Source organism: Paraburkholderia solisilvae, from assembly GCF_902859875.1.
In the GTDB taxonomy this organism is placed as follows: Bacteria; Pseudomonadota; Gammaproteobacteria; order Burkholderiales; family Burkholderiaceae; genus Paraburkholderia; species Paraburkholderia solisilvae.
On the sequence record NZ_CADIKF010000032.1, the window covers coordinates 1 to 56,795 of the forward strand.

Sequence of the window (56,795 nt, forward strand, 5' to 3'; positions counted from 1 at the left end):
ACTGCCCAACCACCACCGCCTTTCCGTGTCTGCCGCGCGTCGCAGCAGAGAAGCGAGATTATGCAGACTCGCACTCACATCGTCAACAGGTTTTTTACTTCCACCAACCTGTCGCACATCGTGCAAAGCCCCGCCATTGCTGGCGCTCCCGCCTTCCGCACTCCGTTCAACCCAGCCTCACATGAAGGCTCACCGAAGCGCGAAAGACGGCGATTCTAGCGACTCGACTCCACCCGTGCAAGCGGTATTTGAAAACGCTGTTATCGATGCTTGAACACCGGTTTGCGTTTCTCGAGGAACGCAGCCATTCCTTCTTTCTGATCCTCGGTCGAGAACAGCGAGTGAAACAGGCGACGCTCGAAACGCACGCCTTCGGCCAAGGTCGTTTCATAAGCGGCGTTAACCGATTCCTTCACCATCATCACCACTTGCAGAGGAAACTCCGCAATCGTCGCGGCCGCTGCGAGTGCCTCGTCGAGCAGCGCCGCCGCCGGGACGACGCGCGACACCAGTCCCGCGCGCTCGGCTTCATTCGCATCCATGAAACGGGCCGTCAGGCACATGTCCATCGCTTTCGCCTTCGAAACAGCACGCGGCAATCGCTGCGTTCCGCCGGCGCCCGGCATGATGCCTAGCTTGATCTCCGGTTGACCGAACTTCGCGGTGTCGGCCGCGATGATGATGTCGCACAACATCGCCAGTTCACACCCGCCACCCAACGCAAATCCTGCTACCGCGGCAATGACCGGTTTGCGGATTTGCCGCACCGCCTCCCAATTTCGCGTGATGTAGTCGCTCTTGTACGCATCCATATAAGAGTAATTCGACATCAACGAGATATCGGCCCCTGCAGCAAACGCCTTTTCGCTGCCGGTGACGACCATTGCTCCAACGTTGTCGTCGGAGTCAAACACGCGAAGTGCTTCACCCAGTTCGTCGATCAACGCGTCGTTTAGCGCATTAAGCGCCTTCGGTCGATTCAGCGTGATGAGACCGACCCGGCCCCTGGTCTCGACCAGAATGTTTTCGTACGTCATGAATCCTCCATGGTTTACCGGGCGCACGCGAAATCCTTTCGCGTACCGCACCAACAATGCTACCATTCACCGACCAGCCGGTCGGTGAATTATTCAGCGGGATCTTTCTAACCTGTTCAGCATCCCTTCTGCCATGAACCATCCGCTATTCAGCAAACACGAAGACACCCTGCATAAGGCGCTAGACGCGATCGAAACGCGCGGCTTCTGGAGCCCGTTCGCCGAAATGCCTAGTCCCAAAGTGTACGGGGAATCGGCCAACGCCGAAGGTGAAGCGGCCTTTCGCGCCCACCTGAACCGAACCTTCGAAATTGACCAGCCGGCCAACGGCAACACCGTCGGCTCCGAGGCGTCGCCGTTCGGCCTTCCACTCGGCATCCGATACCCGCAGGCCAACCCGGCTGCACTGATCGACGCCGCAGCGATCGCACAGCGCGCGTGGCGCGACGCGGGCCCAACCGCGTGGATCGGCGTGAGCCTGGAAATTCTCGCGCGCCTCAATCGCGCGAGCTTCGAGATCGGCTACGCGGTCATGCACACCACCGGTCAGGCATTCATGATGGCCTTTCAGGCAGGCGGCCCACATGCGCAGGATCGCGCGCTCGAAGCCGTCGCATACGCATGGGACCAACTCCGTCGCATTCCGGCAAACGCCCATTGGGAAAAGCCGCAAGGCAAAAACCCTCCGCTCGCGATGCGCAAGCACTTCACGGTCGTGCCGCGCGGCACCGGTCTCGTGCTCGGCTGCTGCACGTTTCCGACATGGAACGGCTACCCGGGCCTGTTCGCCGATCTCGCGACCGGCAATACGGTCATCGTCAAGCCGCATCCGGGCGCGATCCTGCCGCTCGCCATTACGGTTCGTATCGCCCGTGAGGTGCTGCGCGAGGCAGGCTTCGATCCGAACGTCGTCACGCTGCTTGCGACCGGGCCGAACGACGGCGAACAGGTTCAGCAACTTGCATTGCGCCCGGAGATCAAGCTGATCGACTTCACCGGCAGCACGCAGAACGGCACCTGGCTCGAACGCCATGCTCATCAGGCGCATGTGTTCACCGAGAAGGCCGGTGTCAACCAGATCGTGATCGATTCAGTCGACGACATCCAGGCGGCCGCACGCAACATCGCGTTCTCGCTCGCGTTGTACTCAGGCCAGATGTGCACCGCTCCGCAAAATATCTACGTACCGCGGAGCGGCATCCAGACCGCGCAAGGCGCCATGCCCTTCGACGCCGTCGCGCAAGCGTTGGCCACCGCCGTCGAAAAAATGCTGGCCGACCCGGCAAAAGCGGTCGAATTGCTGGGCGCCATTCAGAACGATGGTGTCATGCAACGCATCGACGCGGCGCGCAAGCTCGGCCGCATTCTGGTGGATAGCCGTGCGATCGCGCACCCCGCATTCGCCAATGCGCGTGTGCGCACGCCACTCGTTCTACAACTCGACGCCGCTACCGATACAGCCCAATTCACGCAGGAGTGGTTTGGACCCGTCTCATTCGTCATCGCAACCGACTCCACTGGTCAGTCGCTCGATCTCGCCGCGCGCACTGCGGCCGAACATGGCGCATTGACGCTCTCCGTCTACAGCACGGACGATTCGGTAATCGAAGCCGCGCACGAAGCATCGCTGCGCGGTGGCGTCGCGCTATCGATCAATCTGACGGGCAGCGTGTTCGTCAATCAGTCGGCTGCGTTCTCCGACTTCCACGGTACCGGGGCAAACCCCGCGGCCAATGCGGCGCTGACCGATGCGGCGTTTGTTGCGAATCGATTCCGTATCGTTCAAAGCCGTATGCATGTTGAACCCAAAACGGTCGCTGCGTAAGTCGGCCGAAAGGCATATGTCCGTCTGGCCGACTGTCGCCGAACGGCGCGGCGCTCTAACATGCATCAAAGTGAGTTCGCGACCGAACGCCTGCAGGATCTGACCGCAGCTCGCTCAGCGCGCGGACCGGCAGCGATGTCGTTCCATAGCACTCAGTATCCGCAGCAGCACAAGGGCAAGCACAAGGAGCCGACCGATGGCAAACGAAGCGATCCGCGTGGTCACCGATTCAACGAGCCGCGTCGTGACGATCACATTGAACCGTCCCGACAAGCTCAACAGCTTCACCCGCGCGATGCACGAAGAACTCGCGGCCGCGCTCGACGAAGTCGAAGCCGCCGGCGCCCGCGCGCTTGTCATCACCGGCGCCGGCCGCGGCTTTTGCGCGGGTCAGGATCTCGCGGACCTCGACTTCACGCCCGGCGCAATGACCGATCCCGGCGACGTGATCGACCGGCAATTCAACCCGCTGATTCGCCGCATCCAGTCGTTGCCGCTGCCGGTCATTGCGGCTGTCAACGGCACTGCCGCGGGCGCCGGCGCGAATCTCGCGTTGGCGTGCGACATCGTGCTGGCCTCGCGCTCGGCAAGCTTCATTCAGGCGTTCGTGAAAATCGGCCTCGTGCCGGATTCCGGCGGCACGTGGTTTCTGCCGCGACGCGTCGGCATGGCGCGTGCGCTCGGCCTTGCGCTCACCGGCGACAAGTTGAGCGCGGAAAAAGCGGAAAGCTGGGGACTCGTCTGGCAGGTCGTCGACGATGAAGCCTTGCCGGCCACAGCATCGAAACTGGCCATGCAACTGGCCCAACAGCCGACGCAAGCGATCGCGGCCATCAAACTGGCCATGCGAACGAGCATGACGCAAACGCTCGACGAGCAGCTCGATCTCGAGCGCGACTTGCAACGCAAGCTGGGCGCGTCGCACGACTACGCGGAAGGAGTGCGCGCATTTGTTGAAAAACGCACCCCGCACTTTGAGGGCCGCTGACATGTCGACACAACCGGAACACAGCGCGTCGATGGCCGCCGATGAACTCGCGCGCGCGACAGCCGCTTCAATGCTCGAAGCCGACGCATGCAGTCGCGCACTCGGCCTCGAGTTGCTGGAAGTCCGCGCGGGCTACGCTCGCATGCAAATGCAGGTGCGTGCGGATTTCCTGAACGGTCACCACATCTGCCACGGCGGACTCATCTTCACGCTCGCCGATTCCACTTTCGCGTTCGCGTGCAACTCACGCAACATCAACACCGTCGCGTCCGGCTGCTCGATCGAATTTCTACGCGCGGTGCACGGCGGAGAAACGTTGACCGCGGAAGCCGTCGAACAATCGCTAACGGGCCGCACCGGGATCTACGACATTCGCGTCACCAATCGCGCGAACGAGACCGTCGCCATGTTTCGCGGCAAATCCGCGCAAATCAAGGGCGCTGTAATTCCGTCGTACGGGTGACGGCGAACCTGCTCATTGCCCCGCTCGTTTCAGGCGGCTGGCCGAACCGCGTGCGCACCGCACCGCATCCTGTTCAAATAAACCCGGAGGAGAAATACGATGCCTGCCTCGCTCCTGCTCGAGCCGATCGAAACGGCGAGCCGCGACGAGCTTGCCGCGCTGCAGCTCGATCGGCTGCGATGGTCGCTCTCGCATGCGTACGACAACTCGCCGGTATATCGACGCAAGTTCGACGAGACCGGCGTCCATCCGGCCGAGCTGAAGACACTCGCGGATCTATCGCGCTTTCCGTTCACGACAAAGCAGGACCTGCGGGATAACTATCCGTTCGGTCTCTTTGCTGTGCCTCACGAACGCATCGCACGAATTCACGCGTCATCGGGCACGACCGGCAAGCCGACCGTCGTCGGCTACACCGCGCGCGACATCGATACATGGGCGTCACTCGTCGCACGCTCGATTCGCGCCGCGGGCGCGCGGCCCGGCGACAAGGTTCACGTCAGCTACGGGTATGGTCTCTTCACCGGCGGGCTTGGCGCGCATTACGGCGCCGAACGCGCGGGCCTGACGGTGATCCCCTTCGGCGGCGGCCAGACGGAAAAGCAGGCGCAACTAATCCAGGACTTTTGTCCCGACATCATCATGGTGACGCCCAGCTACATGCTGGCAATCGCCGACGAACTCGAGCGGCAAGGTGTGAATCCCGCGCGTTGCTCGCTGCGCGTCGGCATTTTCGGCGCCGAGCCGTGGACCAACGATATGCGCCGCGCTATCGAGGCGCGAATGGGCATCGATGCCGTGGACATTTACGGCCTCTCCGAAGTGATGGGACCGGGCGTCGCGTCGGAATGCGTCGAAACCAAGGACGGGCCGACGATCTGGGAAGATCATTTCTACCCCGAGATCGTCGACCCGGACACCGGCGAAGTGCTGCCCGACGGTGAACCGGGCGAACTCGTGCTCACGTCCTTGACAAAGGAAGCGCTGCCCATCATCCGTTATCGAACCCGCGACCTGACGCGCCTCTTGCCCGGCAGCGCACGCACCATGCGCCGAATGGAGAAAATCACGGGCCGCTGCGACGACATGATGATCGTGCGCGGCGTCAATGTGTTCCCGACGCAGATCGAGGCGTTGCTGCTCGGGCAGCACGCACTCGCGCCGCACTATCAGATTGTGCTGACGAAGGAAGGACCGCTCGACGTGATGACGGTCCACGTCGAACCCCGCGTCGAGACCGCGTGTGACATAGCGGCGCTGACCACCGCAAGAGAGGCGCTCGCTTACGACATCAAGGCGCTGATCGGCGTGACGGCCGTCGTCAGCGTGCTGCCGGTCAATGGTATCGAACGCTCGGTGGGCAAGGCGAGACGCGTGATCGACAAACGCAGGAGCGGCGGCTGAAACGGCGATTATGTTCACGTTCACGGCCGCACACAAACACACATAATCCGCCCCCGCAAACCTCACGAATTCGGCAACAACACCCACATCCGCCCGGTCTGCTTCATCTTGCCGGCCAGATCGCCGGCGTCGTCGCCGAGTCCCCAGAAGTAGTCGGCTCGCACCCCACCTTTGATCGCCGTTCCCGTGTCCTGTGCAAATACGAGGCGATTCATCGGCGCATTGGTCATCGGCCGGGTGGTCTGCAGGAACACCGGCGTGCCGAGCGGAATCGACGATGGATCCACCGCAATCGAGCGCTCCGGCGTGAGCGGCACGCCAAGCGCGCCGATCGGACCGTCCGCGCCGCCGCCCGGCGCCGGCTCGGTTGAGGCCATCTCGCGGAAAAACACAAACCGCGGGTTCGTATCGAGCAACGCGTCAACGCGCGTCGGATTCGCGCGCGCCCACGCCTTGATGCCCTGCATCGTCGCCTGAGCGGGCGTGACCTCGCCATGGTCCAGCAACCAGCGGCCAATCGACCGGTAGGGCTGATTGTTCGTGCCGCCGAAACCGACGCGCATCACGCTGCCATCTTCCATCGTGATGCGCCCCGACCCCTGCACCTGCAGGAAGAAAGCTTCGATCGGATCGTCGACCCACACGAGTTCGTCGCCGTCCAGCACGCCGGAGCGCTCGAGCTGCGCGCGCGCCGGCAACGCCGCACCCGCGCGATATCCCGACGGCCAGCGATACAGCGCTGTCTGATAGACGCCATGACGCGTGCGCGAACCACGCAGCAACGGCTCGTAGTAGCCGGTCACGAGTCCGTCGAGCGTGCCGTCGCTGTTCGCGAGCTGGAAAGGGGTGAAGTAGGTTTCAAAGAAGGTTCGCGCGCCGGCCACGTCGAGATCGTCGATCTGCTCGGCCGCTACGCATACTCGCTGCCAGTTCGGCTGACGCGCGAGCCTCACGCAGTTTTGCCGCAACGCGGCCGTCGCGCCGATCAGCGAATCGTCGTTCCAGCCCGGCAGCTGCTGCCACGCGACCGCCGTCAGCCGCGCGGCCGCAATCTGCCCCGGAATGATCGCCGCACCGCTCGGCGGATTGGCGGACGGACGCACTGTCCCGCGTCCGCCGCACGCGGCAAGGATCGCCGCCATCGAAACTGTCGCCGCCCACAGCGCGGCGCGCCGGACAAACCGCATACAATGTTCGTTCTTGATGGAAACCGCCATGTCTGATCTGCTCGACGAATATCCGATGCTCATCTTTGCGCTGGAGTCATTTCTGGCGCTGTTCCTGCTCGTCTTCATCGTGGTGTGGACCGCGTCCGGCAAAAAGAAAACAGCAAAGGAACAATTGCTGAAACAACAGGCGCAACAGGCGCAGCAGAACGCCCAGCAAACGCAAGCGCCCGCGCAGCAGCCGCCGCGCCGCGGATAGCCGGCGAGGCCCGCCGCAAGAATTTCAGGGGAATTGCGCGCCGCTTCAATGCAGCGTGCGCGGCATGCGCAATACGAATTCGGGCACCGGCGCTTCGAACCGCTCGCCGTCTTCCGCCACGCAGAAATACTCGCCCCGCATCGTACCGACAGGGGTCGCAATCACCGCCCAGCTCGTGTATTCGAATTGCTCGCCCGGCTTGAGAAGCGGCTGATGCCCAACCACGCCCAACCCTTTCACTTCCTGAACGTGGTTTTCACTATCTGTAATCACCCAGTGGCGGGCAATCAGTTGTGCGGGCGCCTGACCGGTATTGCGGATTGTCAGCGTGTAAGCGAACGCATATTGCCGGCGTTCCGGATCCGACTCTTCGGTCAGGTAACGCACCTGCGAAGACACGCTGAATTGATACTGGCTCATCCTGATTTGCCTGATTCCAAAGTGGTGCGGCCCGCGCCGAGCCTCGCCTGTCGCGCCTCACACGAGATCGTGCGAGCGCCGATGCAAAACCCGTATCAAACCGTCCGCCAGCGACCGCGACAGCACGGGACGCATTGATGAGGGGCTGTGCATGATGACTTGGCATTCTGCTTGATGAAACGCACGCCCGCAACCGCGCTGGCCATCCGGACAAGGTTTCCAACGGATGTGACGTTAAAATAACGCTTCTCGCGCAACCGTCCGGCCTCCGTCATGACGAAATTCCATATCGCCCCCAGCATCCTGTCCGCCGATTTCTCGCGGCTCGGTGAAGAAGTCCGTAACGTGGTCGCAGCCGGCGCCGACTGGATCCACTTCGACGTGATGGACAACCATTACGTGCCCAACCTGACCATCGGCCCGCTCGTCTGCGAAGCGATCCGCCCGCACACGCAGGTGCCGATCGACGTGCATCTGATGGTGAAGCCGGTCGACCGCATCGTGCCGGACTTCGCGAAAGCCGGCGCGAATGTGATCAGCTTCCACCCGGAAGCGTCCGATCATATCGACCGCACGCTCACGCTGATTCGCGATCACGGCTGCAAGGCCGGCCTCGTGTTCAACCCGGCCACCTCGCTCAATTACCTCGACCATGTGATGGACCGCGTCGATCTCGTGCTGATCATGTCGGTCAATCCGGGCTTCGGCGGGCAGTCGTTCATCCCTGAAGCGCTCAACAAACTGCGCGAAGCGCGCACGCGCATCAACGCGTACCGCGAGAAAACCGGCCGCGAGATTCATCTGGAAGTGGACGGCGGCGTGAAAATCGACAATATCGCGGAAATCGCGGCCGCCGGTGCGGACTCGTTCGTCGCCGGGTCGGCGATTTTCGGCCATCCCGATTACAAGACCATCATCGGCCAGATGCGCAACGCCCTCGCGAACATCGAGCACTGAACATGACGACGACGCCTCCTCGCTACGCCGCCCCGGTTCTGTCGGCGCCGCGCATTGCCGCGGCGATCATCGACCTCGACGGCACGATGGTCGATACCGCCGACGATTTCACCGCGGGCCTGAACGGCATGCTCGCGCAACTCGACGCGGAAGAAACCTCGCGCGAGGAAGTGATCGACTATGTCGGCAAGGGCTCGGAGCATCTGATTCGCAGTGTGCTCGCGCCGCGCTTTGCGGCCGACCACGCGCAGGAGCGTTTCGACGAGGCTCTCGCAATCTACCAGGCGGAGTACGCGAAGATCAACGGGTCGCACACGCGGCTTTACCCGGACGTCGAAGCGGGCCTCGCGGCGCTGCGCGATGCGGGGCTCAAGCTCGCCTGCGTCACCAACAAGCCGCACCGCTTCGCGGTCGAACTGCTCAAGCAATACAAGCTCTTCCCGCTCTTTAGCGTCGTGATCGGCGGTGACAGCGTTGGGAAGAAGAAGCCCGATCCGCTGCCGATGCTCGCCGCGTGCGACGCGATGCAGGTGTCGCCGCAGGCCGCCATCGCGATCGGCGATTCGGAGAACGACGCGCTCGCGGGCCGCGCGGCCGGCATGGCGACGCTCACGCTGCCGTACGGCTACAACCATGACCAGGCTGTACAAACAATCAGATCGGATGGTATAGTTTCCACGCTGCTGGAGGCCGCCAAGGTCATCGCAGCACATAATCAGGCGAAACCCGAGGCGAAACCCGAGGCGAAACTCGACGCGAAGTCTGCGGTATCGCGGTCAGCCTGAACCCTCACCGACCCAACAGTCCATCTTCATGTTTCTGAACAAAAAACGGAGTCTGAGCAGCATCGACCGGGGAGCATGGCCCTGGCGTCGCTGGTCGCGCTAACCTCTCACTGAGGTTCGCTGGAGCTTGCCTTCAGCATCGTTTTTTAGTTCGCTGCGCATCGTGCGCTTTCCGGTTCCTAGGTTGCCGCCGAGTTTGTTGTTTATCTCCGGCTGGCTCCCCAGTTGCGTTGCTTCACGTGGGCTGTCGTGTACGTGGTGTACATTCGCGGTCCATGCTGAACGCAGATACGCATTGCCGGGAAAGCGCGCGTCGGTCGCATTCAACGCTTCGCACATCGAGCCCGACCGGCTGCGCAACGCCCCGCTTTGTCCGACGGCCGTCCGGGCCGCACGCATGAACAGGATCGGAACATGACCGAACTCGAATTCCAGTCTCTCGCGAACGAGGGCTACAACCGCATTCCGCTGATCGCCGAAGCACTCGCGGATCTCGAAACGCCGCTGTCGCTGTACCTGAAGCTCGCGCAAGCCGAGCGCAACGGCGCCAACTCATTCCTGCTCGAATCGGTGGTGGGCGGCGAGCGCTTCGGGCGCTACTCGTTTATCGGCCTGCCGGCACGCACGCTGGTGCGCACGCGCAGCGGCGTGTCGGAAGTCGTGAAGGACGGCAAGGTCGTCGAAACGCACGAAGGCGATCCGCTCGATTTCATCCAGCAGTTCCAGAAGCGCTTCAAGGTTGCGCAGCGCCCGGGGCTGCCGCGCTTCGCGGGCGGTCTGGCCGGTTATTTCGGCTACGACGCGGTGCGCTATATGGAAAAGAAGCTCGCGCACTCCGCGCCGCCGGACGATCTGAACCTGCCGGACATCCAGTTGCTGCTGACCGAGGAAGTCGCGGTAATCGACAACCTCGCCGGCAAGCTATACCTCGTCGTCTACGTCGATCCGGCCGCGCCTGAAGCGTACACGCGCGGCAAACAGCGGCTGCGCGAACTGCGCCAGCGGCTGCGCGTGTCGGTGCAGCCGCCGGTTACGTCGGCGAGCGTGCGTACCGATATCTATCGCGAGTTCAAGAAGGACGACTATCTCGCCGCCGTGCGCAAAGCGAAGGAATACATCGCCGCCGGCGAGTTGATGCAGGTGCAGGTCGGCCAGCGTCTGATCAAACCCTATCGCGACAATCCGCTTTCGCTTTACCGCGCGCTGCGTTCGCTGAACCCGTCGCCGTATATGTACTTCTATAACTTCGGCGACTTCCACGTGGTCGGCTCGTCGCCGGAAATTCTGGTGCGTCAGGAAAAGCGCGGCGAAGACCGGATGGTCACCATTCGCCCGCTCGCCGGCACGCGCCCGCGCGGCAACACGCCCGAGCGCGACGCCGAACTCGCGACCGAACTGCTGAACGACCCGAAGGAAATCGCCGAGCATGTGATGCTGATCGACCTCGCGCGCAACGACGTCGGCCGCATCGCGCAAATCGGCTCGGTGGTGGTCACCGACAAGATGGCGATCGAGAAGTACTCGCACGTGCAGCACATCGTGAGCTCGGTCGAAGGCAAGCTGAAGCCGGGCATCACGAACTTCGACGTGCTGCGCGCGACGTTCCCCGCCGGCACGCTGTCCGGCGCGCCGAAGGTGCGCGCGCTGGAGCTGATCGACGAACTGGAGCCGGTCAAGCGCGGGCTGTATGGCGGCGCGGTCGGCTACCTGTCCTTCACCGGCGACATGGATCTCGCCATCGCGATCCGCACCGGCGTGATCAGCAACGGCAATCTGTATGTGCAGGCCGCAGCGGGTGTCGTCGCCGACTCGGTGCCCGAATCCGAATGGCAGGAGACCGAGAACAAGGCGCGTGCAGTGCTGCGCGCCGCCGAGCAGGTGCAAGACGGCCTCGATAGCGACTTCTGACCGGAGAAAGACCATGCTGCTGATGATCGACAACTACGACTCGTTCACCTATAACCTGGTCCAGTACTTCGGCGAACTCGGCGAAGACGTGCGGACCTATCGCAACGACGAAATCACACTCGACGAAATCACCAAACTGAGCCCGGAGCGCATTTGCCTGTCGCCGGGCCCGAGCAACCCGCAGAACGCGGGCATCACGCTCGACGTGCTGCGCGAATTCTCCGGCAAGATTCCGATTTTCGGCGTGTGCCTCGGCCATCAGGCAATCGGCGAGGCGTTCGGCGGCCGCGTCGTGCGCGCGCAGAGCATCATGCACGGCAAGGTGAGCCAGATCGAAACCGACTGCAAAGGCGTATTCGCCGACCTGCCGAAGCACTTCACGGTTACGCGCTACCACTCGCTTGCGATCGAGCGCGAATCGCTGCCGGATTGTCTCGAGGTGTCGGCGTGGACGCCCGATGGCGAAATCATGGGCGTGCGCCACAAGACACTCGCGGTGGAAGGCGTGCAGTTCCATCCGGAATCGATCCTGTCGGAACAGGGTCATGCGCTGCTCGAAAACTTCATCAAACAATCGAAACACGCCGGCGCGCCGCGCGATGCCTAAAACAACAACATCAGTGGAGGCGACATGATCACGCCGCAAGAAGCGCTACAGCGCACGATCGAGCATCGCGAGATCTTTCACGATGAAATGCTGCATCTGATGCGGCTCATCATGCGCGGCGAGTTGTCGCCGGCGGAGACGGCGGCGATCCTCACCGGCTTGCGCGTGAAGAAGGAAACGATCGGTGAAATTGCCGCGGCCGCGACCGTGATGCGCGAGTTCGCGCGCCACGTCGAGGTGCCGGACAGCTCGAATTTCGTCGATATCGTCGGCACCGGCGGCGACGGCGCGCATACGTTCAATATCTCGACCGCGACGATGTTCGTCGCCGCGGGCGCCGGCGCGAAAGTCGCGAAGCACGGCAATCGCGGTGTATCGAGCAAGTCAGGCAGCGCGGACGTGCTCGAGGCGCTCGGCGTCAATATCGACTTGCAGCCGGAGCAGGTCGCCACATCCATCGCCGAAACCGGCATGGGCTTCATGTTCGCGCCGAACCACCATCCGGCGATGAAGAACGTGCAGGCGGTGCGCCGCGAGCTGGGCGTGCGCACGATTTTCAACATCCTCGGCCCGCTGACCAATCCGGCGGGCGCGCCGAACCAGTTGCAAGGCGTGTTTCATCCGGACCTCGTCGGCATTCAGGTACGCGTGATGCAACGGCTCGGGGCGAAGCACGTGCTCGTCGTGTATGGCAAGGACGGTATGGACGAGGTGTCGCTCGGCGCGGCGACGCTCGTCGGCGAGCTGCGCGACGGCGAAGTGTACGAGTACGAGATTCATCCGGAGGACTTCGGCATGCAGATGGTGTCGAACCGCACGCTGAAAGTGGCCGATGCGGCGGCTTCCAAAGTGATGCTGCTCGAAGCGCTCGACAACAAGCCGGGCGTCGCGCGCGAGATCGTCGTGCTCAATGCGGGCACCGCGCTGTATGCGGCAAACGTGGTGGCGTCGATCGCAAGCGGCATCGAGCTTGCGCGCGAAACCATCGCGAGCGGCCGCGCGCGCGCAAAAGTCGACCAGCTGGTGCGTTTCACGCAGCAATTCAAGTCATGATTTTCGTATCGGAACGGCTATGAGCGATATTCTCGAACGCATCATCGACGTCAAGCGCGCGGAAGTGCGCGCCGCCGAGCAGAGCGTGCCGCTCGAGGCACTGCGCCTCGAAGCGTCGGCGCGCGATCACCGCGATTTCGTCGGCGCGTTGCGCGCGAAGCATGCGGCAGGCAAACCGGCGGTGATCGCCGAAGTGAAGAAAGCGAGCCCGTCGAAAGGCGTGATTCGCGAGCATTTCGTGCCGGCCGAGATCGCGCATTCGTATGCACAGCACGGTGCGGCGTGTTTGTCGGTGCTCACCGACGTGCAGTTCTTCAAGGGCAGTGTCGCGTATCTGGAAGAGGCGCGCGCTGCCTGTGACTTGCCGGTGCTGCGCAAGGATTTCATCATCGACCCGTATCAGATCGTCGAAGCGCGCGCGATGGGCGCCGACGCGATCCTGCTGATCGCCGCCGCGCTCGACACGTCGCAGATGCAGGAGCTCGAGGCGTTCGCGCATTCGCTCGGGCTCGCGGTGCTCGTCGAAGTGCACGACAAGAACGAACTCGTCGAAGCGCTCACGTTGAAGACGCCGCTGATCGGCATCAACAATCGCAATCTGCGCACGTTCGAGACGTCGCTCGAGACGACGATCGGCATGCTCGAGATGATTCCGGACGAGCGGATCGTCGTCACTGAATCGGGCATTCTGTCGCGCGTCGACGTCGAACGGCTGCGTGCGCTGGAGGTCAATACGTTTCTGGTCGGCGAGGCGTTCATGCGGGCGGAAGAGCCGGGCGTCGAACTCGCGAAGATGTTCTTCTGACGCGTTGGCGCGTGCCGGTTGTGCCGGTTGTGCCGGTTGTGCCGGTTGTGCGGTTGTGCCGGTGGTTGGCCGGTGGTTGGCCGCTGGTTGGCCGCCGGCCTTGCCGCTAATCTTGCCGCTGGTTCGCCCCCGCTTTCCCCCGGCTTCGCAAACCAACGTAACGACCGTCGCTGCAACCGAAACACGGAGTCAAGATGGGTATCGAACGCGAAATCAAGCTCGCGCTGCCAGCCGACCAGGTCGACGCGGCCACGCAATGGTTCACCACTCGCACCGGTCATCCCGGCAAGCCGATCGCGCTCGACAATCTGTATTTCGACACGCCGGCGTTGACCCTCGCCCGCTCGAAGAGCGCACTGCGGCTGCGCCGCACTCCGGACGGCTGGCTGCAAACGTTCAAGACCATCGGCCACGCACAATCCGGCATGCATAGCCGGCACGAATGGGAGATTCCGGTCGCGGGCCCGGCGCTCGAAATCGACGCGCTGCTGGCCGTCTGCGACGACGCGCAAGCCGCGACGGCACTGCGCGACGCCGCGCCAAAACTGATCGAACTGTTCCGCACGAATTTCACGCGCACGCTGTGGCCGGTTACGCGAGACGGCGCCGAAATCGAAGCTGCGGTGGACCGCGGCGAGATCGTCGCAGAGGTGGACGGTATAACGCGCCGCGCGCCGATCTGCGAAGTCGAACTGGAGTTGAAACACGGCGACGAGGCCGCGTTGCACGCATTGACGTCCGAGTTGACGTCGAGCGTACGCGGCCTCGCGCCGGACGATATCAGTAAAGCGGAGCGCGGGTATCGGCTGCGCGAGCGCGATGCGGGACAAGCGTAGCGCTTGAGGCTTGAGCCGTACCGCATTAGCTGCGACACTCTTCGGCCATGACCTCCGCTACCCGCTCCCGCTCCGCTTCGTCGACGCAAGGCCAAGGCTCGCTATTCGGCGAAGACGCACTAGCGTCGACACAAGCCTCGACCGCCGGCACATCGGCTCCCGATGCAACGGCGTCCAACAACGCCGCTGCCCCGCCCTCACTCGAATCCCAGTTCGACGCACTGCCGCCCGCATGGCGCGCGCATCTGCGGCCGTTCATCGAGAGCGACGCTTACGCGTCGCTATGCCGTTTCGTCGATGGCGAACGGGCGGCCGGCAAGACCGTCTACCCGGCCGACGTATTCCGTGCGTTGCGCCTGACGAGTCCCGCGGACGTAAAAGTCGTGATCCTCGGCCAGGATCCATACCACGGCGAAGACCGCGGCACGCCGCAGGCACACGGCCTCGCGTTCTCGGTGCCGCCGGCAGTGCGGCCGCCGCCGTCGCTGCGCAATATCTTCAAGGAAATCGCCGCGAGTCTCGGCTATGCGTCCCCGGCGCATGGGTGTCTCGATGCGTGGGCCAAACAGGGCGTGCTGCTGCTGAACACGGTGCTGACCGTCGAGCGCAATCAGGCGGCGAGTCACGCGAAGCGCGGCTGGGAGAAATGCACGGACACGCTGATTCACGAACTTGCCGTGCGCCATGAAGGGCTCGTGTTCATGCTGTGGGGATCGCATGCGCAGGCCAAGCGTGCGCTGCTTGGCGGCAAACAGCATTGCGTGCTGGAGGCTCCGCATCCGTCGCCGCTTTCGGCGCATCGCGGATTTCTCGGCTGCCGGCACTTCGCGCTAGCGAACGAATATCTCGAAGCGCACAGCCGCGCGCCAATCGACTGGCGGCTGCCGGATGAAGCGCAGGTGCTCGCCTGACATGCACGCCTGTTGAACCGGCGAGCGGGCGAGCGGGCGAGCGGGCGAGCGGGCGAGCGGGCGAGCGGGCGAGCGGGCAAATGATCAAACAATGGCCCGCGGCGCTCCGCTCACAAACACAAAAAAGCGCCGCGGAATCGTGTTCCGCGGCGCTTGCGTCCGGAGGCGAGACAAAGGGTGTCGCCTCACTTCCTGAACATCGTGTGAAAGCTCACTGGCTTACGTGCAGTCAGGCGTTTCACGCATCCGTTCGTTTGTCGTTACCTTTCCTGCGTTGTCGGCAGACACCGCTTACGCAGCAGCGGAAGCCGTGCTCGCCGCAGCCGCCGCGATCGCGTCACGCGCGCCGGCCAGCGCCGCTGCTGCCGCGTCGGCGCCCATATTCAGGCCTTCCGCATAGATGAACGTGACGTCGGTCATGCCGAGGAAGCTGAGGAACGTCGTCAGATAAGGCGTCTGCGAGTCGCCCGGCGTGCCCGCATACTTGCCGCCGCGGGCCGACACGACATACACCTTCTTCCCCGTCACGAGGCCTTGCGGGCCGGTCGGGCCGTACTTGAACGTGACGCCGGCGCGCGCGATGAAGTCGAAATACGTCTTCAGTTGCGACGAGATGCCGAAGTTGTACAGCGGCGCGCCGAGCACGACGATATCGGCGGCCTGCAGTTCGGCGACCAGCGCGTCGCTGCGCGCGGCGATTGCCTGCTGCTCCGGCGTGCGCTGATCGGCCGGGGTGAAGAATGCGCCGAGCACGCTGTCGTCGAGGTGCGGCAGAGCATCGCTATACAGATCGCGGACGACGACACGCGCGCCCGGATTCGACTGTTGCAGCTTTTCGGTCAGTTCGTTGGACAACAGCGTCGATTGAGCGCCTTGCGAGCGGGCTGCGGAATTAATCTGAAGGATCGTGGTCATTGTGTGGCTCCAGTTGGGGCGCGCAGCGTTGCGCGAGTGGGAGCCATTCTGAATTCTCATCGACCGATGAAAAAGTAGTGCCGCGGCGACGGATTGTTGCAGCAGTGGAACAATGGCCTTGATAGCCCGGACGCGTGGACGCGGCGACGCCGGGGCGCGGAAACGGGATTGTGCCGGCGCACCCAGACGCCCCTGCAAGCGATGTCGCCGCCATACGGCTCGGCTTGACGTTGTGGCAACGGCCCGGCGGCTGATTGCGTAGAGTCCAATGCGACGACGCAAGCAACTGCCGCGCACAACGACTGCGCGCTTACAGCTTGTGCAGCCACGACTACAAGGCAAAGCAGCAGCCGGGCGCCGCCCTCAGTTCCCGAGCCAGCGCGCGCGCCAACCGCGCGAAGCGGCGGAACCGCTACCGCCCTTATCCGCTTTCGCCGCTTTCGCCGGTTTACCCAATCCAGCCGGTTTGCCCGCTTTCCCGACCTTCCCGGACTGACCACCCGAAGCCGTCTTCACGCTCAGCGTGTAGCGCAACACCTCCGGCTCATCCAGCTTCAATTGCACGACGCGCAGTTCATCGCGCCGGAACGCATGCGCTTCGACCTTCGCGCCCGGCACATAACGCCCAAGTAGCGCATCCAGATTCGTTCCGGTCACGCGCAGGCCGTCGAGCGCAATAAGCACATCACCAGCGGACAACCCCGCCTTCTGCGCAGCGCCGCCCTCATAGACCACGGCCAGCGCGCAGTCCGCGCCGCCGCGCACGCGCGCGCCGATCGACGGCTTGCCGTTCTTCCCCGCATCCGGCACGAGCTCGATGCCGGCAGGCGCGAGCAGCGCCGCGAGCGGCAGATCGCGCGTGCCGTGCACGCCGTTCGCGAAGAGCTCCGCCAGATCGGCGCCCGTCGCTTCGGCAAACAGCGCCTCGACATCACGCTCTTCGACGCCCACCGGCTTGCCCCGGTAAAAATCACGTCCGTAGCGCTGCCACAGCAGACGCATCACGTCGTCGAGCGAGCGGCGATGCCCGGTCTGCGCACGAATCGTCAGATCGAATGCGAGCGCGACCAGCGAGCCCTTCGTGTAATAGCTGACGATCGCATTCGTCGCGTTCTCGTCCTGCCGGTAATACTTCACCCACGCATCGAACGAGCTTTCGGCGACGCTCTGCTTCAGGCGCCCGCTGCCGCGCAGCACGCTGCCGACTGTCTTGCCGACCATCGTCAGATAATCGTCTTCGCTGATCACGCCGGCGCGCACGAGGATCAGGTCGTCGTAATACGACGTGAAGCCCTCGAACAGCCACAGCAGCGACGTATAGTTCTCGCGCGTCAGGTCATACGGAGCGAACGCGGCCGGCTTGATGCGCTTCACGTTCCACGTATGGAAGTATTCGTGGCTGCACAAGCCGAGATACGTGCGGTAACCGTCGGTCGTCTCCGCACGGCCGGCCACCGGCAGATCGGTGCGATTGCAGATCAGCGCGGTCGACGCGCGATGCTCGAGACCGCCGTAGCCGTCGCTGACCGCTTGCGTCATAAACACGTAGCGCTCGACCGGCGCCTTCTTCGACTTCGGCTCGAACAGCGCAATCTGCGCTTCGCAGATCCGTTTCAGATCGGCCGCGAGGCGCGGCATGTCGAGCCCGACCACGCGCCCCGCAATCACGATGTCGTGCGGCACGCCGTGCGCCTTGAAGGTCGCGAGCTCGAATTCGCCGAGCGTGACCGGGTGGTCGATCAGCTCATCGTAGTTGCGCGCCGCGTACTCGCCGAAGCCGTAGCGCTTCGTGCCGCGCGCCTCCGGCAGCGCGGTCGCGACGCGCCACGCGCGGTACGCGGCGCCATCGGGCTTGCGGATATCGACCACGCATTGCGCGTCCTCATGGCCCAATACCGCGAGAAACATGCTCGCACCGTTGAAGAAGCCAACCGTGTCATCCAGATGCGCGGCCCGCACCGACATATCCCATGCGTACACTTCGTAGCGCAAGGTCAGCGCACCCTTCACCGGCGCGGCGAGCCACGTGTGCTTGTCGGTCTTCTCGATGCGCACCTTGCGGCCCGTATCGTTGAACGCGCGCAGCGTGACGATATTGCGCTCGAATTCGCGCACCATGTAGCTGCCCGGAATCCACACCGGCAGCATGAAGCGCTGGCCGTCGGGATCAGGCTGCGCCACCGTGACGGCGACTTCGAAAAGATGCGCGGCGGCATGCTTCGGGACAATGGTGTAGCGGATCGGCTTCATCGGCGGGACGGTCGGGCAATGGTGCGGATGTTATTGGAATCTTCGGAGCGGCTTGAGTGGCTTTAGTGAATCGAGCGGCCTGATCGCTAACGTCGCGGAGCAACGTCACAAGCGCCATTGCGGGCAACCTCGCGGTAACCAGCAAAACGGCCGACAGGCAAAAGTAACCGCGCGCAACCGCGCGCCCATCGGCCGCCTGCGCAACGCGCTCAGTGAACGGCTGCCAGTTCCTTGTCGAGCTGATCGGCAGGCACCGCTCCGGGCAAACGCCGGCCGTCCGCGAGGAACACTGTCGGCGTGCCGCTGACGTTCATGGCCTGGCCCAGCGCCAGATTCTTGTCGATCGCGGCGGTATCGCACGTGCCGGCCGCGGTCGGCACATGGCGATCCTGCATCCATGCTTCCCATGCCTTCGCGCGATCGGCCGAACACCAGATCGACTTCGACTTCACCGCCGAATCCGGCGACAGCACCGGATACAGGAACGTGTACACCGTGATGTTGTCGACCGACTTCAGCGTGTTCTCGAGCTGCTTGCAATACGGACAGTTCGGGTCGGAGAACACCGCGATCTTGCGGCTGCCGTCGCCTTTCACCACTTTCACCGCATTCGCGAACGGCAGGCTCGAGAAGTCGATCCGGTTCAGATCGGCCAGACGCGCCTCGGTGACGTTCTTGCGCGTCTTCGCATCGACAATGTCGCCGAGCACCAGATAGTCGCCGTTCGCGTCGGAATAGAGAATCTGCGTGCCGAGATTCACCTCGTAGAGCCCGGCGATCGGCGACTTCGACACGCCCTTGATCGCGACATCGGCGCCAAGGCGCGACTGCAGCGTGGACTTCAGCTTGTCGGTGGTCTGGTCGGCCTGCGCCGAGCAACCGAGTGTGACCGCCGCGGCCGTCAGCGCGAGCGCGGCTATGCGAATACGTTTCTTCATCACTGAACTCCCTGGTTCGATGCCGTCATTGCACCCGAGGCGAACGACGGTCGCGTGCGCGGTGGCACACGCTATTCGTGCTGTCGAGACCGGCGCCTGCACGCACATACCGGAACATACAGGCGCCTTTCATCGTCGATGTTGATGCAGTTTGCCACGCTGCCGGGCCGCGCGCCCGCTTGCCCGGCGTCCGCCCGTCCAGCCGCCGGCCGGCGGGGCAACGTGCGCGCCGCGTCAGCCGAGCGCGGCCGACACCAGCCAGCGCTTGATCAACGGCTGCGCGCCGACCAGCGCCATCCCCGCATTGCGCATCGCGCGCGCGACGAACCCCGGCACCGCGAAAAGCCGTTGCAGTCCGTCGGTAGCGATCATCAGCGCGCGGATATCCTCGCTGCGCGAACGCTCGTAGCGGCGCAGCAGCACCATGTCGCCGAGATCGCGGAATGCCTCTTTCGTCGCGATCACATCGGCCAGCGACGCGACGTCGCGCAGCCCCAGATTCATGCCCTGCCCGGCCAGCGGGTGGATCAGATGCGCGGCATCGCCGACCAGCACGACACGCGGCGCGGCGAGCCGATCGACGGTCTGCAGCGCGAGCGGAAAACCCTTGGCCGGCGTCACGCATTCGAGCGCGCCGAGCGCGCCCATCGTCACGCGCTCGACTTCCGCGGCAAGACGCGCGGGCGCAAGCGCCATCAATTCTTCAGCGTGATCGGTTTGCGCGGACCAAACGAGCGACACATGGCCGTCGGGCAGCGGCAGCAACGCAATAATCTCGCCGTCGCGAAACCACTGGTACGCGGTCTCGCCATGCGGGCGCTCCGCCTTGAAGTTCGCGACTACGCCGGTTTGCCGGTAATCGCGCCGCTCGGCCTTCGAGCCGATCTGCGCGCGGACCCACGAATGCGCGCCGTCCGCGCCGACCACGAGATCCGCTTCGAGCACGTTGCCGTCCGCGAGACCGATCGTCGCGCCGCGCGGCGCTACGTCAAGGCCTTGCGCACGCGTGTCGAGCCAGGTGAGGTTCGGCTGGAAGCGCAGCGCGGCATCGAGCGCCTGTTCGATCAACGACGATTCCGCAATCCACGCGAGTTGCGGCACGGACGCCTGGAACGCCGAGAAGTGCAGTTCCGCATGCGCGTCGCCGTAGACACGCATGTCGTAGACCGGCGACAGCCGCGATGTATCGAGCGCCTGCCAGACGCGCAGGCGTTCGAGCAGCGCCTGCGAACTCGAGGACAGCGCATAGACGCGTGAGTCGAATACCGCATCCGGCGCAAGCGGCGCGCAGTGCTGGGCGAGCAGCGCGACGCGCAGGCCGGTCTGCGTCAGCGCGAGCGCAGCCGTCTTGCCGACGAGGCCGCCGCCGATCACGACGGCGTCGAAGGTCTGGTGGTGTGCGTTCATGCGGGCATTATAGCCGCGCGGGGTAGCCGCACAGGCGCGCCGGGCGCGGCACAAACGCCCATGCGGCTGTGCGCGATGCCGGAGCCGGCCGTCATGCCGCAAGCCGGGAACGCGCGCCCCGACAGGGTTACAATTGCGGTTTTCCGTGCCCGCCTCTGTCCGCCGGACGGCGTCCCGTTCGAAGCGGTGCGGTCCGGCGTCGGCGCGCCGCGCCGATCCGCGCGGGTCGTCCGTGTGCATCTGCATCCATGCAGACGCGTAGTGCACGCCGCGCAAACGGCCGGTCCGCGCTGTCCGGCATAAGCACGTCATAATCTGTTTTTTAGAGAACCTCCATGAGCCTCAAATGCGGCATCGTCGGCTTGCCTAACGTCGGCAAGTCCACCCTGTTCAACGCGCTGACCAAGGCAGGCATCGCCGCCGAAAACTACCCGTTCTGCACGATCGAGCCGAACGTCGGCATCGTCGAAGTGCCGGACAAGCGGCTGCAGGCACTCGCCGGCATCGTGAAGCCGGAGCGCATCGTGCCGGCGGTGGTCGAATTCGTCGACATCGCGGGCCTCGTGGCGGGCGCGAGCAAGGGTGAGGGTCTCGGCAACCAGTTCCTCGCGAACATCCGCGAAACCGATGCGATCACGCACGTGGTGCGCTGCTTCGAAGACGAGAACGTCATTCACGTCGCGGGCAAGGTCGATCCGCTGTCCGACATCGAGGTGATCAACACCGAACTCGCGCTCGCCGACCTTGCGACCGTCGAAAAGGCGCTCACGCGCTACGCGAAGGCCGCAAAGTCAGGTAACGACAAGGAAGCGGTCAAGCTCGCCGCGGTGCTGGAAAAGGTGCGCGCGCAACTGGATCAGGCGAAAGCGGTGCGCGGGCTCGACCTGAACGAAGAAGAACAGGCGCTGATCAAGCCGTTCTGCCTGATCACCGCCAAGCCGACGATGTACGTCGCGAACGTGAAGGAAGACGGCTTCGAGAACAACCCGCATCTGGATGCGGTGCGCCAGTACGCGGAAAGCGAAAAAGCGCCGGTCGTCGCGGTATGCGCGGCCATCGAAGCGGAGATCGCCGACCTCGCGGACGAAGACAAGGAAGTGTTCCTCGCCGACATGGGCATGGACGAACCGGGCCTGAACCGCGTGATCCGCGCGGGCTTCAAGCTGCTCGGTTTGCAGACCTATTTCACCGCGGGCGTGAAGGAAGTGCGCGCGTGGACAATCCACATCGGCGACACGGCGCCGCAGGCGGCCGGCGCGATCCACACCGATTTCGAGCGCGGCTTTATCCGCGCGCAGACCATCGGTTTCGACGATTACATCGCGTACAAGGGCGAACAGGGCGCGAAGGAAGCCGGCAAGATGCGCGCTGAAGGCAAGGAGTATGTGGTGCACGACGGGGACGTGATGAACTTTTTGTTCAACGTTTGAAAATGCTTCCGGCCCGACCTGATCCAGGTCCGGTCACGACACCTTGCAAAGCCCGCTCAAACCAGCGGGCTTTGTCACCTGATCAGGCCATTCACACCGATATCCTGGTCGCCATCCGTTAGATCACCCTGCTATGGCAACGCCATCGACGCGATCATCGTTGTCTATTCTGAGCAATGATTGGATTTCTATTTTAAATCAGCGGAGCGCAACGCCATCCCGGCGACATAAGCGACGAATTATTCAAAGCCGACTAAAATCATTTTACAATCGCCCATATTAAATAACCTTGTTATATGCTTTCACGCAAAATAATATAAACAAAAATATTCTGGATAATCGCTCCACCCTCTTGTGTATTGAGCAGAATGGGATCGACCAAGCTACTGGGCGAACGTTTGCACAACGTTTATAGCCACTTCAGCCTGAGATCCATAGCCGGAGAGTATTCGCGTGCAAGTGACAGTCAGCACGCGGGCCACGATGCCACTCCGCACGCACTTCAAATCCGCTTTCAGGTGGATGCGCGAGGACTCAAATGTCCTCTGCCAATACTGCGCGCAAAAAAGGCGCTTGCGATGATGCAAAGCGGTGAGTGTCTGCTGGTTTTTGCCACGGATCCCGTTTGCCGATCTGAATTCACCGCCTATGCGAAGTGCAGTGGCAATACGATCGTGCAAAGGAAGGTGAAATCCGGCGAGGGGCTCGTTTTTCTTATACGTCGGAAATAAGCCCCTCGCACCCGCTTCGTTTCTAGCGACGATGAACCAGGTAGCACCCGGCCCAAAAAGTTACGCTCAGCCGGCCCGTCATCGACGATTGACCCGCTACTCAATAACCAACGCCGGATCGATATGAACCGCCTTCGCGATATTGTGGAAATTAGGCGAGCTCGCCATCACCATTGCGTGGATCTGCCGCAACTGCTCCTGCGCGGCATCGGCCTTTATCGTTACGCGGGTTTTAAGTGACTCATAGCCTGGCGTGACAGCTTTGTCGATTCCGAGGAAACCGCGAAGGTCGATCTCGCCTTCGGTCACGATCTCGAGCTTGCGGATATTGATTCCATGAAGTGCACAAAGGGCCGCATATCCGACAGTCATGCAGGCGTTAAGCGCGGCAAGCAGATACTCTTGCGGGTTCGCATACATGTTGGTGCCGCCAAGCTCGACAGGTTCATCGACATCGAGCGTGAAACTGCGCTTGACCGTTGTTCCGCCGAGTTCAAACGAATCGACCTGGGCCCGGCTTCTCGTCCCGCCCTGCCAACTGCTGCTCACGCGCCAGCGTGTCATGCCTGTCGCAGGATCGGCCTTTACGCCGTCAATGAGCCCTCGAACGTCGTCGGCATTGATGCCGTTCACGACATCTGCCTGCCTCACATTGCTTGCAACGGTCATGATCAAACCCTCCTGTGTCAGTCAGGACGACGTGGCAACCATGAACATGAGTCGATTGCCATTCGCTACCCGAGATTCTCGACTGCGTCGAAAAAGCGTTTGCTTTGCTCGCGCGTCGCGAGGCGATTCAGCAGAGCGACAAACCCTGCATGGCGCGCGCCTGAAAAAATATATTGGGACCGGTATGCGTCCAGCAGAAGCGCGCGTAGCTTTTCTTCCTCTGCCGCGCCTCGCGGGCTGGCGCAGTTCATTCTGAAGTACCGGTAATCCGCGGCCGCCTGGCCCTGCACGATTCCATCGACCGCCATAACCAGTTCGATGAGTTCATCAACCGCGCTTTCGCGCGCCGCGGCGGTCATGTCCGCGTCGATACGGATCCATTCAAGCTCATCGAGAATTGCGTGCTGGCTTTCCTCTTTCCAGTGAAAAAGAAAGACATCCTTGAAAAGCGGAGACAGGTCGACATCAGGATCGATACTCTCGCGGTAATGAGCCTGGGTAAACAATTCGATTAGCAGAGTCAGCCCGAGCACGGCCCATGTGCTTTTGCCTAGAACGGCCGCACCTGTCGCGTCGGCATCGGCCGCGAACGAATACCCCGGTGGCATACCTTCAGCAATAAGCACTTCAATTCGACGAAACAGCTCCTGGTGCTTGAGTTCCTCGTCGCTGAAGCGAACCAGCGCCTCGAGTGCGGTCTGATTACCCAGCCAATGATCGCGGGTAATTTCAAGTATTTTCGCATCGATGAATCGTTCAACGAGACCAAACATATTTGCATAGGTTCGGCCTTGAATCTGGCTCAAATACCGCTTTTCGTCAGCCGATAGCCAATGCGCGTTGCCGACGAGCGTCAATCCATCGGGCAGAAACTTGTGCGCGACATCGAATGAGCGGCCGCGGACCACATCCGCATCGATATCCCATCGCACGCGCTTCGAAGCCGCGATACAGCGGGCATATCGATTCATATCGACGTTGTAAGTGGACGCCATTTTCTTCCGGCTGCCGTCAGGTAAGAGAATCGCGAGGACGGAATATGAAACCGCTCATTCCAGTACCAGGCAACAAAAAAAATAGAACACCTGAATCCGGAGAACAAGGTTTGTGAATATGCAATGAGTCTTTTGCCTTCACCGGATATAACGCATCACAATCCGTACGATAATCCGCTAAACCGTGAAGTCGTTAAGCCAGAACACGCTATCGCACGATGGTAAAGCGAGGTACGATCGCTCGCTAACGTCCGGTGTTTTTCACCGGCCATCCGGTGCGGACATCAGAACGCTGAAACGAGCCCCGATTCAATTGAGCATGGACACTTGAATGAACGCGCATTTATCAATCGACGAACTCCTCAAGCAACTGCTCGCGTTTCGCGACGCGCGCGACTGGCGGCAATTCCACACGCTGCGCAATCTGATCGTCTCGGCCAGCATCGAGGCGGGCGAACTGCTCGAAACCGTGCAATGGAAGACAGACGACGAGATCGACGCGTTCGTTGCCGATCCGGCCCAACGCAAACATCTCGAGCACGAATGCGCGGACGTGCTGATGTACCTGATGCTGATCGCCGAGAAGGCCGGCTTCGACCTCGTCGAAGCCGCCGCCGACAAGTTGAAGCTCAACGAAACCCGCTACCCGGTGGACAAGGCGAAAGGCCGGTCGACCAAGTATTCGGCGCTTTAGTCTGCCCGCTTTAGTCTGCCCGCTTTAGTCCGCCCGTTTTCACCGGCCCTTTTAGCGCGCCAGCCGGCCCGCTTTTAGCCGGCCTTCGTACGCACCACTTTCGTTGAAGCCAACCGCGATGCTAAAAATCGCGCGATTTGTTCCATTTTTGCTCGTCTATCATCCACCCGTTACAAGCTGACATATAAACGCCGCCTGACTGTCATCGACCGCAACTAGAATCGCGCGACCTCGATTCGCGCACATCCGCGCAGGCGACCCATCGCGCATGGGAGCGCAGCAAGCGTTGAAGCGCTAACCCTGGAGTCACGCGGCGTGGGACTCGCGTACGCGCTAACGCCGAACTCCGATTGATTCGCCGCACACAGGAGACACTCGATGCATCGCAAGCCGCTCTTCCGTTCGTTGTCCGTCGCCGCCACGGTCGCGCTCGCCGCAGCAAGCGTGAGCCCCAGCGCGCAAGCCGCGACTGAAATCCAGTTCTGGCATGCGATGGAAGCCGCGCTCGGCGAACGCCTGAACGACATCGCCAACGACTTCAACCAGTCGCAAAGCGACTACAAGATCGTGCCGGTCTTCAAGGGCAGCTACGACCAGACGCTGGCCGCCGGCATTGCCGCCTATCGCAGCGGCAATGCGCCGGCCATCCTCCAGGTCTACGAAGTCGGCACCGCGACGATGATGCAGGCGAAGAAAGCCGTCATCCCGGCCTACGATGTCTTCCGGCAAGCCGGCGTACCGCTCGACGAAAAAGCGTTCGTGCCGACCATCGCGAGCTACTACAGCGACGCGAAAACCGGCCATCTGATCTCGATGCCGTTCAACAGCTCGACGCCGGTGCTGTACTACAACAAGGATGCGTTCAAAAAAGCCGGCCTCGACCCGAACCAGCCGCCGAAAACATGGGCTGAAGTCGAGGAAGACGCGAAGAAGCTGAAGGCGTCCGGCATGTCGTGTGGCTATTCGTCGGGCTGGCAGAGCTGGATCCAGCTCGAAAACTACAGCGCATGGCACGGCGCGCCGTTCGCGACGAAAAATAACGGCTTCGACGGCCTCGATGCGCAGCTCGAATTCAATAAACCGCTGCAGATCGCACACATCCAGTTCCTGCAGAACATGGCGAAGGAAGGCACGTTCACCTATGCGGGACGTAAGGACGAACCCGTATCGAAGTTCTATAGCGGCGATTGCGGCATCATCACGAACTCGTCGGGCTCGCTCGCCACCATCCGCAAGTATGCGAAGTTCAATTTCGGCACCGGCATGATGCCGTATGACCCGAGCGTCAAAGGCGCACCGCAGAACGCGATAATCGGCGGCGCAAGCCTGTGGGTGCTGTCGGGCAAGGATCCGGCCGTCTATAAGGGCGTCGCGAAGTTCCTCGCGTATCTGACTTCGCCGCAAGTCGCCGCGAAGTGGCATCAGGACACCGGCTACCTGCCGGTCACCACCGCCGCATATCAACTCACGCAGCAGCAGGGCTTCTACGACAAGAACCCGGGCAGCGACACCGCGATCAAACAGATGCTGAACAAGCCGCCGCTACCGTACACGAAGGGTCTGCGTCTGGGCAATATGCCGCAGATCCGCACGGTGATCGACGAAGAACTCGAAGACGTGTGGGCGCAGAAAAAGTCGCCGAAGGACGCGCTCGATTCGGCCGTCTCGCGTGGCAACGACCTGCTGCGCCGCTTCGAAAAGGCCGGCAGTTAGGCATAACCGCGTACGTTCCGTTCGAGGCGATCTTCGATGGAAAAACGTTCGACTTTCGGCGCCGGCCTGCTGCCTTATCTGCTCGTCGCGCCGCAACTGCTCGTCACGCTGGTGTTCTTCGTCTGGCCCGCCGGCGTCGCGTTGTGGCAGTCGACGCAAACGCAGGACGCATTCGGCACGTCGAGCGAATTCGTCGGCCTCGCGAACTTCCGGCAGCTGTTCGGCGACCCGCTTTATCTGGCGTCGTTCAATACGACGTTGATCTTCAGCGCGCTCGTCACGGTGAGCGGCCTCGCGATCTCGCTGCTGCTCGCCGCGTGCGCGGACCGCGTCACGCGCGGCGCGAAAGCGTACCAGACGCTGCTGATCTGGCCGTACGCGGTCGCGCCGGCCATCGCCGCGGTGCTGTGGGCGTTCCTGTTCAATCCAAGCATCGGGCTTGTCACGTACGCGCTCGCGAAAAATGGCATCGTGTGGAATCATGCGCTGAACCCCGGGCAGGCGATGTTCCTCGTCGTGCTCGCCTCCGTGTGGAAGCAGGTCAGCTACAACTTCCTGTTCTTCTACGCCGGGTTGCAGGCCATTCCGCGCTCGCTGATCGAAGCAGCCGCCATCGACGGCGCCGGTCCGGTGCGGCGCTTCTTCGGCATCGCGCTGCCGCTGCTGTCGCCGACGAGCTTCTTTCTGCTGGTCGTGAACCTCGTCTACGCGTTCTTCGACACGTTCCCGATCATCGATGCGGCAACGGCCGGCGGCCCCGCGCAAGCGACCAAAACGCTGATCTACAAGATCTTCACCGAGGGCTTCCAGGGGCTCGATATCGGCAGTTCGGGCGCGCAATCGGTCGTGCTGATGCTGATCGTGGTCGCGCTGACCGTCGTGCAGTTCCGCTTCATCGAACGCAAGGTCCAATACTCATGATCGAAAATCGACGTGGTTTCGATCTCTTCTGTCATGCGGTGCTGGTGATCGGCGTGCTGCTCGTCGTGTTTCCGGTGTACGTCGCGTTCTGCGCGGCGACGATGAACGAACACGAAGTGTTCAGCGTGCCGCTGTCGCTCGTGCCGAGCACGCATCTGTTCGAGAACCTCGCAACCGTCTGGCGCCACGGCAGCGGCAATGCGGCGGCCCCGTTCGGCCGGATGCTCGTCAACAGTCTGGTGATGGCGCTCGTCATCTCGATCGGCAAGATCGCGGTGTCGATCATTTCCGCGTTTGCCATCGTGTTCTTCCGCTTTCCGTTCAGGAATCTCGCGTTCTGGCTGATCTTCGTCACGCTGATGCTGCCGGTCGAGGTACGCATCTTTCCGACCGTGCAGGTGGTGTCGTCGCTGCATCTGACCAATACCTATGCGGGCCTCACGCTGCCGCTAATCGCCTCCGCGACAGCGACGTTCCTGTTCCGCCAGTTCTTCATGACGCTGCCCGACGAACTGATGGAGGCGGCGCGCATCGACGGCGCGGGAGCGCTGCGCTTTTTCCTGGACATCGTGTTGCCGCTGTCGAAAACCAATATCGCGGCACTGTTCGTGATCACGTTCATCTACGGCTGGAATCAGTATCTGTGGCCGATCTTGATTACAAACGACGCGTCGCTGATGACCGCGGTAATCGGTATCAAGAGCATGATCGCGTCCGGCGACACCGCGACCGAATGGCATCTCGTGATGGCCGCGACGCTGCTCGCGATGCTGCCGCCGCTCGTCGTCGTGCTGGCGATGCAACGCTGGTTCGTGCGCGGTCTCGTGGATGCGGAAAAATAACGAAAGGCACAACGCATGGCTGCCCTGACACTGAAAGGCGTAAAGAAAACCTACGACGGCAAGCAGTTCGTGCTGCACGGCATCGATGCGCAGATCGGCGACGGCGAATTCGTCGTGATGGTCGGTCCGTCGGGCTGCGGCAAGTCGACGCTGCTGCGGATGGTCGCCGGGCTCGAACGCATCAGCGAAGGCACCATCGCGATCGACGCTCGCGTGGTCAACGACCTCGAGCCGAAGGACCGCAACATTGCGATGGTGTTCCAGAACTACGCGCTGTACCCGCATATGACGGTCGCGCAGAACATGGGCTACGCGCTGAAGATCGGCGGTGCGGATCGCGCAACAATCGAGCGCCGCGTGCAGGCCGCCGCGCAGATTCTCGAACTCGAACCGCTGCTGTCACGCAAACCGCGCGAGCTCTCCGGCGGCCAGCGGCAGCGTGTCGCGATGGGCCGCGCGATCGTGCGCGAGCCCGCCGTGTTCCTGTTCGACGAGCCGTTGTCGAACCTCGACGCGCGGCTGCGCGTGCAGATGCGGCTCGAGATCCAGCGGCTGCATGCGCGCCTCGCGACGACCAGCCTCTATGTGACGCACGATCAGATCGAAGCGATGACGCTCGCGCAACGGGTGATCGTAATGAATCGCGGCGTGGCCGAGCAGATCGGCGCGCCGACCGATGTCTACGAGCGGCCGGCGACGGTGTTCGTCGCGAGCTTTATCGGCTCGCCCGGCATGAACCTGCTGGAAGGCCGGGTTGCCGATGACGGCGCGACCTTCGACGTGGCGGGCAATGGGCCGCGGCTCGCACTTGCCGATGTGCGGTGCATCGGACGCGAGGTGGCGGCCGGTCGCGAGTGGGTGCTCGGCATCCGGCCGGAACATCTGACGCCGGGGCAGCCGGGCGCAGCGCAGGCCATCTTGACGGTCGATTCGTGCGAACTGCTCGGCGCAGACAACCTCGCGCACGGGCGCTGGGGCACGCACGATGTGACCGCGCGTTTGCCGCATGCGCATCGGCCCGCGGCCGGTGACGCGCTTGCGCTCTCGCTGCCGCCGCAACATCTGCATTTCTTCGATCCGGCCACGGGACGACGCGCGAACTGACGGCAGCCTCGGGACCTGGCGATTTCATCGGTGCCTGACGTGTGGCATGCCGTGTGCCCCACGTCACGCGTCACGCATGCGGCCGGCGTCGAACCGTGTTTGAAAACGTTGTCGACGACTCGCTTTGAAAATGCGCGTTGAGCGCGTCGAGCAAATTGAACATGTCAGTCAGCGATGGATGTCTATCGAGCGCCGCCACATTCGACCGCCTGATGCTGTGCATCGCGCGAGGCCGCGGCGAGCGCGTCCCGAATCGCCGACATCTGCTTCGGCGAATCCGACAACACCGCGTCGACGCCGAGACACGCCATCGCGCGATAGTCGTCGGCGCTATTCACCGCGATCGCGACGATATGCACGTCAGGTTGCTGTTTGAAGCAGGCCACGGTGGCAGGTGTCCACAGTGTCGCGGTGACTTCCGAACGGCCTTCGCCGAGCGTGAATTGTTCCGATATCTGCAATGCGCGGCGCAGTTCAAAAGCCGTCCACGTATGCGACGCCGGCGCATCGCTGCAATCGCCGGCGAGCATCGCACGCAGCAGGCGCAGACGCGTCGCATCGCGCGACTCGAACAGGTGCGCCTGCGGATAGGCGGCGAAGCTGCGTTGATATGCGTCATCGGTCGAATAGATCGTCACGCGCGACCAGGCGTGCTCGTCGGTCAGCACCCGCGCGACGGCCTGGGCCTGCGGCTCCGCCGGCAACGCCTTCATGTCGAGGATGACCGGCATGGCCGCCGGGATGGTGCGCAGCGCTTCACGCAACGTCGGAACGGGCGCGGACGTCGTCCGGTACGGATACGTGACATGGCCGTCGGCGCCGGCCACCTTGAAGGTCCAGCCCGCATTGACGCGAGCCAGTTCCGCCGCGGTGTGCGCCGATACCGGCCCGGTGGCATCCGTCAGCACCGACAGATCGGCAGGGCGATACAGCACCGGCACGCCGTCCGCGCTCAGTTGAACGGTGAGCCAGATCGCATCGGCACGGTTGGCGATCGCGAGCCGGATGGCCGCGAGTGTATTTTCCGGCGCATCGCCCGTGCCGCCGCGATGCGCGACGATACGCGGCAGCGACGCGGCCGCCGCGCTTTCTGATGGCGGCGCCGCGGAGCCTGCGCCGCAGGCCGACACCAGCAATACGGCTGATAGCGCGGACGCCGCGCACAACGATCTGAACACGTGGATTCTCGCTTTGAAAAGTGAAAGAGTAAGCACGAGTCTATGAGGCGCGAAGGTAGACGGGTCGTTGTATATCATTACGGGCGCCGCTTTTACTCGAACAACACGAAAAAATGACAATCAGGATTGCGCGTCAACCGGTGCGTGCGCTGCATCGTCTGATCGCGGCGAGCGTGCTGCTCTTCGCGACTTCGGCGTTCGCGTATCAACCGCCTGCCGGCACGCCGGATGAGGCGGACCTCAGCAACCACAACACGTATCGCAACAGCGACGCAGACACGGTCCACGCGCCCGCGCGCTCACGTTCGGGCAAGGCGCCCGAAGGCGCGAGTGCGCGCTGCCGCGACGGCACATACAGCTTCAGCCGCCATCGCAGCGGCACCTGTTCGCGCCACGGCGGCGTGGACGCGTGGCTTTGAACGCTGAGGCCGGGCGGCGGCGTGGCGGCGTGTCGTCGTGTCGCCGTGTCGCCGTGTCGTGGGCTCGTAGACTCATGGCCTCGCGGTCGCACGCTTGCGGCATCGCACCGGTTGCCGTTGCCGCGCCCGCGCCAGCAAGCGCGAAGTACAATGGCACGTCCTCCCGCCGCGCGCCGCGGCCGCTGCATCGTACGAGTGAAGCGTCGCGTACCGACACGCAGCAGCGGCGCCGTGCACGGGAGCCGGTCACAGCCCGTCAACGCACGCAGCCAGGTCGTCGGCCGATGCGGCCGCGCTGTGCCACTCACCCCCCGCTGCCCGCCCGGCGTCGCGCCGGCCGGCGGCATCAACGCCCAAATGCAAGCAAATGGCCCAATACGTCTTCACCATGAATCGGGTCGGCAAGATCGTGCCGCCCAAGCGTCAAATCCTGAAGGACATTTCGCTGTCGTTCTTCCCCGGTGCGAAGATCGGCGTGCTCGGCCTGAACGGCTCGGGCAAGTCGACGCTGATCAGAATCATGGCCGGCGTCGACAAGGACATCGAAGGCGAAGCGACGCCGATGCCGAACCTGAACATCGGCTATCTGCCGCAGGAGCCGCAGCTCGATCCGCAAAAGACGGTGCGTGAAGCGGTCGAAGACGGTCTCGGCGATGTCTTCAGCGCACAGAAGAAGCTCGACGAAATCTACGCCGCATACGCGGAGCCGGATGCCGACTTCGACAAGCTCGCCGCCGAGCAGGCGAAGTACGAAGCGATCCTCGCCACGTCGGATGGCGGCAGCCCCGAGCAGCAGCTCGAAGTCGCCGCCGACGCACTGCGCCTGCCGCCGTGGGACGCGAAGATCGAGCATCTGTCGGGCGGCGAGAAGCGCCGCGTCGCGCTATGCAAGCTGCTGCTCGAAAAGCCCGACATGCTGCTGCTCGACGAGCCGACCAACCACCTCGACGCCGAATCGGTCGAATGGCTCGAGCAGTTTCTCACGCGTTTCGCGGGCACCGTGGTCGCCGTCACGCACGATCGCTACTTCCTCGACAACGCGGCCGAATGGATTCTCGAACTCGACCGCGGCCACGGCATTCCGTGGAAGGGCAACTACAGCAGCTGGCTCGACCAGAAGGAAGACCGCCTGAAACAGGAAGAAGCGTCGGAATCCGCGCGCCAGAAAGCGATCAAGAAAGAGCTCGAATGGGTGCGGCAGAATCCGAAGGGCCGTCAGGCGAAATCGAAGGCGCGTATCGCGCGCTTCGAGGAACTGAACAGCCAGGAATACCAGAAGCGCAACGAAACGCAGGAGATCTTCATTCCGGTCGGCGAACGCCTCGGCAACGAAGTGATCGAGTTCAAGAACGTCACCAAGTCGTACGGCGACCGCCTGCTGATCGACAACCTGAGCCTCAAGATTCCGGCGGGCGCGATCGTCGGCATTATCGGGCCGAACGGCGCCGGCAAGTCGACGCTCTTTCGCATGCTGACCGGCAAGGAACAGCCGGATTCGGGTGAAATCGTGCAAGGCCCGACGGTGAAGCTCGCGTATGTCGACCAGAGCCGCGACGCGCTCGACGGGTCGAAGACCGTGTTCGAGGAAATCTCCGGCGGCGCGGACGTGCTGACGGTCGGCAAGTACGAGACGCCGTCGCGCGCGTATATCGGCCGCTTCAACTTCAAGGGCGGCGATCAGCAGAAGAACGTCGGCACGCTGTCCGGCGGCGAGCGCGGCCGGCTGCATCTGGCGAAGACGCTGATCGCGGGCGGCAATGTGTTGCTGCTCGACGAACCGTCGAACGACCTCGACGTCGAAACGCTGCGCGCGCTCGAAGACGCGCTGCTCGAGTTCGCCGGTTCGGTGATGGTGATCTCGCACGATCGCTGGTTCCTCGACCGCATCGCGACGCATATTCTCGCGTTCGAAGGCGAGTCGCAGGTGACGTTCTTCGACGGCAATTACCAGGAGTACGAAGCGGACAAGCGCAATCGGCTCGGCGAGGAAGCGGCACAGCCGAAGCGGCTGCGGTATAAGCCGATTAGTCGGTAGGGGTTGTTACGCGGGTCGCGGGTCGCGGGTCGCGGGTCGCGGGTCGCGGGTCGCGGGTCGCGGGTCGCGGGTCGCGGGTCGCGGGTCGCGGGTCGCGGGTCGCGGGTCACTTGGTGCTCGGTGCTTGGCGGTGCGCGGTTGGCTACGCGCGGTCGAATGCTGGCAGGTTGGCGACCGAGGCTGCGTCGTGTCTGCAGTGACGCGGTACGCACCATGTCGCTGCCGCGCGTTTGCCTGCCCGCGATCAACGAACAACGAACAAAATGATTAGCGGCCCGCGGTCGGCAACCGGCCGGCCGGTGAAAATCGCACCGCTCACCAACGGCATGACGTTTGCTGCGCCACGCTTCGTAGCTGGCGACTTTATTGATGGCGATCCGGTTGGCGGCAAGCCCCAACGAAACTCACCGAATACGCGACCGCCACGCGGGTACGGTCACGAGGAGGCGGCATGACGATGTCGGTTGGCAAGCGCGTGATGATCAGCGTAATCGCGATCGTCGTCGTCCTCGTGGTCGCCGCGCTTGCCGGCCTGTACTTCGTGCAGCACGAAGTGAAAGAACGCGTCATTGCGGCGCTCGGGCCGCTTGGCAGCGCTGAACATATCGACGTCGGCTTCCGCTCCATCCGGCTCACGAATGTGCGCCTGATTGCGCCGCAAGACTGGCCGGCGCCGGACACACTGCGCGCCGCGCAAATTACGCTTGTGCCGGATCTGCACGATGCGCTCACGCGGCGGCGCCTGCATCTGCGCGAAGTCGTGGTCAGCAATTTCACGCTGACCGCGCTACGCAAGCAAAACGGCACGATCGAGTTGCTGCCGAACCTCAGACAATCGGTGAGCAACGCGCCGCCCGCAGCGAGCGCGCCCGCAGCGCCCGCCCCGCTGCCCGCGGAAAAACTGATCGATCACATCCGCTTCGAACGCGGCACATTTGATTTTTACGATCGGATGGTCAGCCAGCCGTCGTACAAGGTCAGCGTGACCGACGCGAACGCGAGCGTCGATCACATTCATCTGCCGGATCTCACCGAGCCGACTTCGCTGTCGGTGACGGGCTCGATCAAGGGACCGGAACACACGGGCCAGGTCACGTTCGGCGGCTGGATCAAGATCGCCAACAAGGACTCGCAGCTTACGACCACATTGCGCGGCGTCGATGTCGTGATGCTCGACCCGTATCTGCTGAAAAAGGCCGGCACGAAAGCGCGCGTGACCGGCGGCACCGTCGATCTGAACGTCGAATCGACGGTGCGCGACTATCACCTGCATGCGCCTGGCACGGTGACGCTGCATCATCTGCAACTCGCCGAGTCGGATAACCCGCTCGACACGTTTCTGTCGATTCCGACGCGCGCCGCGGTCGCTGCGCTGAAAAACCATGGCGACGAAATCACGCTGCATTTCGTGCTGGACGGCAATCTGCGCGACCCGAAGTTCAAGCTCAACGAAAGCCTGATGACCGAACTGCGCACGAATTTCGCAAAGGCGCTCGGCGTGAGCGCGGAAGGCGTCGCGAAGGGAGCGGGCGATACGGTAAAGGGCCTCGGCAATGCGCTGAAGAATCTGCTGGGGCAGTAGGCGCGGGCGCCTGGTTTGGCTAGCCGCGAGACGGCGCGGGCGTCGGTTTGCCTTGTGCGGTTTGCCTTGTGCGGTTTGCCTTGTGCGGTTTGCCTTGTGCGGTTTGCCTTGTGCGGTTTGCCCGATGCCGTTTGCCCGATGCCGTTTGTTTGGTGCGGTTCGCCCAATGCGGTTGCCGGGCACCGCCTTGCCGCACAAGTAGCGCGTCACTCGTGCGACATGGACAGTGTTCGAAACAGCGCTCGAATCAATCCGGTCAAACAGGCAAACCAAGTTCACGCAGTTTCGCTTCGGTCTGCGCGGCGCTCGTGTGATGCACGCCGTGCCAGCCCAATGCACTCGCCGCTTCGGCGTTTTTCAGGTTGTCGTCGATAAACACGAGTTCATGCGGTGCGACGCCCGGCAGGTGCGCTTCGATACGCTCGCGCATCATCGCGAAGATCGCCGGGTCCGGCTTCACCAGCTTCACGCGCCCCGATACGACGATGTCGCGAAAGCGCCGCAGCACCGGAAAGTTCTCCCACGCGTACGGGAATGTCTCCGCCGACCAGTTCGTCAGGCCGAAGAGCGGCACCCCCGCGGCCTCGAGTTTGTCGACGGTCGCGACACCATCGTGCAGCACGCCCGCAACCATCTCGTGCCAGCGCTCGTAGAACGCGCGAATCAGCGCCTCATGCTCGGGAAACCGCTCGACCAGTTCCGCGGTGCCCTCAGCGACCGGCTGACCGCCGTCCTGGCGAATCACCCAGTCCATCGTGCACACATTGTCGAGAAACCACTGACGCTCGGTTTCATCGGGAATCAATGTGCGGTACAGGTACTGCGGACTCCAGTCGATCAGCACGCCGCCGAAATCGAACACGACTGCCTTGATGGTCATGCAAGCTCCGTTGTTGTTCACAGGTTGGTCAGCCACGTTGTTGCGACGCGCATCGCATGATGCGTGAAGGCTACCCACGTTCGGCCGGCGGGTTGATGGAGATCGGTTCGATCGGCCGCCAGCTCGATCGGTTCAACCAGTTGAACCGGTTCACTCGACTCGATCGGTTCAACCAGCTCAATCGGCTCGACCAGGTCGACCACTCCTTGCGCACAGCGCCCCGCTCCGGCGCGGCCGGTTCGCTCCGCCGGTCAGTGCGCAATCAGATCGCTTTCGTGCGCGTCTCGAGCCACGCCTTCGCGTCCCCCGACACATGCGGCGCGATGCGCGCGCGCACCGTCTCGTGATACGCATTGAGCCACGCGCGCTCGTCGTCGCGCAACAGCGGCAGCGCGATGCAGCGCGTGTCGATCGGGCACAGCGTCAGCGTTTCGAACTCGAGGAAGTCGCCGAACTCGGTCTTGCCGGCCGCGCGGTTCAGCACCAGATTTTCGATCCGGATGCCCCATTTGCCGGGCCGGTAGATACCCGGTTCGATCGACGTGATCATGCCCTCTTCCATCGCCGTCCATGCTTCGGCCGCCGCATAGTGCGAAATGACTTGCGGCCCTTCGTGCACGTTCAGGAAATAGCCGACGCCATGACCGGTGCCGTGACCGTAGTCGGCGCCGGCCTCCCAGATCGGCGCGCGCGCGATCGCATCGAGCATCGGCGAACGGATGCCGCGCGGAAAACGCGCACGCGACAGCGCGATCGTGCCTTTGAGCACCGTCGTGAAATCGCGCCGGTGCGCATCGTCGATCGCGCCGATCGGCACGACGCGTGTGATGTCGGTGGTGCCGCTCAGGTACTGGCCGCCCGAATCGATCAGCAGCAGACCGTTGCCTTCGATCGTCGCGTGCGATTCGGGCAGCGCGCGATAGTGCGGCATCGCGCCATTCGCGTTGAACGCGGCGATCGTCGAAAAGCTCAGCGTGACAAAGCCCGGCCGACGCGCGCGGGCCGCCGTCAACCGCTCGTCGACGGTCAGCTCGGTGAGCGTCTCGCGGCCGAGTGCCTGTTCGAACCACGCGAAGAACTCCGCGAGCGCGGCGCCGTCCTGCTCCATCGTCGCGCGCACATGGTCGGCTTCCGCCGCGGTTTTGCGCGACTTGAAGAAGGTGGTCGGATTCACCGCCTCGACAATTTTCACGTGTGACGGCACCGAGCGCAGCATGCCGAACGTGATGCGCCGCGGGTCGGCAAGCAGCGTCGCACCGGCGGGCAGCGCGGCCAGCGCATCGGCTGCCTGCGCGTACGGTTCGACGCGAATGCCGTCGCGCGCGAGCGCATCCGCGAGCGCCGCGGGCACTTTGCCCTCGACCACGAACAACGACGCGCGCTCGAGCCCGATCAGCGCGTGCGCGACGAACACCGGGTTGTAGTTCACGTCGGCGCCGCGCAGGTTCAGCAGCCACGCGAGATCGTCGAGTGTCGAGATGAAGTGCCACTGCGCGCCCTGCTCCTGCATCGCGCGGCGCACCCGGCCGAGCTTGTCCGCGCGCGTGACGCTCGCCTGCGGCGGCGCGTGTTCGTAGACCGCATCGGTCGGCAGCGGCGGGCGCTGCGGCCAGATCGCGTCGAGCAGGTCGACGTCGGCGCGCAGCGTCACGCCGCGCGCGCTCAGTGCGTCATGCAGCGCGCGCGCCGCCGCGACGCCCAGCACCGCGCCGTCGACACCCACGGTGCCGCCCGCCGGCACATTCTGCGCGAGCCAGTCGATATGCGGCTGGGTCTGCTGGCCGCCGGTCATTTTCATCAATTGAATGCCGGTGCCGGCCAGTTGCGCATCGGCCTGCACCCAGTAGCGGCTATCGACCCACAGGCCGGCGAAATCGGCGGTCACCGCTAGCGTACCGACCGAGCCGGTGAAGCCGGACAGCCATTCGCGCCCTTTCCAGCGCCCCGGCAAATATTCGGACAGGTGCGGATCCGCCGACGGCACCAGATAGGCGGCGAGGCCTTCGCGCGCCATCACGCTGCGCAATTGTGCAATCCGTTCAGGAATCGATGCGGTTTCGGGGAGTCGGACGTTCATCGTGTTCACCAGAAAGTATTGAGCGGCGCCGTCACCGACGCCGCGACAGCATGCCGATCACCGAGGCCGCCGCGACGAGCGCGGCCGCCGTGCAGACCGGCCATTCGAGCGTGTCGCCATTGTGGAAAAGCGTGGTGACGTTGCCGGCCATGCGCGCGAGCGCCGCGCCGAGCACGCCCGCGAGCACCGCAACCCACAGCCGCGCGCGGCTCGCTCGCCGCAACGGATGCAGCCACCAGCCCGCCAGCCCCACCGCGACACCAAGCACGACAATGCCAGGCCACCCCATCAGCGGCACGCCTCCCACCGCCGCCGACGAAATTTCGGATTTGTCCCATAGGCCCGGCTGCAGACGATAGCTAGCATTTTTCTCTCATTAACCCAGAAGGTCAGCACGGCGCGTGTCTGCGCCGCTGTTCATCGGCGGTTCGCCAGCGGTTTGCCAGCAGCGCGGCGATGAGTAGCGGTTGAGTTTAGGGGCGGGGATAACGTTAGGCAAGCCGCAACGCCAGCGCCCACGCCTCCCCGGGCGCCGGTCTGAAACGCTCTTCATGCGAATCGCCCTCATCGAGCCGGACCTTCGCCACGCGGAACTCGTTTCCCGCCTGCTGTTCGCAGCCGGCCACGCGTGCCAGCACTTCAGCGCCAGCGAGCCTTTCCTCAACAGCGCAAAGCAGCTCTTCTTCGACCTCCTCCTCACCGAAGCCTGGGCCGGCGACCGCTGCGCCGAAGATGTCATCGCGCTCGCGCGCGAAGTGCTGCCCGGCCTGCCGGTCATCGTCACGATGAAAGCGCCGCGCGAGAGCGAACTGGTGGCCGCGCTGCACGCGGGCGCCGACGACTGTCTCGCGAAGCCGGTGCGCGGCCCCGAAATGCTGGCGCGCGTCGACGCGCTGATCCGGCGCGCGGGCTTTCGCCGGCCGCGCAGCCGCTCCCGCGAAATCTTCGGCGACTATGCGTTCGATGGCGGGCGCTCGATCGTCATGTTCCGGGGCGTGGCGGTCCCGTTGACGCCGAAGGAACTCCGCTTCGCGCTGCTGCTTTTTTCGAACATGTCGCGGCCGGTTTCGCGCGCGCAGATTCTTGAAACCGTCTGGGGCCGCCGCGACATCAGGTCACGCACGCTCGATACGCATGCATCCCGCATCCGCGCGAAGCTGGAACTGCGGCCCGAGCACGGCTACGCGCTGACGCCGCTGTATGGCTACGGATACCGGCTCGATCCGGTATCCGGCACGAGCGGCAATGACGGCAACGATGAGCCGCCCAGGACTGAAACAATCGTGGAAACGCTATAATATGGGGCTAAACCATAGCCCCAGTCACCGGGCTGTCCCCATTTATGCAGCTTCTAACGATCGGAATCAACCACCACACTGCGCCAGTCGCCCTGCGCGAACGCGTGGCGTTTCCGCTCGAACAGGTCAAACCTGCGCTGGAAGCCTTGAAGGGCCTGTGGCTGGGTCACGGCGGCGCGCCCAACGCGCCTGAAGCGGCGATCCTGTCCACCTGCAACCGCACCGAACTCTACTGCGCCACCGACGACCACGCCGCCCGCGAGGCCGCCATCCGGTGGCTGTCGAAGTTCCACAATCTCCCCGTCGACGAACTCGCGCCGCATGTGTACGCGCTGCCGCAATCGGAAGCGGTGCGGCATGCGTTCCGCGTCGCGTCGGGGCTCGATTCAATGGTGCTCGGCGAAACGCAGATCGTCGGCCAGATGAAGGATGCGGTGCGCACCGCGTCGGAAGCCGGCGCGCTCGGCACGTATCTGAACCAGCTGTTCCAGCGCACCTTCGCCGTCGCGAAGGAAGTGCGCACTACGACGGAAATCGGCGCGCAGTCGGTGTCGATGGCCGCCGCGGCCGTGCGGCTCGCGCAGCGCATCTTCGACAAGGTGGCGAACCAGCGCGTGCTCTTTATCGGCGCCGGCGAAATGATCGAGCTGTGCGCGACCCACTTCGCCGCGCAGAAGCCGCGCGAGCTGGTAGTCGCGAACCGCACCGCCGAGCGCGGTCAACGCCTCGCGGAACGCTTCAACGGGCGTGCGATTCCGCTTGGTGAACTGCCGCAGCGGATGCACGAGTTCGACATCATCGTGTCGTGCACCGCGTCGACGCTGCCGATCATCGGTCTGGGCGCGGTCGAGCGCGCGGTGAAAGCGCGCCGCCACCGGCCCATTTTCATGGTCGACCTCGCCGTGCCGCGCGATATCGAGCCGGAAGTCGGCCTGCTCGAAGACGTGTTCCTGTACACCGTCGACGATCTCGGCGCGATCGTTCGCGAGGGCAATGCGTCGCGCCAGGCGGCCGTCGCGCAAGCCGAAGCCATCATCGAAACGCGCGTGCAGAACTTCATGCAGTGGCTCGACGCGCGCAGCATCGTGCCGGTGATTCGCCACATGCATACGCAGGCGGACGCGCTGCGCCGCGCCGAAGTCGAGAAAGCGCAGAAGATGCTCGCGCGCGGCGACGATCCGGCGGTGGTGCTCGAAGCGCTGTCGCAAGCCATCACCAACAAGCTGATCCATGGTCCGACGCACGCGCTCAATAGCGCGAGCAGCGACAACCGCGCAACGCTCGTCGAATTGATGAGCGGCTTCTACAAGCACAACCACACGTCCGAGCGTTAGCGGCGCTAGCGCCGCTTCGCGCGTCGCCGCTCCGCTTTGCGCGTCCGCTGCGCGCGAGCCCAGCGCGGCGCCTCCGCCCACGGGCGCTGCCGCCCGCCTCCCGAATTCAGACTGTCCCTGCCGGAACCCACTCCGGATCGCATAACGAAGGCCCGATGAAAACGAGCATGCAAACGAAGCTCGACCAGCTCACCACACGGCTGGCCGAACTGAACGACCTGTTGAGCCGCGCGGACGTCACCGCGAATCTCGACCAGTACCGCAAGCTCACGCGTGAGCACGCGGAGCTCGGCCCGCTCGTCGAGCAGTACGCACTATGGCGTCAGGCGGTCAACGACGCGGCCACCGCGCAGGAGCTGCTGTCGGATCCGTCGATGAAGGAATTCGCCGAAGAGGAAATCCGCGCGGCGCGCGAGCGGATGGAGCAGCTCGAAAGCGAATTGCAGCGCATGCTGCTGCCGAAAGACCCGAACGACGACCGCAATATCTTCCTCGAAATCCGCGCGGGCACCGGCGGCGACGAGTCGGCGCTATTCGCCGGCGATTTGCTGCGGATGTATCTGCGCTATGCGGAGCGCAATCGCTGGCAGGTCGAAATGATGTCGGCGAGCGAATCGGATCTGGGCGGCTACAAGGAAGTAATCGTGCGCATCGCCGGCGAAGCCGCGTACTCGAAACTGAAGTTCGAATCCGGCGGCCATCGCGTGCAGCGCGTACCGGTGACCGAAACGCAGGGTCGCATCCACACGTCCGCGTGCACCGTCGCGGTGATGCCGGAAGCCGATGAAATCGGTGAAGTCGAGATCAATCCGGCCGACTTGCGCATCGATACATTCCGCGCGTCGGGCGCCGGCGGCCAGCACATCAACAAGACCGATTCGGCGGTGCGCGTCACGCACTTGCCGACCGGCATTGTCGTCGAGTGCCAGGACGACCGCTCTCAGCACAAGAACAAGGATCGCGCGCTCAAGGTGCTCGCCGCGCGCATCAAGGACAAGCAATATCACGAGCAGCACGCGAAGGAAGCGGCCACCCGCAAGAGCCTGATCGGCTCCGGCGATCGCTCGGAGCGCATCCGCACGTACAACTTCCCGCAAGGACGGCTGACCGATCACCGGATCAACCTGACGCTGTACCGGCTCGAAGCGCTGATGGAAGGCGATCTCGACGAGCTGATCGCCGCGCTCGTCAGCGAGCATCAGGCCGAGTTGCTCGCGTCGCTCGGCGACGCGGACTGAGCGGACAAGTGGAGCAAGCGGACATGGCCGGCGCTCCCGATACGGTTGCCACGTTGCTTCGCGCCTCGGCGCTGCCGGCGCTCGAAGCGCGCATGCTGCTCGGTCACGCGCTCGGCTGGCGCCGCACCGAGCTGATCACGCGCGCGCATGCGCCGCTCGATGCCGCGCAGGTCGCGCGCTGGCGCGAGCTCGAAGCGCGGCGTGGGGCAGGAGAGCCGGTCGCGCAGCTAGTCGGCACGCGCGAATTCTACGGGCTCGAATTCGAAGTCACGCCCGATGTGCTGATTCCGCGACCGGAAACCGAACTGCTGGTCGAAACCGCGCTCGGCGCGATGGCTGGACGCGCGCAGCCACGTGTACTGGATCTCGGCACCGGGACGGGCGCGATTGCCGTCGCGCTTGCATCCGCGCGGCCGGATGCGCAAGTGTGGGCGGTCGAGCGCTCCGCCGCGGCGTTGCAGGTGGCGACACGCAATGCCGCACGCCTGCTCGAAGCGAACCGGCCTGGCGGCCCGCTGAGCCTCCTGCACGGCGACTGGTACGCGCCGCTCGCGCCCGCGCTGCGCTTCGATGTCATCGTCAGCAATCCGCCGTATATCGCCGGCCGCGATCCGCATCTCGGTCAAGGCGACCTGCGCTTCGAACCGCGCGCCGCGCTGACCGACGAAGCGGACGGCTTGTCCGCGCTTCGCGCGATCGTCACCGGTGCGCCCGCATGGCTTGCCGCGGGCGGCACGCTATGGCTCGAGCACGGCTACGACCAGGCTGCGGACGTGCGTGCGCTGCTCACCGCGCGCGGGTTCCGTGCGGTGCGCTCTGAACGCGATCTCGCCGGCATCGAACGGATCAGCGGCGGGCAATTCGCCGAACCGCCGCATACCGGGGCCGCATCGCCGCGCTAGTTCGACGACGGCTGCGCAACGCGTGCGCTCGCGCGCAACAGGGCGGCGCGTGGCCTGCCGTGGTCTCCCCCGGCCGCAACCGGGCCGGGTGCCCGCCACCCGTGTCACGGGCAGCGTCGGCTTACCCCCGCGAAATCCGCTATCATTTGATGTCAACTCCACCTATTTCCGGAACCGCAAGGTCAGTCATGGATACGCAACAACGCATCAAGCAAATCGTCGACGACAACGCCGTCGTGCTCTTCATGAAGGGCAACGTGCAATTTCCGATGTGCGGCTTTTCCGGCCGCGCCGTGCAGATCCTGAAGGCGTGCGGCGTCGACGAGTTCAAGACCGTCAACGTGCTCGAAGACGATGAAGTCCGCCAGGGCATCAAGTCGTTCTCGAACTGGCCGACCATCCCGCAGCTTTACGTAAAGGGGGAATTCGTCGGCGGGTCGGACATCATGATGGAAATGTACCAATCGGGCGAACTCCAGCAGCTGTTCGCCGCGGCATAACCCGCAACACGCAGCACAGCAACACCTCCTTCGCCTCCGGGCCGCTCGGGCGCCCCAGCAGCGCCCTCACGTCATGGATACACGCATTACCGTGCCGCGCCGCGTGATCGTCGCGATCACCGGCGCATCGGGCGCTATTTACGGCATCCGGCTGCTGCATGCGCTGCGCCGCGTCGGCGGCGTCGAAAGCCATCTGCTGGTTTCCAGCGCCGGCTGGCTCAATATCCAGCACGAACTGCAACTGACGAAAGACGACGTGCATTCGCTCGCGGATGTCGTCCATTCGGCGCGTGATATCGGTGCGAGCGTTGCGTCGGGTTCGTTCGCGACGCACGGAATGATCGTCGCACCGTGTTCGATGAAGACGCTCGCGAGCATCGCGCACGCCCTGTCGGACAACCTGATTTCGCGCGCCGCTGACGTCACGTTGAAGGAACGGCGCAGGCTGGTGCTGATGGTGCGGGAAACGCCGTTCAACCTCGCGCATTTGCGCAATATGACCGCCGTCACCGAAATGGGCGGAATCGTGTTCCCGCCGGTGCCGGCGTTTTACAGCAAGCCCGCATCGCTCGATGAAATGGTCGACCACACCGTCGCACGCGCGCTTGATCTGCTGGCGCTCGGCCCGTCGTTCGCGCCGACGTGGGAAGGGTTGAACGGCTCCGTCTAGGCGCGTCTGTCAACGCCGATTCCCAACATCGGCGACGCAATTAAATCCGTTTTACATCGTTTATCAAACGCCAATACGGCTATATAGTCGGTTTATCTTCGACACACCTGTCGCGCATCGACGCGCGACCACGCCGCCATGACCCGCTTGCCCTCGCTCTTCCTGTCTCACGGCGCGCCGACGCTGCCGATCGATCCGTCGCTGCCATCCGCTGAATTCGCGTCGCTGTCGGCCCGATTGCCGCGTCCGAAGGCGATCCTGATGCTGTCCGCGCATTGGATGACCGCGCAGCCGGTCGCGAGCACCGCAGACAAGCCGGACACGATCCACGACTTCTATGGTTTCCCGCGTCAGTTGTACGAGATCAGGTACCCGGCGCCCGGTGCGCCGGACGTCGCACGCCGGGCGGCGGACCTGCTCGGCGCCGCGGGCATTGCGTCGTCCAGCGAGCCGCATGGGCTCGATCATGGCGCGTGGGTGCCGATGCTGCTGATGTTTCCGGACGCTGATGTGCCGGTCGCCCAGTTGTCGATTCAACCGCGCATGGACCCGGCGCATCATTTTCGCGTCGGCCGCGCGCTGCGGGCGTTGCGCGACGACGGCGTGATGGTGATCGGCTCCGGGCAGATCACGCACAATCTGCGCGAGGCGGATTTCTCCGCGCGCCCGGAAGACGCAGACCCGCGCGTGACGGAGTTCACCGACTGGTTCGAAGCGCGTCTCGCCGCGCGCGACCTCGATGCGTTGTTCGACTATCGGCGTGTTGCGCCGCACGCGGTGTCGATGCACCCGACCGACGAGCATCTGCTGCCGGTATTCGCCGCGCTGGGCGCCGCCGGCGACGCTTACCGGCTGCAGATTCAGCCGCTCGGCACCTACCAGCGCGTGCTCGCGATGACGAACTATGTGTTCACCGACGATTGAGTTCGCGAGGCGCTGCGGCACCGTTGCGTCTGCGCGGTGAGCGTGATCGCGCCGCAACGAGCTTCACAGTAAAAAGGCTGCCCGATGTTTTGCATCGGGCAGCCTTTTTCGGCTTTGGGCAGGCCGTTTGATGCGACCCATCGGCGTCGGCTCGACCCAGCTCGAGAGCGGCGCCTCGATCCAGCGCTCGAGCGACTGCCGCTTGAACGCGACGGCAAGGCAATGGAACCGACCCTGCAGCTCGGGCGCAGCGGCCCGGGCGCGGCGCCTCGAACGCGCCGGCGCACACGTACGCTACGCGCCGATTCCTTCGAGAATCTCGTCGTGCGATTCCCGCTCGGCGAGATACTCGGTGCGATAACCGGTATGCACGCCCCAGTAATAAAACACCAGCGCACACACGATCACGACCACCATATCCCAGCCGTACGGCAACACGCCCAGCCCGCCGAACTGCTTGCTGCCGATCAGCGACAGCAAGGCCATCGTCGGCAGATAGGCCACCAGCCACCATGCCGCCTTCAGGTCGCGCCCCCAGCCCGCGAAGCCCTCCTTCGCCTGGTAGTAGAAGTACACCGGCAGCGCGACGATCATCAGCAGAATGATTTCGCCGGTCAGCGGCCACTTCGCCCAGTACAGGATCAGCGACGCGCAGACGAACGCGAACGGTGCGATCGCCTTCATCCCGGCGATCTGCAGCGGCCGCTCGAGATCCGTCGCGGTGCGGCGCAGCGCCATCAGGCTGACCGGCCCGGTCAGATATGAAATGACCGTGGCGACTGAGATGACCGCCGCCAGCGAACTCCAGCCGCGGAAGAAGAACAGGAAGATGAACGACACCAGCAGGTTGAACCACATCGCCTGACGCGGCACGCCGTAAAGCGGATGCACGTTGCCGAACATTTTCGGCAGCGTGTTGTTGCGCTCCATCGCGTAGATCATGCGGGTGGTGGTCGCCATATACGTGGTGCCGGTGCCGCTCGGGCTCACGAACGCATCGATATACAACAGGATCGCGAGCCAGTTCAGATTCAGCGCAATCGCGAGTTCCGCGAACGGCGACGCGAACGTGAAGTGGCTCCAGCCTTTCATCACGTCGGCCGGATTGACCGCGCCGATATACGCGACTTGCAGCAGCACGTAGATCACGAGCGCAAGCAGGATCGAGCCGATGACCGCGAACGGCACGCTCTTCGCCGGATTGCGCGCTTCACCCGCGAGATTGACCGGACTCTGGAAGCCGTTGAACGCGAACACAATGCCGCTCGTCGCCACCGCGGTCAGCACCGCAGACCAGCCGTACGGCGCAAATGTGCTGGCCTCGCCGAAGTTCTCGCGGTGAAAGCCCGTCAGCATCAGACCGAGAATCGTCAAACCGGGAATCAGGAACTTGAAGACGGTGATAGTCGAATTCGCATGCGCGAACAGTTTCACGCCCCAGTAGTTGAGCAGGAAGTAGACGATCACGAGCGCCGCGGACAGTAACAGGCCGTTTGTCGTCAATGACCCGTTCACGAACAATGCGTGTGCCCAGTCGTAAGGCCATGTGCTCATGTACTGGATCGACGCCTCCGCTTCAATCGGAATCACCGACACAATCGCGATCCAGTTGGCCCACGCGCTGATAAAGCCCACCAACGCGCCATGCGAATAGCGCGCGTAGCGCACCATACCGCCGGACTCCGGCAACATCGCACCGAGTTCCGCATAAGTCAGCGCAATCGCGAGAATCACGACCGCTCCGATCACCCATGCACAAATCGCCGCGGGCCCTGCAATTTTTGCCGCCTTCCACGCGCCGAACAGCCAGCCGGACCCGATAATCGAACCCAAGCCGGTCAGCAATAGCGCGATCGGCCCAATGTTCCTTTGTATAGAACTCTTCACGTCTTCTCCTGTAACGGAAACCGTATCGATGCCGTGCTGATACGGCTGTCTCCGCCTGAATGCCGGTCACGATACGCACGCTTCGGGCCAGCACATCCGCGCGTTCACATCGCGCCGGTGCAACCTTCGGCAAGGCGCGTAGTGTAACGGTTGCACCCGATAGTTGAATACCCGGAAACGGCTCTCTCTACAAAAAAATCCATCCATTTGCAAGCTTTGTAAGAGGTGTGTACCCCATAAAATGTTAATGCCTGTGAAGAAAATAGGGACACTATTGACCTTCTCTCGAAATGACCGTATAAAGACCGGGCAGGATTTCAAGTGGCGAGTGAATTGGTCTTTCGTAGTTCGCCCATCACGGTACTCCGGTTGGTCCTATTACCCCTTCCTTGATTTTCGTGCACCCCCAGGCTTCGGCCTTATTTACCTCTTTTAGGAAAAAGTAATATGGAAACCGGTACCGTCAAGTGGTTCAATGACGCAAAGGGCTTTGGCTTTATCACCCCGGACGGCGGCGGCGAAGACCTGTTCGCGCATTTCTCGGAAATCCGCATCGAAGGCTTCAAGACGCTTCAGGAAAACCAGAAGGTCACGTTTGAAGTGAAGACGGGTCCGAAGGGCAAGCAAGCCGCTAACATCAAGCCGGCCTAAGCTGCAACATCCCCCGGGATGCAAAGAAAAACCCCGCCAAGGCGGGGTTTTTTCATGCCTGTCCGCCTTTGCGGCAGGACAAGGTGATGCGCAACGCACAGCGCTAGCCCAAAGGTGCGTGCCGCGCTAGCTGAAAATCCGCTGTGCATGAATGCCCAGGCCGGTCGCGACGCTCGCGAGCCGGTCGCCGAACACCGGCCGCGCGCCCGGAAACGCCGCGGCAATCGCGCCGGACAGAAACGCGAGCCCGGTCGAACCGCCGGTGAAATACAACGCGCTCACATCGCGGTCCGCCACGCCGGCCGCCTGCACCGTGTCGCGCGCCGCCTGCACGATACGCTGCGTTTCGTCTTTGCCCGCATCGATCAGTTGCGCCTCATCGAAAGCGACACGCAGGTCGCCTTCGACCTGATCCAGATCGATCAGCGTCTCGCCGCCCGCCGCGACACCGATCTTGGCCTCTTCGGCACGCGCCGCCAATGCGTGACCGAGGCGCTGCTCGACCACACGCATCAGCCGGTCGTGGTGACGCGTATCCGCATACAGATGCCGCATCAGCGCCAGTTCGGCGACACGCTTGGGCGCATACACGGTATTGATCAGATGCCACGTGGCGAGGTCGAAATAAATGCGGTTCGGCACTTCGCGGCCCTCCGGGTCGATCGACCGGTAGCCGAGCTCGGTGAGAATTGTCGTCAGCTCGACGCGCCGGTCGAAATCGGTGCCCGCGACGTGCACGCCATGATGCGCGAGCACGTCGTCCTTGCGCTCGAGGCGCGTCATCCGCTGCGGTCCGACGCGCACCAGCGAAAAGTCCGACGTGCCGCCGCCGATATCCGCGACCAGCACGAGTCCCTCTTCGGTCAGATAAGACTCGTAGTCGAACGCGGCGGCGATCGGCTCGTACTGGAAATGGATCTCGCGAAAGCCGACCGCGCGCGCGGCGGCTTCCAGCTGCTGCTGCGCGAGACGGTCGGCGCGCGCGTCGTCGTCGACGAAGAACACCGGGCGGCCGAGCACCGCGCGGTCCAGCGCGGCGCCCGCGCCCGCTTCCGCGTGCCGCTTCAGATGCGTGAGGAATATGCCGATTACGTCGGTGTATTTGATCGCGCTGCCGTCGCCGAGATCGGTCGTACTGTCGGCCAGCGCCGACCCGAGGATGCTTTTCATCGAGCGCATCAGACGCCCGTCGAAGCCGTCGACGTACGCTTCGAGCGCTGCGCGCCCGTACTCGCGGGTGTTTTCGTCGACATTGAAAAACACCGCGGTCGGCAGCGTCGTGTACGCGCCTTCGACTGACGCAAGCCGCAGCGCACCATTGTCGGGCACCGCGACGGCCGAATTCGACGTACCGAAGTCAATCGCGCAAAAGGTCATGAGGACTTCGCTGGCTGACGGCGGCAAACGCCGCCCACGCCGGCGCGAGCAAGGTAAGGGACGGGCTTTTTAGCACGAAAGCGCAATGTGCGGCAACCCAGGTTGTGGATACGGCGCAAGCTGTACCGGTGAGTGTTGCGGGTCGGACGACGCCAGAGCCGCCTGCTGGCGGCTCGAGCGTACGTGCATGCGTTCACGCGCGCGGCAGCGTTCGCGGAACAGAATTTGCGAAAACCGAAGCGGCCACGCAAAACCCACACTCGCAGACCGACCGCTACGCTTGCCGACAGCATACGCCGCCCCGGCAACGCAGGTTGCGTGCGACAACAGGAGACCCGCCCCGATGTCCGAACCGCCGCCCACTGCGACCGCCCACGCTGAAGCAGCCGCGCTCGTCGAAACAGATCTGCCGGCGCGGCTCGACCGACTGCCATGGGGCCGCTTTCATACGCTGATTGTCGTTGCGCTCGGCGTGACATGGCTGCTCGACGGACTGGAGGTGACGCTTGCCGGCGCCGTCGCGAGCGCGCTGAAGTCGAGCCCTGCGCTGCACTTCACGAACGCGGAGGTCGGTCTCGCGGGCAGCGCGTACATCGCGGGCGCGGTGCTCGGCGCGCTCGGCTTCGGCTGGCTCACCGACCGTCTCGGCCGGCGCAAGCTGTTTTTCATCACGCTCGCGCTCTATCTGGCGGCGACCGCCGCGACCGGGTTCTCATGGAACCTTGAGACATTCCTGATTTTCCGTTTCCTGACCGGCGCGGGCATCGGCGGCGAATACACCGCGATCAACTCGACGATCCAGGAATTCACGCCCGCACGCGTGCGCGGCTGGACCGATCTCGCGATCAACGGCACCTTTTGGGTCGGCGCGGGCATCGGCGCGGCGGGCTCCCTCGTGCTGCTCGATCCGGGATTGATGCCGCCCGACTGGGGCTGGCGCGCATGCTTTCTGATCGGCGCGCTGCTCGCGCTTGCGATTCTGCCGATGCGCGTATGGATTCCGGAAAGCCCGCGCTGGCTATTGACGCACGGCGCAGCGCACGAAGCCCGCTCGGTGGTCGAAGGCATCGAGGCGCGCTTTCGCAGCCACGGCCACCGGCTCGTTGAAGACGGCACGCTCAAACGTCTGCGGCTGCGCGCCCGCGAACGCACGACGCTGCGCGAAGTGTTCCACACGCTGTTCGTGCTGCATCGGCGGCGCGCACTCGTCGGGCTGTCGCTGATGACAGCCCAGGCGTTCTGCTATAACGCGATCTTTTTCACCTACGCGCTGGTGCTGACCGATTTCTACGGCGTGCCCGGCGACCATATCGGCTGGTATCTGCTGCCGTTCGCGCTCGGCAACTTTCTCGGCCCGCTGCTGCTCGGCCGGCTGTTCGACGTGATCGGCCGGCGCAAGATGATCACGGCAACCTACGCGATCTCCGGCGTGCTGCTGACCGTCAGCGGCTATCTGTTCGAGCAACATTGGCTGACCGTCACGACACAGACGATCTCGTGGATAGTGATCTTCTTTTTCGCGTCGGCGGCGGCAAGCTCTGCGTATCTGACCGTCAGCGAGTCGTTTCCGCTCGAGATACGCGCACTCGCGATCGCGGTGTTCTACGCGTTCGGGACCGCGCTCGGCGGCATCGCGGGGCCGGCGTTCTTCGGGCGCCTGATCGACACGCATCAACGTAGCGAGGTGTTTTCCGGCTATCTGGTCGGCTCGGCGTTGATGCTGCTGGCCGCGCTGATCGCGGCCATCTGGGGCGTCGACGCGGAACGGCGTTCGCTCGAAAGCGTCGCCGCGCCGCTGTCCGCCGTCGCCGACAACGAATGACGCGCGCGACCTCGTCACTTAACCGCGGATGCACACGCGACGCGAAGCACCGCGCGGCGTCACGCGACAAAGGCCGCTCGCGCGACGACGCTCAGAACGCCTTTTTCCAGGCGCCCGCGAATGCAATGTCCGCGAGCGGCAAACGCGTGCGCGCCGCCTTCTCGCGCTCGCGCAACACCGGGTCGAGCTTCTCGGCGTCGCCATAGTGACCGAGCGCGATCATCGCGAGCACTTCGACATCGTCTGGAACCTCGAATGCATGACGAAACGCGTTGACGTCGAAGCCGCTCATCTGATGCGCGGCGAGACCCAGCGCGTGCGCTTGCAAGACCAGCGCGAGCGCGGCCGCGCCAGCGTCGTAGGACGCGCAACGATTGACCGCGCCCTTGCTGGTCAGCGTATGCGTGGTCACGGTGATCAGGACGGGCACCGGGCCATTCCAGCCCTGATTGAATGGCACGAGCGTCGCAAACGCCTTCTTGTACGCCACCTCGTCGACGCTGCGATCGAACACGATAAAGCGCCACGGTTGCCCGTTGAAGGCCGAAGGCGCCCAGCGCGCGGCTTCGAGCACCGTGCGCAGATGATCGCGGCTTACCGGTTCGCTCGAAAATGCGCGCGGACTCCAGCGGCTCGCCAACAGTTCGTGAATCGGGACTTCTGCAGCAGCGATTTTTTTGATCATATGCGTCTCGCGGTCGAAGTACGTGAGCGATGGATCACTACCAGCGGCCCGTTAGGATAACAAGCCGCGCACCGCGGGTCGATTTGCTCACCTGCATATTCGACTGCGAGACTGCGAAATCGTCGCGGCCTGCGTCAGACCGCTTGCACCGCGACCTCGCGTGGACGCCGGTTGATACGCAACACGATCACAGCGGCGACGAGGCACAGGCCGCCCGAAATCATCGACGCGACCGTGTACGTGCCGAGACTCGCACGCAGCAGCCCGGCGCCGAATGCGGCAAACGCCGCGCCCAGCTGGTGCCCGGCCACCACCCAGCCGAACACGACCGGCGCCGACTCCTTGCCGTACACATCGGTGGCCAGACGCACGGTGGGCGGCACGGTTGCAATCCAGTCGAGGCCGTAGAAAACGGCGAAGAGCGGCAGACCGAAGAAATCGATGCCGAACGCGTGCGGCAGATAGATCAGCGACAGCCCGCGCAGGCCGTAGTACCAGAACAGCAGCACGCGCGCGTTGAAGCGGTCCGACAGCCAGCCCGACAGCGTCGTGCCGAACAGATCGAAGATGCCCATCGCGGCCAGCAGCGAAGCGCCCTGCACTTCGGTCATCCCGTAGTCGCCGCACATCGCGATCAGATGGGTGCCGACGTACCCGTTGGTGCTCGCACCGCAAATAAAGAAGCTAAAAAAGAGCAGCCAGAAATCGCGCGTTTTGCTCGCGGACGCCAGCGTGCCGAACGCGATCGCAAGCGGATTCTGCTTCGACTGATCGGTTCTGGGCGGCGCGTCCGCCGGTTCGCCGTACGGCCGCAGCGTCAGATCGGCCGGGCGCTCGGGCAACAGGAAGGCGACCAGCGGCAGCACGATACCCGCGGCGATCGCGACGGTCCAGACGACCGGCCGCCAGCCGTGATGCTCGGCAATCGCCGCGAGCATCGGCAGGAACACCAGTTGCCCGGTCGCGGAACTGGCGGTGAGGATGCCCATCACCAGCCCGCGGCGCGCGGTGAACCAGCGGTTGACGACGGTCGCGGACAGCGTCAGCGCCGCCACACCGGTCGAGCCGCCGACCATCACGCCCCACACGAGCACCATCTGCCACGGCGCGGTCATCATCGACGACAGCGCGACGCCGCCCGCCATCGCCGCCAGCGCGATGAGCAAGGTCGGACGGACGCCGAAGCGCTGCATCGCAGCCGCGGCGAACGGACCCATCAGGCCGTACAGCGCGATATTCACCGAGATGGCGAGCGAGATCGTGGCGCGGCTCCAGCCGAACTCGTGCTCGAGCGGAACCATCATCACGCTCGGCGTCGCGCGCGTGCCGGCCGCCGCGAGCAGCACGAGAAACACCACGCCGACCGCCAGCCAGCCGTAGTGAAAGCGGCCGCCGATGAGTCTTGAAGCCCAATTCATCCGTTGCTCTCCGTTTTCGACGTACACCGCTGCGGGAATCGGGCAAATGCGCCGTCGAGATCAGGTTATGTTCTGTGGATTGTTACAAATTGCGTCACAGACTTGTGACTGATCTGTAACAATGGTCTTGCGATGGTAGTGACCGGTCAGTAACATGTCAAGGCAACTCATTCGCATTTACGGACTTTCCATTTATGAACGATTCCCGCGCTGCGAAACCCCAACGCAAGGCGCAATCCGGAGCGCGCGCGTCTGCTCGCGGTGCATCGGGCACAGCGGCGCGTGCGCCGGCAGGCGCGACACGGCGTCCGCACACCGCCGGCCCCGACGCGCAGGAGCATCTGCTGCGCGCGGCGTCCGAGCTGTTCTATCGCGATGGCGTGCGGGCGGTCGGCGTCGATGCGGTCGTCGAGCGGGCGGGTGTCAACAAGATGAGCCTGTATCGGCAGTTTTCGTCGAAAGACGATCTGGTCGTCGCCTATCTCGAGCACGCGGACCGCGCGTTCTTCGAGCGCTTCGAGCGCAGCATCGCGAAGCATCCCGGCGACCCGGTCCAGCGGCTGAACCAGTATTTCACCGACCTCGCACGGCGCGCGTCCGCGGACGACTATCGCGGCTGTCCGTTCGTGAACGTGTCGGCGGAGTTTCCGGATGCGTCGCATCCGGCGCGGCAGTGCGTGAGCCGCAACAAGGCGAGACTGATCGCAAGGCTCAATGAACTGGCTGCGGAAGCCGGCGCGCGCGATCCCGCTGCGCTCGCCAACGCACTGGCGTTGATTATCGAAGGCATCTATGCGGCGAGCCAGACGTATGGTCCCGGTTGCGGGCCGATTACGGCGGCCCCGGCTCTCGCCGCGCAACTGATCGACGCGGCACGCGCGGATGCACCGGTAAAATAGCGGTTTCGTTGCACGACCCCGCTATGCCCTCATCCCCATCGCCCGCTCAACCCGCAACGTCGCACGAAGCGGTGATCGCCGCGGCCCGCCACTGGCTGATGCGCGCGGTGATCGGACTCAATCTGTGTCCTTTCGCGAAGGCAGTACACGTAAAAGACCAGATACGCTACGCGGTCAGCGATGCCACCGATATTGAAAGCGTCCTCGCCGATCTCGAGATCGAGCTGCGCACGCTGGCGGATGCGGACCCCACTGCAACCGACACCACGCTGCTGATCCTTCCGCACGCGCTCGCCGATTTCCTCGAATACAACGACTGCCTGTTCTTCGCGGACCGCATGTTGAAACACCTGCGTCTTGAAGGCACGCTGCAGATTGCGAGCTTTCACCCGCACTATCAGTTCGAAGGCAGCGAGCCGGACGATATCGAAAACGTGACGAACCGCTCGCCCTATCCGATCCTGCATCTGTTGCGCGAAGCGAGCATCGAACGCGCGGTCGCCGCGTTTCCCGATGCCGAAGCGATCTATACGCGCAATCAGGAAACGGTGCGGCGGCTCGGACACGAGGGCTGGCGCCAATGGATGGCGAAACCCGCAGACGACGCGTGACGCGCATCTGGAGAGGGTCGCTTCATGGGCTGCTTTATATCCCGCTTCATGGGCCGATTCACAGCCCGATTCACAGCCCGTTTCACAGCCCGTTTTACAGCCCGTTTTACAGCCCGTTTTACAGCACGCATCCTGCCTTGCTTCACGCCCGGTCTCATAGCCCGCTTGACAAGCCTGCTTGATAGGCCCGCTTCACGGCCTGCTTCACGGCCCGCTTCACAGCCTGCTTCACGGCCCCTCTCGCATCGGGCCTCACACCGGGCCTCACACCCCGCGTCAAGCCCGACTCTCAAGCCTCGGCGAAAAACCGCTCGCGCAATTCGTTGAGCCCGAGCGTATCCATCACTTCACGAAGCCGTTCGGCCGGTCGGCGACGCGGCAGATCCTTGTAGTGCGCGATGATGAGCTCGTTCTTCAACGAGTGTTCCCACCCGACCAGTTCGGTGACGTTCACCTGATACCCATGCGCTTCGAGCTGCAAACAGCGCAGCACGTTGGTGATCTGGCTGCCGAACTCACGCGTGTGCAGCGGATGGCGCCAGATTTCGGTCAACGCATCGCCAAGCGATTTGCTCTTGTTCCGCCGCAGTACGCCCGCCACCTCCGCCTGGCAACACGGCACCACGACGACATACTTCGCGCGCTTTTGCAGCGCGAAGCGGATCGCGTCGTCGGTCGCGGTGTTGCAGGCGTGCAGCGCGGTGACGACGTCGACCGTGGGCGGCAACCGGTCCGACCCGATCGACCCGGCCACCGACAGGTTAAGAAACGACATCCCGCCAAAGCCGAGCCGCGCCGCCAGTTCCTCGGACCTGGTCACGAGTTCTTCGCGCGTCTCGATGCCATAAATGTGCGAGTTATCGCGCAGATCCTTGAAGAACAGGTCGTACAGAATAAAGCCCAGATACGACTTGCCCGCGCCGTGATCGACAAGCGAGACCGCATCTTTCGTTTCTTTTACATCCTTGAGCAGCGGCTCGATAAACTGGAACAGGTGATACACCTGCTTCAGCTTGCGGCGGCTATCCTGGTTCATCTGACCGTCTCGCGTCAGGATATGCAGCTCTTTTAACAGCTCGACCGACTGGTTCGGCCGCACCTCATAGGTTTTGCTCGACATCGAAGTGGCGTGCCACCCTTTGCATGACAAACGTGCGTCAGGTGACGGAAAAAGGGAGAAGTTGCTGTCAGTTTACCGAAAAGCGCGGACGGCTCCGATCGGCGACGCGCGAAAAACGGTGCGCGAACATCAGACAGGAACACTTTATGCAGCGCTGGACCCCATCACAGGCGCCGTATGAACCGCGTACCGCGAGCTGCGCAGCGCCTCTGCGATAAGCGCGAGGCCCATTGCGCGAATAACAACGAACACCGTCGCCGCTGAAACGATGCGGTGAACCGGTGACCAAGGGGGAAGTCGTACCCGTTACGTGACATGCGTTCGCACGCAAGCGACGACGGGGACGAACGTAACCTAACCTGAAGCGTGCCGCGACGGTGCACACGAAGCGCGCTCAGACCTGATGAGGCGGCAATGGATACGACACCCAATGGAAACGCCGAGCAGAAGTTCCAGGAACTGCTCGCCAAGCTGACGACAACCCCGGAATGGACCGAGAAACAGCAACTCGAACTGGAAATGGCGCGCGACATCTCCGTCGAAATGTTGCGCATGGCTGAGGTCATGCGCGACGGCAGCGTCGACCTCGAGACTGTGCTGATCCTGCTCAAATACGCGAAAGTACTCGACTTCGTGATGACGACGCTCGCCTCGCGGCGCGACATCAAACCACAAACGCTGCGCGTCATCTTCAAGCTCGCGGGGCTGAAGGTCGACGAGGCGTATCCCGGCTGAAAGGCGCGCAGGCGGTTCGCTGCGCATCCGGTTTGGCGCCTGCGCCACTGCGTCTATTGAAGTGGATCTGCGCGGACGGCACCGGAAACGATCCCGCGCCGCAGCACGCGGCGCCCTGGATATCGGAACCATCCCCAAGCAGGATCAGTAAGCATGATCGATGCGGCGCGTCCGGGAATGCCGCACGACAGCGCGCGTCGTCGCCCACCTGATGCCGTCACGCTTTCCGTGTTCGCGGCGCCCGCGTCGCCCGTCTCGCCATCGGCTCTCGAAGCGGCCTCTCGAACCGCCGCCGTCAATCGGCTATTCTGTGACGATTGAAGAACAAGAAACACGTGTTGCGCATCGCTGAAGCCAGCACAAGAGACGCTCCCCATTCGACGCTCATCCATTCGAGGCCCACCCCATGCCGACCGAATCCGCCGTTGCTCATCCCGTCATCCGTCTTCATCCGAACGATGATGTGATCATCGCGACCCGCCAGCTGGTGCCCGGCACGCGCATCGATGCGGAGGATCTC

At 63.6% G+C, this 56,795-nt stretch carries 55 protein-coding genes (1 of these 55 running past the window's edge); 36 read left to right on the forward strand and 19 right to left on the reverse strand.

The genetic code is table 11. From position 1 onward, the window contains the following. Positions 1-260: 260 nt before the first annotated feature. Complete coding sequence (locus HV675_RS19485) at positions 261-1,037, reverse strand: enoyl-CoA hydratase (RefSeq protein ID WP_175112702.1); 777 nt, start codon at positions 1,035-1,037, stop codon at positions 261-263. Positions 1,038-1,170: 133 nt separating this feature from the next. Here HV675_RS19485 and paaN point away from each other — a divergent pair, with 133 nt between their 5' ends. From paaN to paaK, 4 genes are all read left to right on the forward strand, one after another. Beyond that, positions 1,171-2,862: a phenylacetic acid degradation protein PaaN gene (paaN, locus tag HV675_RS19490; RefSeq protein WP_175112705.1), complete on the forward strand. Its 1,692-nt coding sequence runs from the start codon at positions 1,171-1,173 to the stop codon at positions 2,860-2,862. Between the two features lie 196 nt (positions 2,863-3,058). Continuing rightward, complete coding sequence (gene paaG, locus HV675_RS19495) at positions 3,059-3,850, forward strand: 2-(1,2-epoxy-1,2-dihydrophenyl)acetyl-CoA isomerase PaaG (RefSeq protein WP_175112707.1); 792 nt, start codon at positions 3,059-3,061, stop codon at positions 3,848-3,850. Position 3,851: 1 nt separating this feature from the next. After that, positions 3,852-4,313: a hydroxyphenylacetyl-CoA thioesterase PaaI gene (gene paaI, locus HV675_RS19500; RefSeq protein WP_175112709.1), complete on the forward strand. Its 462-nt coding sequence runs from the start codon at positions 3,852-3,854 to the stop codon at positions 4,311-4,313. A gap of 99 nt (positions 4,314-4,412) precedes the next feature. Further along, positions 4,413-5,717: a phenylacetate--CoA ligase PaaK gene (gene paaK, locus HV675_RS19505; RefSeq protein ID WP_175112711.1), complete on the forward strand. Its 1,305-nt coding sequence runs from the start codon at positions 4,413-4,415 to the stop codon at positions 5,715-5,717. A 62-nt stretch (positions 5,718-5,779) separates the two neighbouring features. Here the strand turns inward: paaK and mltA are convergent, their stop codons facing one another. Beyond that, positions 5,780-7,012 (reverse strand): murein transglycosylase A, encoded by a 1,233-nt coding sequence (gene mltA, locus HV675_RS19510; RefSeq protein ID WP_175112713.1) that lies wholly within the window; start codon positions 7,010-7,012, stop codon positions 5,780-5,782. On the opposite strand from mltA, the gene HV675_RS19515 reads away from it, so the two are divergent. Continuing rightward, positions 6,921-7,142 carry a hypothetical protein gene (locus tag HV675_RS19515; protein ID WP_343056817.1) on the forward strand — a complete coding sequence of 74 codons (222 nt, stop codon included), beginning with the start codon at positions 6,921-6,923 and terminating at the stop codon, positions 7,140-7,142. The genes mltA and HV675_RS19515 overlap by 92 nt on opposite strands. A gap of 45 nt (positions 7,143-7,187) precedes the next feature. On the opposite strand, the gene apaG is transcribed toward HV675_RS19515, so the two are convergent. After that, positions 7,188-7,562, reverse strand: coding sequence for a Co2+/Mg2+ efflux protein ApaG (gene apaG, locus HV675_RS19520; protein WP_175112717.1), 375 nt, complete (start codon positions 7,560-7,562; stop codon positions 7,188-7,190). A gap of 273 nt (positions 7,563-7,835) precedes the next feature. On the opposite strand from apaG, the gene rpe reads away from it, so the two are divergent. The 8 genes from rpe (at position 7,836) to HV675_RS19560 (ending at position 15,424) form a co-directional block, all read left to right on the forward strand. Next, positions 7,836-8,519 carry a ribulose-phosphate 3-epimerase gene (gene rpe, locus HV675_RS19525; protein ID WP_175112719.1) on the forward strand — a complete coding sequence of 228 codons (684 nt, stop codon included), beginning with the start codon at positions 7,836-7,838 and terminating at the stop codon, positions 8,517-8,519. Positions 8,520-8,521: 2 nt separating this feature from the next. Then, positions 8,522-9,304, forward strand: coding sequence for a phosphoglycolate phosphatase (locus HV675_RS19530; RefSeq protein ID WP_175112721.1), 783 nt, complete (start codon positions 8,522-8,524; stop codon positions 9,302-9,304). A 414-nt stretch (positions 9,305-9,718) separates the two neighbouring features. After that, complete coding sequence (gene trpE, locus HV675_RS19535) at positions 9,719-11,212, forward strand: anthranilate synthase component I (RefSeq protein WP_175112723.1); 1,494 nt, start codon at positions 9,719-9,721, stop codon at positions 11,210-11,212. A 13-nt stretch (positions 11,213-11,225) separates the two neighbouring features. Further along, positions 11,226-11,819 (forward strand): aminodeoxychorismate/anthranilate synthase component II, encoded by a 594-nt coding sequence (locus HV675_RS19540; RefSeq protein WP_175112725.1) that lies wholly within the window; start codon positions 11,226-11,228, stop codon positions 11,817-11,819. A gap of 24 nt (positions 11,820-11,843) precedes the next feature. Continuing rightward, on the forward strand, positions 11,844-12,872 hold the full coding sequence (gene trpD / locus HV675_RS19545) for an anthranilate phosphoribosyltransferase (protein ID WP_175112727.1): 1,029 nt from the start codon (positions 11,844-11,846) through the stop codon (positions 12,870-12,872). A gap of 19 nt (positions 12,873-12,891) precedes the next feature. Beyond that, positions 12,892-13,677, forward strand: coding sequence for an indole-3-glycerol phosphate synthase TrpC (trpC, locus tag HV675_RS19550; RefSeq protein ID WP_175112729.1), 786 nt, complete (start codon positions 12,892-12,894; stop codon positions 13,675-13,677). Positions 13,678-13,871: 194 nt separating this feature from the next. Further along, complete coding sequence (locus HV675_RS19555; protein WP_175112731.1) at positions 13,872-14,513, forward strand: CYTH domain-containing protein; 642 nt, start codon at positions 13,872-13,874, stop codon at positions 14,511-14,513. A 47-nt stretch (positions 14,514-14,560) separates the two neighbouring features. Further along, positions 14,561-15,424, forward strand: a complete 864-nt coding sequence (locus tag HV675_RS19560) for a uracil-DNA glycosylase (RefSeq protein ID WP_175112733.1) — start codon at positions 14,561-14,563, stop codon at positions 15,422-15,424. A 291-nt stretch (positions 15,425-15,715) separates the two neighbouring features. Here HV675_RS19560 and HV675_RS19565 read toward each other — a convergent pair whose 3' ends face one another. From HV675_RS19565 to HV675_RS19580, 4 genes are all read right to left on the reverse strand, one after another. Next, complete coding sequence (locus HV675_RS19565) at positions 15,716-16,339, reverse strand: FMN-dependent NADH-azoreductase (protein WP_175112735.1); 624 nt, start codon at positions 16,337-16,339, stop codon at positions 15,716-15,718. 363 nt (positions 16,340-16,702) lie between these two features. Beyond that, positions 16,703-18,589, reverse strand: a complete 1,887-nt coding sequence (locus HV675_RS19570; protein WP_175112737.1) for a M61 family metallopeptidase — start codon at positions 18,587-18,589, stop codon at positions 16,703-16,705. Positions 18,590-18,798: 209 nt separating this feature from the next. Further along, the gene (locus HV675_RS19575) at positions 18,799-19,527 is read right to left on the reverse strand and encodes a DsbC family protein (protein WP_175112739.1); all 729 of its coding nucleotides are present in this window, start codon (positions 19,525-19,527) and stop codon (positions 18,799-18,801) included. 234 nt (positions 19,528-19,761) lie between these two features. Next, positions 19,762-20,934, reverse strand: coding sequence for a UbiH/UbiF family hydroxylase (locus HV675_RS19580; RefSeq protein WP_175112740.1), 1,173 nt, complete (start codon positions 20,932-20,934; stop codon positions 19,762-19,764). Positions 20,935-21,269: 335 nt separating this feature from the next. Between HV675_RS19580 and ychF the strand changes: the two genes are divergently transcribed. Continuing rightward, a complete protein-coding gene (gene ychF / locus HV675_RS19585; RefSeq protein WP_175112742.1) occupies positions 21,270-22,364 on the forward strand; it encodes a redox-regulated ATPase YchF in 1,095 nt (364 codons plus the stop codon). 506 nt (positions 22,365-22,870) lie between these two features. Next, the gene (locus HV675_RS32530; RefSeq protein WP_246270411.1) at positions 22,871-23,095 is read left to right on the forward strand and encodes a sulfurtransferase TusA family protein; all 225 of its coding nucleotides are present in this window, start codon (positions 22,871-22,873) and stop codon (positions 23,093-23,095) included. A 96-nt stretch (positions 23,096-23,191) separates the two neighbouring features. Here HV675_RS32530 and HV675_RS19595 read toward each other — a convergent pair whose 3' ends face one another. Then, positions 23,192-23,764: an OsmC family protein gene (locus HV675_RS19595; protein ID WP_175112745.1), complete on the reverse strand. Its 573-nt coding sequence runs from the start codon at positions 23,762-23,764 to the stop codon at positions 23,192-23,194. A gap of 65 nt (positions 23,765-23,829) precedes the next feature. Then, positions 23,830-24,759: a hypothetical protein gene (locus HV675_RS19600; RefSeq protein ID WP_246270410.1), complete on the reverse strand. Its 930-nt coding sequence runs from the start codon at positions 24,757-24,759 to the stop codon at positions 23,830-23,832. Between the two features lie 331 nt (positions 24,760-25,090). On the opposite strand from HV675_RS19600, the gene HV675_RS19605 reads away from it, so the two are divergent. From HV675_RS19605 to HV675_RS19625, 5 genes are all read left to right on the forward strand, one after another. Continuing rightward, a complete protein-coding gene (locus HV675_RS19605; RefSeq protein ID WP_175112747.1) occupies positions 25,091-25,453 on the forward strand; it encodes a nucleotide pyrophosphohydrolase in 363 nt (120 codons plus the stop codon). Between the two features lie 378 nt (positions 25,454-25,831). Then, positions 25,832-27,166 (forward strand): sn-glycerol-3-phosphate ABC transporter substrate-binding protein UgpB, encoded by a 1,335-nt coding sequence (gene ugpB, locus HV675_RS19610; RefSeq protein ID WP_175112749.1) that lies wholly within the window; start codon positions 25,832-25,834, stop codon positions 27,164-27,166. A 36-nt stretch (positions 27,167-27,202) separates the two neighbouring features. After that, positions 27,203-28,087: a sn-glycerol-3-phosphate ABC transporter permease UgpA gene (ugpA, locus tag HV675_RS19615; protein ID WP_175112750.1), complete on the forward strand. Its 885-nt coding sequence runs from the start codon at positions 27,203-27,205 to the stop codon at positions 28,085-28,087. Further along, a complete protein-coding gene (gene ugpE, locus HV675_RS19620) occupies positions 28,084-28,929 on the forward strand; it encodes a sn-glycerol-3-phosphate ABC transporter permease UgpE (RefSeq protein WP_175112752.1) in 846 nt (281 codons plus the stop codon). The genes ugpA and ugpE overlap by 4 nt, the downstream gene beginning before the upstream one ends. 15 nt (positions 28,930-28,944) lie before the next feature. Then, positions 28,945-30,033 (forward strand): sn-glycerol-3-phosphate import ATP-binding protein UgpC, encoded by a 1,089-nt coding sequence (locus tag HV675_RS19625; RefSeq protein ID WP_175112754.1) that lies wholly within the window; start codon positions 28,945-28,947, stop codon positions 30,031-30,033. 182 nt (positions 30,034-30,215) lie between these two features. On the opposite strand, the gene HV675_RS19630 is transcribed toward HV675_RS19625, so the two are convergent. Beyond that, a complete protein-coding gene (locus HV675_RS19630; protein WP_377700503.1) occupies positions 30,216-31,211 on the reverse strand; it encodes a glycerophosphodiester phosphodiesterase family protein in 996 nt (331 codons plus the stop codon). Between the two features lie 113 nt (positions 31,212-31,324). Here HV675_RS19630 and HV675_RS19635 point away from each other — a divergent pair, with 113 nt between their 5' ends. The 3 genes from HV675_RS19635 to HV675_RS19645 all read left to right on the forward strand — a co-directional run bounded on the left by HV675_RS19635 (position 31,325) and on the right by HV675_RS19645 (position 35,247). After that, on the forward strand, positions 31,325-31,630 hold the full coding sequence (locus HV675_RS19635) for a DUF3761 domain-containing protein (RefSeq protein WP_175112758.1): 306 nt from the start codon (positions 31,325-31,327) through the stop codon (positions 31,628-31,630). Positions 31,631-31,997: 367 nt separating this feature from the next. Beyond that, a complete protein-coding gene (gene ettA, locus HV675_RS19640; RefSeq protein ID WP_175112760.1) occupies positions 31,998-33,665 on the forward strand; it encodes an energy-dependent translational throttle protein EttA in 1,668 nt (555 codons plus the stop codon). A 451-nt stretch (positions 33,666-34,116) separates the two neighbouring features. Beyond that, a complete protein-coding gene (locus HV675_RS19645) occupies positions 34,117-35,247 on the forward strand; it encodes a DUF748 domain-containing protein (RefSeq protein WP_175112762.1) in 1,131 nt (376 codons plus the stop codon). A gap of 256 nt (positions 35,248-35,503) precedes the next feature. Here HV675_RS19645 and HV675_RS19650 read toward each other — a convergent pair whose 3' ends face one another. The 4 genes from HV675_RS19650 to HV675_RS19665 are packed head-to-tail and all read right to left on the reverse strand — an operon-like array spanning position 35,504 to position 38,493. Beyond that, on the reverse strand, positions 35,504-36,127 hold the full coding sequence (locus tag HV675_RS19650; RefSeq protein WP_175112764.1) for an HAD family hydrolase: 624 nt from the start codon (positions 36,125-36,127) through the stop codon (positions 35,504-35,506). A gap of 17 nt (positions 36,128-36,144) precedes the next feature. Further along, positions 36,145-36,330 (reverse strand): hypothetical protein, encoded by a 186-nt coding sequence (locus tag HV675_RS19655; protein WP_175112766.1) that lies wholly within the window; start codon positions 36,328-36,330, stop codon positions 36,145-36,147. A gap of 59 nt (positions 36,331-36,389) precedes the next feature. Further along, a complete protein-coding gene (locus HV675_RS19660; protein WP_175112768.1) occupies positions 36,390-38,204 on the reverse strand; it encodes an aminopeptidase P family protein in 1,815 nt (604 codons plus the stop codon). 31 nt (positions 38,205-38,235) lie between these two features. Then, positions 38,236-38,493 carry a hypothetical protein gene (locus HV675_RS19665; protein WP_175112770.1) on the reverse strand — a complete coding sequence of 86 codons (258 nt, stop codon included), beginning with the start codon at positions 38,491-38,493 and terminating at the stop codon, positions 38,236-38,238. Positions 38,494-38,755: 262 nt separating this feature from the next. On the opposite strand from HV675_RS19665, the gene HV675_RS19670 reads away from it, so the two are divergent. From HV675_RS19670 to HV675_RS19700, 7 genes are all read left to right on the forward strand, one after another. Further along, on the forward strand, positions 38,756-39,502 hold the full coding sequence (locus HV675_RS19670; RefSeq protein ID WP_175112772.1) for a response regulator transcription factor: 747 nt from the start codon (positions 38,756-38,758) through the stop codon (positions 39,500-39,502). A gap of 44 nt (positions 39,503-39,546) precedes the next feature. Beyond that, positions 39,547-40,836 (forward strand): glutamyl-tRNA reductase, encoded by a 1,290-nt coding sequence (gene hemA, locus HV675_RS19675; RefSeq protein WP_175112774.1) that lies wholly within the window; start codon positions 39,547-39,549, stop codon positions 40,834-40,836. A gap of 155 nt (positions 40,837-40,991) precedes the next feature. Continuing rightward, the gene (gene prfA / locus HV675_RS19680) at positions 40,992-42,074 is read left to right on the forward strand and encodes a peptide chain release factor 1 (RefSeq protein ID WP_175112775.1); all 1,083 of its coding nucleotides are present in this window, start codon (positions 40,992-40,994) and stop codon (positions 42,072-42,074) included. 23 nt (positions 42,075-42,097) lie between these two features. Then, a complete protein-coding gene (prmC, locus tag HV675_RS19685; RefSeq protein ID WP_175112777.1) occupies positions 42,098-42,976 on the forward strand; it encodes a peptide chain release factor N(5)-glutamine methyltransferase in 879 nt (292 codons plus the stop codon). Between the two features lie 188 nt (positions 42,977-43,164). Then, positions 43,165-43,476 (forward strand): Grx4 family monothiol glutaredoxin, encoded by a 312-nt coding sequence (gene grxD / locus HV675_RS19690; protein ID WP_175112778.1) that lies wholly within the window; start codon positions 43,165-43,167, stop codon positions 43,474-43,476. A gap of 73 nt (positions 43,477-43,549) precedes the next feature. Beyond that, positions 43,550-44,146 (forward strand): UbiX family flavin prenyltransferase, encoded by a 597-nt coding sequence (locus tag HV675_RS19695; RefSeq protein WP_175112780.1) that lies wholly within the window; start codon positions 43,550-43,552, stop codon positions 44,144-44,146. Positions 44,147-44,284: 138 nt separating this feature from the next. Then, positions 44,285-45,070, forward strand: a complete 786-nt coding sequence (locus tag HV675_RS19700) for a DODA-type extradiol aromatic ring-opening family dioxygenase (protein WP_175112782.1) — start codon at positions 44,285-44,287, stop codon at positions 45,068-45,070. A gap of 294 nt (positions 45,071-45,364) precedes the next feature. On the opposite strand, the gene HV675_RS19705 is transcribed toward HV675_RS19700, so the two are convergent. Further along, positions 45,365-46,957 (reverse strand): APC family permease, encoded by a 1,593-nt coding sequence (locus tag HV675_RS19705; RefSeq protein WP_175112784.1) that lies wholly within the window; start codon positions 46,955-46,957, stop codon positions 45,365-45,367. A gap of 447 nt (positions 46,958-47,404) precedes the next feature. Here HV675_RS19705 and HV675_RS19710 point away from each other — a divergent pair, with 447 nt between their 5' ends. Further along, a complete protein-coding gene (locus HV675_RS19710; RefSeq protein ID WP_075158275.1) occupies positions 47,405-47,608 on the forward strand; it encodes a cold-shock protein in 204 nt (67 codons plus the stop codon). A gap of 126 nt (positions 47,609-47,734) precedes the next feature. On the opposite strand, the gene HV675_RS19715 is transcribed toward HV675_RS19710, so the two are convergent. After that, the gene (locus HV675_RS19715) at positions 47,735-48,985 is read right to left on the reverse strand and encodes an Hsp70 family protein (protein WP_175112785.1); all 1,251 of its coding nucleotides are present in this window, start codon (positions 48,983-48,985) and stop codon (positions 47,735-47,737) included. Positions 48,986-49,328: 343 nt separating this feature from the next. Here HV675_RS19715 and HV675_RS19720 point away from each other — a divergent pair, with 343 nt between their 5' ends. Then, positions 49,329-50,807, forward strand: a complete 1,479-nt coding sequence (locus HV675_RS19720) for an MFS transporter (protein ID WP_175112787.1) — start codon at positions 49,329-49,331, stop codon at positions 50,805-50,807. A gap of 91 nt (positions 50,808-50,898) precedes the next feature. Here the strand turns inward: HV675_RS19720 and HV675_RS19725 are convergent, their stop codons facing one another. Both HV675_RS19725 and HV675_RS19730 read right to left on the reverse strand, forming a co-directional pair. Then, the gene (locus tag HV675_RS19725; protein ID WP_175112789.1) at positions 50,899-51,492 is read right to left on the reverse strand and encodes a nitroreductase family protein; all 594 of its coding nucleotides are present in this window, start codon (positions 51,490-51,492) and stop codon (positions 50,899-50,901) included. Between the two features lie 134 nt (positions 51,493-51,626). Continuing rightward, positions 51,627-52,910, reverse strand: coding sequence for an MFS transporter (locus tag HV675_RS19730; RefSeq protein ID WP_175112790.1), 1,284 nt, complete (start codon positions 52,908-52,910; stop codon positions 51,627-51,629). 194 nt (positions 52,911-53,104) lie between these two features. On the opposite strand from HV675_RS19730, the gene HV675_RS19735 reads away from it, so the two are divergent. Both HV675_RS19735 and HV675_RS19740 read left to right on the forward strand, forming a co-directional pair. Continuing rightward, on the forward strand, positions 53,105-53,809 hold the full coding sequence (locus HV675_RS19735; protein ID WP_175112792.1) for a TetR/AcrR family transcriptional regulator: 705 nt from the start codon (positions 53,105-53,107) through the stop codon (positions 53,807-53,809). A 23-nt stretch (positions 53,810-53,832) separates the two neighbouring features. After that, complete coding sequence (locus HV675_RS19740; RefSeq protein ID WP_175112794.1) at positions 53,833-54,420, forward strand: DUF1415 domain-containing protein; 588 nt, start codon at positions 53,833-53,835, stop codon at positions 54,418-54,420. Between the two features lie 289 nt (positions 54,421-54,709). On the opposite strand, the gene HV675_RS19745 is transcribed toward HV675_RS19740, so the two are convergent. Next, the gene (locus HV675_RS19745) at positions 54,710-55,540 is read right to left on the reverse strand and encodes a class I SAM-dependent methyltransferase (RefSeq protein WP_175112796.1); all 831 of its coding nucleotides are present in this window, start codon (positions 55,538-55,540) and stop codon (positions 54,710-54,712) included. A gap of 414 nt (positions 55,541-55,954) precedes the next feature. Here HV675_RS19745 and HV675_RS19750 point away from each other — a divergent pair, with 414 nt between their 5' ends. Together HV675_RS19750 and HV675_RS19755 are read left to right on the forward strand one after the other, a co-directional pair. Next, positions 55,955-56,275: a type II toxin-antitoxin system HicA family toxin gene (locus HV675_RS19750; protein WP_175112798.1), complete on the forward strand. Its 321-nt coding sequence runs from the start codon at positions 55,955-55,957 to the stop codon at positions 56,273-56,275. Positions 56,276-56,681: 406 nt separating this feature from the next. Beyond that, on the forward strand, positions 56,682-56,795 hold the 5' portion of the coding sequence (locus tag HV675_RS19755; RefSeq protein ID WP_175112800.1) for a UxaA family hydrolase. The gene runs 1,434 nt beyond the window's last position; only the first 114 of its 1,548 coding nucleotides appear in the window; it begins with the start codon at positions 56,682-56,684; its stop codon lies beyond the right edge, outside the window.

Bases quoted from the DNA above. Each gene is read 5' to 3' on its own strand.
- HV675_RS19485 (WP_175112702.1), bottom strand. From the start codon at position 1,037: ATGACGTACGAAAACATTCTGGTCGAGACCAGGGGCCGGGTCGGTCTC.
- paaN (WP_175112705.1), top strand. From the start codon at position 1,171: ATGAACCATCCGCTATTCAGCAAACACGAAGACACCCTGCATAAGGCG.
- paaG (WP_175112707.1), top strand. From the start codon at position 3,059: ATGGCAAACGAAGCGATCCGCGTGGTCACCGATTCAACGAGCCGCGTC.
- paaI (WP_175112709.1), top strand. From the start codon at position 3,852: ATGTCGACACAACCGGAACACAGCGCGTCGATGGCCGCCGATGAACTC.
- paaK (WP_175112711.1), top strand. From the start codon at position 4,413: ATGCCTGCCTCGCTCCTGCTCGAGCCGATCGAAACGGCGAGCCGCGAC.
- HV675_RS19515 (WP_343056817.1), top strand. From the start codon at position 6,921: ATGGAAACCGCCATGTCTGATCTGCTCGACGAATATCCGATGCTCATC.
- mltA (WP_175112713.1), bottom strand. From the start codon at position 7,012: ATGAAGACGAGCAGGAACAGCGCCAGAAATGACTCCAGCGCAAAGATG.
- apaG (WP_175112717.1), bottom strand. From the start codon at position 7,562: ATGAGCCAGTATCAATTCAGCGTGTCTTCGCAGGTGCGTTACCTGACC.
- rpe (WP_175112719.1), top strand. From the start codon at position 7,836: ATGACGAAATTCCATATCGCCCCCAGCATCCTGTCCGCCGATTTCTCG.
- HV675_RS19530 (WP_175112721.1), top strand. From the start codon at position 8,522: ATGACGACGACGCCTCCTCGCTACGCCGCCCCGGTTCTGTCGGCGCCG.
- trpE (WP_175112723.1), top strand. From the start codon at position 9,719: ATGACCGAACTCGAATTCCAGTCTCTCGCGAACGAGGGCTACAACCGC.
- HV675_RS19540 (WP_175112725.1), top strand. From the start codon at position 11,226: ATGCTGCTGATGATCGACAACTACGACTCGTTCACCTATAACCTGGTC.
- trpD (WP_175112727.1), top strand. From the start codon at position 11,844: ATGATCACGCCGCAAGAAGCGCTACAGCGCACGATCGAGCATCGCGAG.
- trpC (WP_175112729.1), top strand. From the start codon at position 12,892: ATGAGCGATATTCTCGAACGCATCATCGACGTCAAGCGCGCGGAAGTG.
- HV675_RS19555 (WP_175112731.1), top strand. From the start codon at position 13,872: ATGGGTATCGAACGCGAAATCAAGCTCGCGCTGCCAGCCGACCAGGTC.
- HV675_RS19560 (WP_175112733.1), top strand. From the start codon at position 14,561: ATGACCTCCGCTACCCGCTCCCGCTCCGCTTCGTCGACGCAAGGCCAA.
- HV675_RS19565 (WP_175112735.1), bottom strand. From the start codon at position 16,339: ATGACCACGATCCTTCAGATTAATTCCGCAGCCCGCTCGCAAGGCGCT.
- HV675_RS19570 (WP_175112737.1), bottom strand. From the start codon at position 18,589: ATGAAGCCGATCCGCTACACCATTGTCCCGAAGCATGCCGCCGCGCAT.
- HV675_RS19575 (WP_175112739.1), bottom strand. From the start codon at position 19,527: ATGAAGAAACGTATTCGCATAGCCGCGCTCGCGCTGACGGCCGCGGCG.
- HV675_RS19580 (WP_175112740.1), bottom strand. From the start codon at position 20,934: ATGAACGCACACCACCAGACCTTCGACGCCGTCGTGATCGGCGGCGGC.
- ychF (WP_175112742.1), top strand. From the start codon at position 21,270: ATGAGCCTCAAATGCGGCATCGTCGGCTTGCCTAACGTCGGCAAGTCC.
- HV675_RS19595 (WP_175112745.1), bottom strand. From the start codon at position 23,764: ATGACCGTTGCAAGCAATGTGAGGCAGGCAGATGTCGTGAACGGCATC.
- HV675_RS19600 (WP_246270410.1), bottom strand. From the start codon at position 24,759: ATGGCGTCCACTTACAACGTCGATATGAATCGATATGCCCGCTGTATC.
- HV675_RS19605 (WP_175112747.1), top strand. From the start codon at position 25,091: ATGAACGCGCATTTATCAATCGACGAACTCCTCAAGCAACTGCTCGCG.
- ugpB (WP_175112749.1), top strand. From the start codon at position 25,832: ATGCATCGCAAGCCGCTCTTCCGTTCGTTGTCCGTCGCCGCCACGGTC.
- ugpA (WP_175112750.1), top strand. From the start codon at position 27,203: ATGGAAAAACGTTCGACTTTCGGCGCCGGCCTGCTGCCTTATCTGCTC.
- ugpE (WP_175112752.1), top strand. From the start codon at position 28,084: ATGATCGAAAATCGACGTGGTTTCGATCTCTTCTGTCATGCGGTGCTG.
- HV675_RS19625 (WP_175112754.1), top strand. From the start codon at position 28,945: ATGGCTGCCCTGACACTGAAAGGCGTAAAGAAAACCTACGACGGCAAG.
- HV675_RS19635 (WP_175112758.1), top strand. From the start codon at position 31,325: ATGACAATCAGGATTGCGCGTCAACCGGTGCGTGCGCTGCATCGTCTG.
- ettA (WP_175112760.1), top strand. From the start codon at position 31,998: ATGGCCCAATACGTCTTCACCATGAATCGGGTCGGCAAGATCGTGCCG.
- HV675_RS19645 (WP_175112762.1), top strand. From the start codon at position 34,117: ATGACGATGTCGGTTGGCAAGCGCGTGATGATCAGCGTAATCGCGATC.
- HV675_RS19650 (WP_175112764.1), bottom strand. From the start codon at position 36,127: ATGACCATCAAGGCAGTCGTGTTCGATTTCGGCGGCGTGCTGATCGAC.
- HV675_RS19660 (WP_175112768.1), bottom strand. From the start codon at position 38,204: ATGAACGTCCGACTCCCCGAAACCGCATCGATTCCTGAACGGATTGCA.
- HV675_RS19665 (WP_175112770.1), bottom strand. From the start codon at position 38,493: ATGGGGTGGCCTGGCATTGTCGTGCTTGGTGTCGCGGTGGGGCTGGCG.
- HV675_RS19670 (WP_175112772.1), top strand. From the start codon at position 38,756: ATGCGAATCGCCCTCATCGAGCCGGACCTTCGCCACGCGGAACTCGTT.
- hemA (WP_175112774.1), top strand. From the start codon at position 39,547: ATGCAGCTTCTAACGATCGGAATCAACCACCACACTGCGCCAGTCGCC.
- prfA (WP_175112775.1), top strand. From the start codon at position 40,992: ATGAAAACGAGCATGCAAACGAAGCTCGACCAGCTCACCACACGGCTG.
- prmC (WP_175112777.1), top strand. From the start codon at position 42,098: ATGGCCGGCGCTCCCGATACGGTTGCCACGTTGCTTCGCGCCTCGGCG.
- grxD (WP_175112778.1), top strand. From the start codon at position 43,165: ATGGATACGCAACAACGCATCAAGCAAATCGTCGACGACAACGCCGTC.
- HV675_RS19695 (WP_175112780.1), top strand. From the start codon at position 43,550: ATGGATACACGCATTACCGTGCCGCGCCGCGTGATCGTCGCGATCACC.
- HV675_RS19700 (WP_175112782.1), top strand. From the start codon at position 44,285: ATGACCCGCTTGCCCTCGCTCTTCCTGTCTCACGGCGCGCCGACGCTG.
- HV675_RS19710 (WP_075158275.1), top strand. From the start codon at position 47,405: ATGGAAACCGGTACCGTCAAGTGGTTCAATGACGCAAAGGGCTTTGGC.
- HV675_RS19715 (WP_175112785.1), bottom strand. From the start codon at position 48,985: ATGACCTTTTGCGCGATTGACTTCGGTACGTCGAATTCGGCCGTCGCG.
- HV675_RS19720 (WP_175112787.1), top strand. From the start codon at position 49,329: ATGTCCGAACCGCCGCCCACTGCGACCGCCCACGCTGAAGCAGCCGCG.
- HV675_RS19725 (WP_175112789.1), bottom strand. From the start codon at position 51,492: ATGATCAAAAAAATCGCTGCTGCAGAAGTCCCGATTCACGAACTGTTG.
- HV675_RS19730 (WP_175112790.1), bottom strand. From the start codon at position 52,910: ATGAATTGGGCTTCAAGACTCATCGGCGGCCGCTTTCACTACGGCTGG.
- HV675_RS19735 (WP_175112792.1), top strand. From the start codon at position 53,105: ATGAACGATTCCCGCGCTGCGAAACCCCAACGCAAGGCGCAATCCGGA.
- HV675_RS19740 (WP_175112794.1), top strand. From the start codon at position 53,833: ATGCCCTCATCCCCATCGCCCGCTCAACCCGCAACGTCGCACGAAGCG.
- HV675_RS19745 (WP_175112796.1), bottom strand. From the start codon at position 55,540: ATGTCGAGCAAAACCTATGAGGTGCGGCCGAACCAGTCGGTCGAGCTG.
- HV675_RS19750 (WP_175112798.1), top strand. From the start codon at position 55,955: ATGGATACGACACCCAATGGAAACGCCGAGCAGAAGTTCCAGGAACTG.